General features: G+C 41.7%; 41 protein-coding genes. 22 read left to right on the plus strand and 19 right to left on the minus strand.

Annotation, left to right across the window (positions count from 1 at the left end; translation table 11 throughout):
- Positions 1–426 precede the first annotated feature (426 nt).
- Entirely contained in the window at positions 427–1,632 is a 1,206-nt protein-coding gene (locus AB4140_RS14955; protein ID WP_372001542.1) for an amino acid permease, read from the plus strand.
- 206 nt (positions 1,633–1,838) lie between these two features.
- A complete protein-coding gene (locus tag AB4140_RS14960) occupies positions 1,839–3,995 on the plus strand; it encodes a S46 family peptidase (protein WP_372001544.1) in 2,157 nt (718 codons plus the stop codon).
- Between the two features lie 11 nt (positions 3,996–4,006).
- On the opposite strand, the gene AB4140_RS14965 is transcribed toward AB4140_RS14960, so the two are convergent.
- The 3 genes from AB4140_RS14965 to AB4140_RS14975 all read right to left on the minus strand — a co-directional run bounded on the left by AB4140_RS14965 (position 4,007) and on the right by AB4140_RS14975 (position 6,909).
- Complete coding sequence (locus AB4140_RS14965) at positions 4,007–4,720, minus strand: pseudouridine synthase (RefSeq protein WP_372001546.1); 714 nt, start codon at positions 4,718–4,720, stop codon at positions 4,007–4,009.
- 2 nt (positions 4,721–4,722) lie between these two features.
- The gene (locus tag AB4140_RS14970; protein ID WP_133149374.1) at positions 4,723–5,367 is read right to left on the minus strand and encodes a hypothetical protein; all 645 of its coding nucleotides are present in this window, start codon (positions 5,365–5,367) and stop codon (positions 4,723–4,725) included.
- Between the two features lie 189 nt (positions 5,368–5,556).
- A complete protein-coding gene (locus tag AB4140_RS14975; protein WP_368506623.1) occupies positions 5,557–6,909 on the minus strand; it encodes a Na+/H+ antiporter NhaC family protein in 1,353 nt (450 codons plus the stop codon).
- A 319-nt stretch (positions 6,910–7,228) separates the two neighbouring features.
- Between AB4140_RS14975 and AB4140_RS14980 the strand changes: the two genes are divergently transcribed.
- The 4 genes from AB4140_RS14980 to AB4140_RS14995 all read left to right on the plus strand — a co-directional run bounded on the left by AB4140_RS14980 (position 7,229) and on the right by AB4140_RS14995 (position 10,996).
- Positions 7,229–7,507, plus strand: coding sequence for a hypothetical protein (locus AB4140_RS14980; RefSeq protein WP_372001547.1), 279 nt, complete (start codon positions 7,229–7,231; stop codon positions 7,505–7,507).
- Positions 7,508–7,756: 249 nt separating this feature from the next.
- The gene (locus tag AB4140_RS14985) at positions 7,757–8,641 is read left to right on the plus strand and encodes a LysR family transcriptional regulator (RefSeq protein WP_198589270.1); all 885 of its coding nucleotides are present in this window, start codon (positions 7,757–7,759) and stop codon (positions 8,639–8,641) included.
- Between the two features lie 308 nt (positions 8,642–8,949).
- Positions 8,950–9,840 carry a cation diffusion facilitator family transporter gene (locus AB4140_RS14990; RefSeq protein WP_372001549.1) on the plus strand — a complete coding sequence of 297 codons (891 nt, stop codon included), beginning with the start codon at positions 8,950–8,952 and terminating at the stop codon, positions 9,838–9,840.
- Positions 9,841–10,159: 319 nt separating this feature from the next.
- Positions 10,160–10,996 (plus strand): formate/nitrite transporter family protein, encoded by an 837-nt coding sequence (locus tag AB4140_RS14995; protein WP_076540465.1) that lies wholly within the window; start codon positions 10,160–10,162, stop codon positions 10,994–10,996.
- A 197-nt stretch (positions 10,997–11,193) separates the two neighbouring features.
- Here AB4140_RS14995 and putA read toward each other — a convergent pair whose 3' ends face one another.
- From putA to AB4140_RS15015, 4 genes are all read right to left on the minus strand, one after another.
- Positions 11,194–14,373 (minus strand): bifunctional proline dehydrogenase/L-glutamate gamma-semialdehyde dehydrogenase PutA, encoded by a 3,180-nt coding sequence (gene putA / locus AB4140_RS15000; RefSeq protein WP_102531064.1) that lies wholly within the window; start codon positions 14,371–14,373, stop codon positions 11,194–11,196.
- 318 nt (positions 14,374–14,691) lie between these two features.
- Positions 14,692–15,252, minus strand: a complete 561-nt coding sequence (locus AB4140_RS15005; RefSeq protein ID WP_241904939.1) for a TIGR04211 family SH3 domain-containing protein — start codon at positions 15,250–15,252, stop codon at positions 14,692–14,694.
- 275 nt (positions 15,253–15,527) lie between these two features.
- Positions 15,528–16,796, minus strand: a complete 1,269-nt coding sequence (locus AB4140_RS15010; protein WP_102475326.1) for an inorganic phosphate transporter — start codon at positions 16,794–16,796, stop codon at positions 15,528–15,530.
- A gap of 25 nt (positions 16,797–16,821) precedes the next feature.
- Positions 16,822–17,505: a TIGR00153 family protein gene (locus AB4140_RS15015; protein ID WP_102438563.1), complete on the minus strand. Its 684-nt coding sequence runs from the start codon at positions 17,503–17,505 to the stop codon at positions 16,822–16,824.
- Positions 17,506–17,729: 224 nt separating this feature from the next.
- Between AB4140_RS15015 and AB4140_RS15020 the strand changes: the two genes are divergently transcribed.
- Positions 17,730–19,211 carry an inorganic triphosphatase gene (locus tag AB4140_RS15020; protein WP_102438561.1) on the plus strand — a complete coding sequence of 494 codons (1,482 nt, stop codon included), beginning with the start codon at positions 17,730–17,732 and terminating at the stop codon, positions 19,209–19,211.
- An 83-nt stretch (positions 19,212–19,294) separates the two neighbouring features.
- On the opposite strand, the gene AB4140_RS15025 is transcribed toward AB4140_RS15020, so the two are convergent.
- The 8 genes from AB4140_RS15025 to AB4140_RS15060 form a co-directional block, all read right to left on the minus strand.
- Positions 19,295–20,116, minus strand: coding sequence for an ion transporter (locus tag AB4140_RS15025; protein WP_102438590.1), 822 nt, complete (start codon positions 20,114–20,116; stop codon positions 19,295–19,297).
- Between the two features lie 127 nt (positions 20,117–20,243).
- Positions 20,244–20,567, minus strand: coding sequence for a hypothetical protein (locus AB4140_RS15030; protein WP_102438559.1), 324 nt, complete (start codon positions 20,565–20,567; stop codon positions 20,244–20,246).
- A 31-nt stretch (positions 20,568–20,598) separates the two neighbouring features.
- Entirely contained in the window at positions 20,599–21,255 is a 657-nt protein-coding gene (locus tag AB4140_RS15035; RefSeq protein ID WP_102438557.1) for a hypothetical protein, read from the minus strand.
- A gap of 6 nt (positions 21,256–21,261) precedes the next feature.
- Positions 21,262–21,951, minus strand: coding sequence for a PspA/IM30 family protein (locus AB4140_RS15040; protein ID WP_076539734.1), 690 nt, complete (start codon positions 21,949–21,951; stop codon positions 21,262–21,264).
- Positions 21,952–21,962: 11 nt separating this feature from the next.
- Entirely contained in the window at positions 21,963–22,376 is a 414-nt protein-coding gene (locus AB4140_RS15045; protein WP_076539733.1) for a YjfI family protein, read from the minus strand.
- 81 nt (positions 22,377–22,457) lie between these two features.
- Positions 22,458–24,233: a polyamine aminopropyltransferase gene (locus AB4140_RS15050; protein ID WP_102438555.1), complete on the minus strand. Its 1,776-nt coding sequence runs from the start codon at positions 24,231–24,233 to the stop codon at positions 22,458–22,460.
- A 4-nt stretch (positions 24,234–24,237) separates the two neighbouring features.
- Positions 24,238–25,137 carry a DUF350 domain-containing protein gene (locus AB4140_RS15055; protein WP_102438553.1) on the minus strand — a complete coding sequence of 300 codons (900 nt, stop codon included), beginning with the start codon at positions 25,135–25,137 and terminating at the stop codon, positions 24,238–24,240.
- Between the two features lie 9 nt (positions 25,138–25,146).
- Complete coding sequence (locus AB4140_RS15060; RefSeq protein WP_102438551.1) at positions 25,147–26,118, minus strand: hypothetical protein; 972 nt, start codon at positions 26,116–26,118, stop codon at positions 25,147–25,149.
- A 243-nt stretch (positions 26,119–26,361) separates the two neighbouring features.
- Between AB4140_RS15060 and glnE the strand changes: the two genes are divergently transcribed.
- Together glnE and AB4140_RS15070 are read left to right on the plus strand one after the other, a co-directional pair.
- Entirely contained in the window at positions 26,362–29,223 is a 2,862-nt protein-coding gene (gene glnE / locus AB4140_RS15065) for a bifunctional [glutamate--ammonia ligase]-adenylyl-L-tyrosine phosphorylase/[glutamate--ammonia-ligase] adenylyltransferase (RefSeq protein ID WP_372001558.1), read from the plus strand.
- A 289-nt stretch (positions 29,224–29,512) separates the two neighbouring features.
- On the plus strand, positions 29,513–29,791 hold the full coding sequence (locus AB4140_RS15070; protein ID WP_102438547.1) for a DUF3081 family protein: 279 nt from the start codon (positions 29,513–29,515) through the stop codon (positions 29,789–29,791).
- Positions 29,792–29,967: 176 nt separating this feature from the next.
- On the opposite strand, the gene AB4140_RS15075 is transcribed toward AB4140_RS15070, so the two are convergent.
- Positions 29,968–30,588 (minus strand): response regulator transcription factor, encoded by a 621-nt coding sequence (locus AB4140_RS15075; protein WP_303410291.1) that lies wholly within the window; start codon positions 30,586–30,588, stop codon positions 29,968–29,970.
- Between the two features lie 232 nt (positions 30,589–30,820).
- On the opposite strand from AB4140_RS15075, the gene AB4140_RS15080 reads away from it, so the two are divergent.
- The 6 genes from AB4140_RS15080 to aroG all read left to right on the plus strand — a co-directional run bounded on the left by AB4140_RS15080 (position 30,821) and on the right by aroG (position 37,304).
- Positions 30,821–32,161: a polymer-forming cytoskeletal protein gene (locus AB4140_RS15080; RefSeq protein WP_102531058.1), complete on the plus strand. Its 1,341-nt coding sequence runs from the start codon at positions 30,821–30,823 to the stop codon at positions 32,159–32,161.
- 362 nt (positions 32,162–32,523) lie between these two features.
- Entirely contained in the window at positions 32,524–32,862 is a 339-nt protein-coding gene (locus tag AB4140_RS15085) for a P-II family nitrogen regulator (protein WP_076539720.1), read from the plus strand.
- 10 nt (positions 32,863–32,872) lie between these two features.
- A complete protein-coding gene (locus AB4140_RS15090; protein ID WP_102438541.1) occupies positions 32,873–34,123 on the plus strand; it encodes an ammonium transporter in 1,251 nt (416 codons plus the stop codon).
- Positions 34,124–34,242: 119 nt separating this feature from the next.
- Positions 34,243–34,563: a hypothetical protein gene (locus AB4140_RS15095; protein WP_241900972.1), complete on the plus strand. Its 321-nt coding sequence runs from the start codon at positions 34,243–34,245 to the stop codon at positions 34,561–34,563.
- A 110-nt stretch (positions 34,564–34,673) separates the two neighbouring features.
- Complete coding sequence (locus AB4140_RS15100; RefSeq protein WP_241900971.1) at positions 34,674–35,912, plus strand: lipopolysaccharide assembly protein LapB; 1,239 nt, start codon at positions 34,674–34,676, stop codon at positions 35,910–35,912.
- Between the two features lie 339 nt (positions 35,913–36,251).
- Positions 36,252–37,304 carry a 3-deoxy-7-phosphoheptulonate synthase AroG gene (gene aroG / locus AB4140_RS15105; protein WP_102438539.1) on the plus strand — a complete coding sequence of 351 codons (1,053 nt, stop codon included), beginning with the start codon at positions 36,252–36,254 and terminating at the stop codon, positions 37,302–37,304.
- Positions 37,305–37,346: 42 nt separating this feature from the next.
- Here aroG and AB4140_RS15110 read toward each other — a convergent pair whose 3' ends face one another.
- On the minus strand, positions 37,347–37,520 hold the full coding sequence (locus AB4140_RS15110) for a hypothetical protein (protein WP_102438537.1): 174 nt from the start codon (positions 37,518–37,520) through the stop codon (positions 37,347–37,349).
- 369 nt (positions 37,521–37,889) lie between these two features.
- Between AB4140_RS15110 and AB4140_RS15115 the strand changes: the two genes are divergently transcribed.
- A complete protein-coding gene (locus tag AB4140_RS15115) occupies positions 37,890–39,677 on the plus strand; it encodes an ABC transporter ATP-binding protein/permease (RefSeq protein WP_102475321.1) in 1,788 nt (595 codons plus the stop codon).
- Between the two features lie 138 nt (positions 39,678–39,815).
- Entirely contained in the window at positions 39,816–40,064 is a 249-nt protein-coding gene (locus AB4140_RS15120; protein WP_102438533.1) for a hypothetical protein, read from the plus strand.
- A gap of 219 nt (positions 40,065–40,283) precedes the next feature.
- Here the strand turns inward: AB4140_RS15120 and AB4140_RS15125 are convergent, their stop codons facing one another.
- Both AB4140_RS15125 and AB4140_RS15130 read right to left on the minus strand, forming a co-directional pair.
- Entirely contained in the window at positions 40,284–40,484 is a 201-nt protein-coding gene (locus AB4140_RS15125) for a hypothetical protein (RefSeq protein ID WP_241900970.1), read from the minus strand.
- Positions 40,485–40,638: 154 nt separating this feature from the next.
- Positions 40,639–42,120, minus strand: coding sequence for an FMN-binding glutamate synthase family protein (locus AB4140_RS15130; protein ID WP_102438529.1), 1,482 nt, complete (start codon positions 42,118–42,120; stop codon positions 40,639–40,641).
- Between the two features lie 317 nt (positions 42,121–42,437).
- Here AB4140_RS15130 and AB4140_RS15135 point away from each other — a divergent pair, with 317 nt between their 5' ends.
- The 5 genes from AB4140_RS15135 to AB4140_RS15155 all read left to right on the plus strand — a co-directional run bounded on the left by AB4140_RS15135 (position 42,438) and on the right by AB4140_RS15155 (position 48,322).
- Positions 42,438–43,187 (plus strand): ferredoxin--NADP reductase, encoded by a 750-nt coding sequence (locus AB4140_RS15135; protein ID WP_102438527.1) that lies wholly within the window; start codon positions 42,438–42,440, stop codon positions 43,185–43,187.
- Between the two features lie 350 nt (positions 43,188–43,537).
- Positions 43,538–44,557, plus strand: coding sequence for a Fe(3+) ABC transporter substrate-binding protein (locus AB4140_RS15140; protein ID WP_102438525.1), 1,020 nt, complete (start codon positions 43,538–43,540; stop codon positions 44,555–44,557).
- 55 nt (positions 44,558–44,612) lie between these two features.
- A complete protein-coding gene (locus AB4140_RS15145) occupies positions 44,613–46,244 on the plus strand; it encodes an iron ABC transporter permease (protein ID WP_102438523.1) in 1,632 nt (543 codons plus the stop codon).
- Position 46,245: 1 nt separating this feature from the next.
- A complete protein-coding gene (locus AB4140_RS15150; protein WP_102438521.1) occupies positions 46,246–47,274 on the plus strand; it encodes an ABC transporter ATP-binding protein in 1,029 nt (342 codons plus the stop codon).
- 109 nt (positions 47,275–47,383) lie between these two features.
- Positions 47,384–48,322: a Dyp-type peroxidase gene (locus tag AB4140_RS15155; RefSeq protein ID WP_102438520.1), complete on the plus strand. Its 939-nt coding sequence runs from the start codon at positions 47,384–47,386 to the stop codon at positions 48,320–48,322.
- The last annotated feature ends 249 nt before the right edge of the window (positions 48,323–48,571 follow it).

A 48,571-nucleotide genomic window follows, 5' to 3' on the forward strand; every position in this document is an offset into this window, starting at 1 on the left:
CAAAATTAGTTACAGCCTCATTAGATAAGTAAATACCTGTTGTTAACTATGTAAAAGGAAGACTTAGGTCTTCCTTTTTTATTTATCTTTTTCTGGTTTACATGCATAGTCAGTTTACTCATCATTTCATTTGTTGATGGGTATTTTTATAATAGTGTAATATATGATTACCCAATTAATATAGCTCTTCAAATTGTTTGCTAGCCTCAAAATCCTCTTGTATGGTCGTAATGCTACGCCATTGCAAAATCCTTGCGTTAAAGTAATTATCAATATGTTGCGTAATTGTTTATTAACGCGCGTGTAGGCCTTTAAATCCCTAAGTCTCTTGCTAGTGATAATCTCCTTCTGCTACTGTCGAAATCGACCATATCAATAAGACTTGGTAAAACGACCAATAAATAAAAACTATACGGGACTCATGTTTTGAACTTAAAAATGCTTGGCTCAATCGCCATTGTTGCAGGAACTGCTATTGGTGGGGGTATGTTAGCTTTACCACTTGCTACCGCAGCGCTAGGTATTATGCCTGCGATTTTATTGCTGGTAGTTATCTGGGGATTATCAGCTTATACCTCTTTATTAATGTTAGAAATTAACTTACGTACTGGTGTGGGTGATAACGTCCACGCCATTACTGGCAAAACCTTAGGCAAGGTTGGTCAACTTATTCAAGGCGGATCGTTTTTAAGTTTGTTATTTGCCCTGACCATGGTGTATCTAATGGGCGGATCATCGCTACTTGAATCTCGCTTAGAGCCATTATTAGGTGTCGATTTAAATAACCAAGTGTCAGTACTGCTATTTACGTTAGTATTTGGTGGCCTAATTGCCGTTGGCGTGAAGTGGATTGATAAAGTCTCTCGTGTGCTGTTTACTGCGATGATCGTGTTACTGGTTCTAGTGGTGGCATTCCTGCTACCAGAAGTGAACCTTGTAGCATCATTAAGTAATTTTTCAGCCAATGTCGCCGAAGGCGATAAACTAGACCAACTGTGGTTAGCGGCTATTCCTGTGGTATTTACCTCATTTGGTTTTCACGTTTGTATTGCGACGATTGTGCGCTACCTAGAAGGTGATGCGGTTTCATTAAGAAAAGTGTTATTGATTGGTTCTACCATCCCGCTAGTTTGCTATATCTTATGGATATTAGTCACCTTGGGTACCTTAGGCGGTGAGACTGTCAATGGTTTTGCAGGCTCGTTACCTGCACTAGTTAATGCATTACAAGCTGTAGCTAACTCCGCAGTTGTCAGTCAATTTATTGATTTATTTGCCAATCTTGCACTCGTGACTTCTTTCTTAGGCGTTACCATGAGCTTGTTTGACTATGTTGCCGAGTTAACCCGAGCAAAAGATGATAAAGCAGGCCGTGCTAAAACTTGGTTAATCACTTTCGTACCACCGGTACTGTGTGCGCTGTATTACCCTGATGGTTTTTTCCAAGTATTAGGTTTTGCTGCAATTCCATTAGTAGTGATGATTATTTTCTTGCCGATAGTCATGGCATTAAAACTGCGTAAGCAACAATTAGGTGGCTATGAAGTGTGTGGTGGCAAGCTTGCGTTAGCTATCGCAGGTCTATTAGGTTTGTTGATTGTTGTTGCTCAGTTGATGGTGGCTTTAAGCTAAGTTGCCAATAAATGAAGCTGTTTTGTAAAGATGCTTTGTAACGGCATTTTTCTGAGACTATTTCTTTGTAGAAACAATATGATAAAGTCAGGCTATCCGCCTGACTTTTTTATGCCTTAAATCTGAACATTGTTGCTTCAATATGACATTGTGACCGCATTAAAATACAGGCTATTTGGGGCTCTTTTATTAAAAATGGAATAATAATGAAAACATGGTTATTAAGCGCTGCAATTTTGGCAACATTTGCCAGCCAAGCAGACGAAGGAATGTGGCAGCCTTATCAGCTACCTGCAATGGCTGATGAGCTTAAAGCAAAAGGATTGGAGATTGATGCCAAATCGATTTCAAAATTAACCGAATTTCCAATGAATGCCGTGATTAGCCTAGGTGGCTGCACAGCATCATTTGTGTCGCCTAAAGGCTTGGTTGTTACTAATCATCATTGTGCTTATGGCGCTATTCAGTACAACTCAACCCCAGAGAACAACCTGTTACAAGATGGTTTTTTAGCTAAAACTTATGCAGAAGAATTACCTGCTACACCGGGTTCACGTATTTATGTTACTGAAGCTGTTACTGATGTCACCGCTAAAATAAAAGACGGTGAAATGAGCAAAACTGGTAATGACTTTTACAAAGGCATTGAGCAAAAAGAGAAATCATTAGTCGCAGAGTGTGAAGCGCAAGATGGTTACCGCTGTAAGGTTTATAGTTTTCATGGCGGTCTTGAGTATTACTTAGTTAAACAGATGGAAATCCGCGATGTTCGCCTAACTTATAATCCTGCAGCCAGTGTGGGTAAATATGGCGGCGATATCGATAACTGGATGTGGCCACGTCACACTGGCGATTTTTCATTCTACCGTGCTTACGTCGGTAAAGATGGTAAGCCTGCCGATTTCAGTAAAGATAATGTCCCATACGAGCCTAAAAGCTTTCTTAAAGTGTCTGCAAAAGGCGTAAGCGAAGGGGACTTTGTTATGGTGGCAGGTTACCCCGGCCGTACTAACCGTTATCGCATCGCGAATGAAGTCGAAAACCAATTTGAGTGGGCTTATCCGCAAGGTAAAGTGTTGCGTGAACGTTTAATTGAAATCATCAAAGACACAGCCCCAGAAGGCAGTGATGAGCGAATTAAATATGAAAGCTCAATTGCAGGATTAGCCAATTACGCTAAAAACTTTACTTCGATGATTGAGTTTTACGGTAAATCTACCATGTTAGATGAGCGTAAAAGTTTAGAGCAAAAATTAGCTAAGTGGATTAGCAAAGATAGCAAGCGTCAGGCGAAATATGGTGAAACATTAGCTCAGTTAGATAAGTTAATTGCCTTAGACCAACAGGGTCAAGAGCGTGATTTATTACTGAGTTACATGGATTATTCAACCATGAAGAACACCGCTGAGCGCCTATATCGTTTAGCTCATGAAAAAGCGTTACCGGATATGCAGCGTGAGCCTGGCTATCAAGAACGCGACATGACTCAGTTTACCTCAAGTATGGAGCGTATTGACCGTCGTTATGCTGCCAGCGTTGATAAAGCCATGTTAGCAGACTTACTCAAGCGTTATGCCGCTTTGCCAACCTCTGAGCGTTTAGCTGATTTTGATAAGGCTTTCTCGATTGGTAAAAACTTCGATGAAGCCAAGCTAATGAAAACCCTTGATAGCATGTATGCCAATACCACACTGTCAGATAAAGACGTCCGCTTAGCTTGGATGAATAAGTCGGTAGCTGAGTTTAATCAGTCGAAAGATCCGTTTATTCAATATGCGGTGATGACCTTTGATGAAAAAATGCAACGCGAACAAGCGCAAAAACAACTTGCTGGAGACTTAATGAAAGTGCGTCCACAGTATATGGATGCGGTCATTGCCTATAATCGTGAGCTAGGTAAACCGGTTTACGCTGATGCTAACTCAAGCTTACGAGTCACGATTGGTAACGTAAAAGGATACTCGCCCCAAGATGGTTTAGTGGCGGCGCCGTTTACTCGTCTTGAAGGTATTGTTGCGAAAGATACTGGTGCAGCTCCATTTGATGCACCGACTAAGCAACTTGAGCTTATTAAGCAAAAGCAGTACGGCGATTTCTACATGAAATCAATCGATTCTGTACCGGTTAACTTCTTATCGACTTTAGATACCACTGGTGGTAACTCAGGTTCTCCAACTTTGAATGGCCGCGCTGAATTAGTGGGTTTACTGTTTGATGGCGTTTACGAAAGCATCATTGGTGACTGGGGTTATGATCCTCAAACTAACCGCTCAATCCAAGTGGATAGCCGTTACATGCTGTGGGTGATGAAGTATTTAGATAATGCTGACAACTTACTTGAAGAAATGGACATCGTAAAATAATTGATAAGCAGCTACAACTTAAGTAGCTGCTGCAGTGTGACTAATTCTGCGGCCTCTAGGGGCCGCATTTTTGTTTCTGGCAACTGAGCAAGCTGACAATTCATCATGCTCACTCTTAGCAAATCAACAACGTGATAGCCCAGCGCTTGGGACATTCTGCGAATTTGTCGATTAAGCCCTTGGGTTAAGGTGATCTCAAATTGGCACTCGCCAATGACAGAGACCTTACAAGGTTTAGTGGTCACATCTCGATAGCTGACTCCTGCACTCATTAACGCGGCAAAATCATTTTTAAGTGGTTTATTTACCGTGACTTGATAGACTTTTTCATGGCCAAAATCAGGATGCATCAGTCGATGAGTTAGCGCGCCATCATTTGTCAGTAGTAATAATCCGCGCGAGTCCTTATCTAATCTTCCTGCAGGGTACAGCCGGGGTGAAGCGGGTAAGTGATGGATTAAACTGGAGGCTAACTCAGGTAATAAGCGGCAATCAATGCCCACGGGTTTGTGATATAGCCAATATTGTTTGCTCTCTAGTGGCGCAATAGTTTCACCGTCTAGTAAAATATTGGGGTTTACCACATTGGGGCTGACGCGATCTACCGCTGAGGCGATTTGACCATTAAAGCACACTCTACCTGCGGCAATAAGCCTTTGGGCTTGGCGCCTTGAGCAGACTCCGCAGTGAGCTAAATACTGCTCTAAGCGCATATTATTGGCCAAAATTAGTTTCCTACAAGCGATAAGTTGGCAAGGTGATGTTGCTGCTTAATACGGTTTTTCATATCAATGGCTAACACCATACACCACAAAATATTGGTTTGAGTTAGTACCCACATCACCAAGGACATCCAACAAATGTCACTGGTAGCATGGCTACATGGATCAAAATCTAATGTCGACCAGTTAAGCAAAGACATCAATATTATTGAAAATATTAACCCAATAATATTTAGAGCGAATAATGGACTGGTTAAAGCGCTACGCTTGCGAAAGTATTCCATAAAGCAAAAACAATGCAGCAAAAAGGTGCAAATGAGATAACCGGTTGAAAACAGACGGTGTTGCTCTAAAAAGTTAATTGGAAAGATACCAATGAGTACAATTAATACGCCTAAGGTAGCGCCAGTGACGGTAATACCTCGGCTGTAGCCATCTTCAAAGACAAAGTAGCGCGCTGACATAGCCAGTATTAAACACATTCCAGCAATGACTAATGACATATTGTAAACAATGGCTAACGGTGAACTCATATAGTCACCTAAGGTATCAGCTCTAATGCTCAGTGGGTTAATACCCAAACGAGACACTTCAGCAATTAACGCCGCCCCAATGCCAAGGCCACTAATTACAGCAGTCGCTAAAGACATGAAAATAATCATTAAATATAAATCGTAATGTTTATTAAACTGAATTGATTGGCTCATGGGTTGTTTGATATGCAAATGTTAACTTTAGACTAACACTTTTAAACCGCTCTTTTATATAAAATAAAACCTGAGTTCAACCATCATTAAGTCGGTTGTTCTCAGGTTTTATGCCGTTGGTTTGACAGTGAATTAAGCGCGTTTACGCAATATCACAATTGAAATAGCAACCACAGCTAAAATCATACAATACCAAGCGTGTGAAATAGCAGCTAATGGGCTAATGGCAAAGGTTGATGCTATCAATAGTGCTTGAGCGCCATGGGGAATTAACCCTTGAATGATACAAGCAAAGATATCTAAAACACTCGCCGCGCGCTTAGGTGCAACGCCATGCTTGCTGGCTAAGTCTTTGGCAATGTCACCGACAACCACAATCGATACCGTATTGTTAGCGACACACACATTGGTTGCTGCAACCATACCTGCCATACCTAGTTCAGCAGCGCGGGGTGATGCGTCACCTTTGGCTTTAGAGAAGCGGGCAATCAAAGATTCAATCTTCTGGCTTACAAAGGTTAAACCGCCTTGTTGTGTCATCAGCGCAGCTAAACCGCCAACAAGCATAGATAGAATGAAGATTTCTTGCATGTTGGTGAAACCAGCATAGATATCTTGACCAAATTGGACCGCACTATAATCCATAGTGAACAGGCCTGTAGCGCCAGCTAGCAGTATGCCTACGGTTAGTACCACAAACACATTAACTCCTGATACTGCTAAAAATAATATCGTTAGGTAAGGAATAACGTTAATGAAGTCAATTTCTTGGGCGGCAATGTCAGCTTGTCCCTGACCCGCAATAGCAAATAACACTAAGGCAATTGCTGATGCTGGCAGCGAGAAAATTAAGTTCTCACGGAACTTGTCTTTCATTTCACAGCCCTGAGTACGGGTTGAGGCAATGGTGGTATCAGAAATAATAGATAAGTTATCACCAAATAATGCACCAGATAATACTGCGCCAGCCATTAATGCATAATCAATTTGCGCTTGATCAGCAACGCCTAATGCAATCGGCGCTACCGCTGCAATGGTACCCATTGAGGTGCCCATCGCGGTAGCAATGAAGGCAGCAATAACAAAAAAGCCGGGTAATAATAAGTTCGATGGGATCATTGATAAGCCCAGCGCAACTGTAGCATCAACACCACCAGTCGCTTTAGCGACAGAGGCAAAGGCGCCTGCCAATAGATAAATCAGACACATAGCAATAATATTGCTGTGACCAATACCGGCAATGAAAGTATCAATGGATTGATTTAATTTTTGCTTAGACAGTAATAACGCCAAGATAATCGCCGGTAAAATCGCGATAACACTAGGTAACTGATAAAAAGCAAAGTCTACACCTTGGCTTTGAAAGTAAACCCCAGCGCCAATAAATAAGGCTAAAAAAGCAAATAGTGGCAGTAAAGCAACAAAGGAGGCTGGGCTGGTGGCCGATTTTTGTGTTTGTGTGGTCAAGTGAGTCTCTCTTATTATCTTATTCAATTCATTGATGGTTATTGGTGCTGCACCAATAGGCTGCGAGTTACTTTAGCAATCCATGTTATTTCAGTTTCAATGATGATAGCTTGTGCAATGATAGTCAGCATAGGAGATCTACAAATTAGTGTCAATCTAGACGTCTAGACTTCTTTGCTTCTAGGGTTGGTTTTACTTTAATGGCACATGCTAACTGTATTTGCAGCACAATAAAGTATACATCTCATTAACCTTGAGGCGGTTTGGTGGCTGTATTTTGACCTTTAACAGCCGCTGCAATATTATCGGCGTTCATTGATGCAAGAGCCGCTTGATTATGAAACCAGATAGAATGACTGCAATGCAGCAGCTCATAAACCAAGTTAAAGATACCTTTCCCTTAGATGATCCTGCTTTAGCCGTATGTGGTTCTAATAATAGCTGTATTGGCTGTCCCAAAAAACTTCTTGAAATTGTCGATAGTGAAGTGAGTTATTGGCAATCATCGCTGGACAATAATGACACCCCGAGCTTTGGCGATTTAGAAAAATTTGCCAAGTTATGTAAAAACGTTCATCGAGGTTTAAAGCGCAACGGCTTATTTGATAGTCAATAGTGCGAATATTGCCTGTGAGGGCTTGATGGTTATTAGGATTGTTATCAAGCTGCCTTTTACTACCTCACTTTCCTGCCTCAAACTCCCATATCCGCTGTAATTTTAGATTTCATTTTTTCCCTTAAGATGGTTAGCATTGCCTAAGCTATGTTGATAACCGATAACTGACTAGCGAAATTGATAAAGCGTACTGTTGTGGCACAAAGCAATAGGCTATCTTAGCGAGGTAGCCTCACTATAGGAATAATAATGGCACTGACACTTTCGCAAATTGAAGCTTTTTGTTTAGTCGCAGAGCTGGGCTCTGTGTCAGAAGCGGCGAGACAAACAGAACAGAATCGCACCAAAATGACCATGGCGATTAAAGCGATGGAAAAAGATCTCGATACCGCATTATTTGATCGCACCGGTAACCAAGTCACATTGTCCGAAGCAGGTAAGGCTATTTATAAAGATTGCCAAAGTATGCTGACAGCGGCGCAGCGGATCCGCCAAACCTGTCGTCAAGTTAAAGGTGAGTTTGCTGCAGAAGTATGGATTGCCCGTGACGACTCTTTACCTGACGATATTTGGTTAGAGTTGACTCATCAGCTTAATAATCACTTTCCAGCAACCTCATTTAATATTGTGCTGGCCTCCACCGGCGATCTGGCCAATTTAGTTGAAACTGAGCAAGTTAATTTTGCTTTTGGAATTGACTATGAAAGCACTGATAGTGCCATGGTGACATCACATCCTTTAGGTAAAATTCGCATGATGTCAGTGTGCCGTCATGACCACCCCTTGGCAGCAAAACGCCGAGTGTCAGATGAAGACTTGCGCAGCGCCATGCAAGCATCAATGGTATATTTAAATGAAAAGTCCAATCCTGAATTACAGCCTTTTTCCCGTAACTATATTGGTTTTTCAAGTTTTGATTACATTCTTAGCTCCATTCAAACTGAAGATGCTTGGGGTGTAATGCCTGAGCCCTTGATTAAACATTTATTGAGGCAGCAATCCATTGCGGTGATTAAGCATACTTACGGTTTATTGCAGGAAGACTATTGCATGTTTGCAGCAAGTGGCCTTAATGAGCATCCCGCGACAAACTGGTTAGCCGATCAGTTAAATGACTATCTATTTGCTTTTTAATCTTGTGTTCATGATAAGCCCATCCTCGATGGGTCATTAAATCAAACTGTTCAACTGGTCCATTTCAATAACCAGCTATCACCTTTGTATTAGCTTATTCGTGTTATTTCGGATTCATGCCAAGCACTCACTGTCAATATAATTGACAGATGATTGCTAAACTAAGTCATTGAATAGCCTTGCTATAATAATATTACTATCAAAATAACCTCACAGACGTTGAGTTTGTCATTGCTGATTTAATACAGAATGCCAAACTGTACTCAATTACCTATACGGGTAAATGATTAATTTTATGAGGAATTCATATGTGTGTGCCATCTCAAGCAATAGAGCAAAAAGTGTTGATACTGTCTTCAGTATTTGCGCTGATGTTTGCTGTAGGCGGCTTGGCGGTTGGGCTGATATTGGGTTCCTTAGTCATAGCCTTTGATGGTTTATACTCGTTAATTAGTTTGCTGTTAACTATTTTGTCACTGCTCGCCGCTAAGCTTATCCATTCCCCGAAAGATAAGCGTTTCCCCAATGGTAAGGCGATGTTTGAACCTATTGTTATTGCGATCAAAGGTTTAGTGATTATGAGTCTAGTGATTTATTCACTGTTCGGCGCAATCGATAGTTTAATACAAGGTGTCAAGCTGTTAGACATTGGTGTAGCGAGTGTTTTTGGGCTGGTAAATACCCTTGGTTGTGGTTTTGCTTGGTGGAAAATAACCCAAATGAGCCGCGAGTCGCACTCAGGGTTAATTGAAGCAGAAACTAAGCAGTGGCAGATGGATACTTTGCTCAGCATGGCTATTACGCTGGGGTTTGTTATCGCATGGGGCTTAACGCAAACTTCGCTGGCTCAATATGCAGGTTATGCCGATCCACTCATGATGATATTAATTTCAGCTTACTTTTTGAAAGTTCCTTTTTCTATGGTGAGTCAAGCGGTCAAAGAGCTATTGCAAATGGCACCACAACAAGAACTGATTGCAGAAGTATCCAAAGGCATGAAAGAAGTTGATAGCCAAGAAACCCTGCATTTAGGCAGTGTCGTCAAAGTGGGAAATGAGCTTAGAATTGATATCAATGTCGTACCTAGTGAAGAGTCAATTATAAAGACCGGTGATATCAAAGTATTTCAGCAAAATCTCAAGCAAAAGTTATCAGCGCTGCCATACAAGTTAGAGCTTAAAATGAATATTGCCATTTAGCCATTTAGTCATCAAGCTATTGCTAGTCACTACAATAACCATATTCGATTATTGGTACCATTTGAGTCTTAACGAAGACTCACTTATCCGCCGCAACAACCACTAACTTGCTCATTACGCTTCATTTAGCGAGACAAACTTGATGCTAAATACGGCCTTTCAATAATGGCTTTTTTGCGCTATCTAGGTGCAGCTTGCACTACTTACAACCATTTTCAAAAAATCTAATTAAATTAGGATATTGATTTATAAGCATTTATCAACCTTGGTATGAAGTTGGCTTATTAGCAGTCAACTACATAACTATAGGGAATGCACTATGTCATATATCGAGCCAAAGGAGTTTGCTACCAAGATGGTAGATGCTGGGGAGCAAAAAATCTTCATGTCGACACGAGATACATTAGTTAGGGCATTTATGGCTGGCGCGATACTGGGACTTGCCGCTTTTTTTGCCATTACCGTTATCGTGAAAACAGGTAGCTTGTTAGTCGGATCATTATTATTCCCGGTTGGGTTTATTATGTTGTATCTGATGAAGTTTGATTTGCTGACAGGTGTATTTACCTTGGTGCCTTTAGCTGTCCTTAACAAGCGACCGGGATGTACCTGGGAGCAACTTTTTAGGAATTGGGGGTTAGTGTTTGTGGGGAATTTTGCCGGCGCGTTAACCGTGGCATTTTTTGCATCCTATATCCTGACTTATGGTTACAACACTGACGGTGGAGTATTAGCGGCTAAAGTGAGCTCAATTGGTGAGTCACGTACGTTAGGGTATCAAGAGCATGGCGTGGCAGGCTGGTTTACTATTTTTATTCGCGGCATGTTGTGTAACTGGATGGTGTCTATGGGAGTGGTAGGCGCTATGATCTCAACCTCAGTGAGCGGCAAAATGGCTGCAATGTGGATGCCTGTGATGCTGTTCTTCTTTATGGGTTTTGAGCATTCAATCGTTAATATGTTCCTATTTCCATTTTCAATGATCATGGGCGGTGACTTTACTGTTAGCGACTACCTATTGTGGAATGAAATCCCAACGGCATTAGGTAATTTAGTCGGCGGCTTTTTACTCGTGGGCTTACCTTTGTACTTAACCCATGTTAAGACAAGCCCTGAGCGTAAAACTGCTGCTGAAAAAGAAAGCTTAGCTTTATAAGCAGTGCTAAGGCCTATCCTTGTCTCGATTGGGCTTTGTTATGGCGATTCAAGTGATACCTGCTTACTTAATGGTAAGCCGTTGATGGTTTTATCGGTAAATACTATTAGCTTGAACACTATTAACCTAAATAAAATAGCTTGAACAAAAAATGCCCGCAGCTGCGGGCATTTTTATGGTTTCAAACCTGCTAATTATTAGTCTTCAGCATCACCAAGGGACAATAACGTCGCGTTACCGCCAATGGCAGTAATATTGTTGGTGCGGGTTTTTTCAGTAATAAAACGAGTAAGGTAGTGTGGTCCGCCTGCTTTGGGGCCAGTACCTGATAAACCTTGACCGCCAAAAGGCTGTACACCCACTACTGCGCCAATTTGGTTACGATTAATATAGACGTTACCCACATCAACCTTGTCTGCAAGATTTAACGCATGGCCTTCATTGCGGCTATGAATTCCTAAAGTAAGACCAAAGCCGGTGCTGTTTATCTCGTCAATAACCGCGGCTAAATTAGCGGCTTTATAACGAATAACGTGCAAAATTGGCCCGAAATGTTCTTTCTCAAGCACTTTAATTGAATCAATTTCTACCGCTGTTGGCGACACAAAGTGGCCATTTTCAGTGCCTGCGGGTAAGTTGATTTTCTTAATTAACTTACCAACTTGCGAGATATGATCAATATGGGCATTTAGGTTCGCTTTTGCAGTGGCATCAATCACAGGGCCAACGTCAGTTTGAACAAAGCTTGGGTTACCAATACTGAGTTCTTCCATTGCGCCCTGCATTACATCTAACACGCGATCGGCAATATCTTCTTGTAAGAACAGCACTCGCAATGCCGAGCAGCGCTGGCCTGCACTGGTAAACGACGATGAAACCACATCTGCAACCACTTGTTCTGCTTGTGAGGTCGAGTCAACTATCATCGCATTTTGACCGCCAGTTTCAGCGATGAGCGGAATGATAGCACCTTCACGATTAGCTAATGTGCGGTTAATCAATTTAGCAGTGCCGGTTGAACCAGTAAAGCACACACCGCCAATACGTTCATCAGCGGTGATCGCTGCGCCAACAGTAGCGCCAGTGCCTGGTAAGAACTGCAGTACATCGACAGGAATGCCTGCTTCATGAGCTAATTGCACTGCGCGGTAACCTACTAATGAAGTTTGCTCAGCGGGTTTGGCAATCACGGTATTACCAGCAGCTAGCGCCGCAGTAACTTGGCCCAAGAAAATCGCTAATGGGAAGTTCCAAGGGCTAATACAAACAAAGATGCCGCGGCCTTGAATGAATAGTTCATTTAATTCACCCGTCGGCCCAGGAAGCAAAGTTGGCGCCGCCATCATTTTCTTGGCTTGAATAGCATAGTAGCGACAAAAATCTACTGCTTCACGGACTTCATCAATGCCATCTTGTAAGCTTTTACCTGCTTCACGAGTACAAAGGGCAATCAGCTCTTCGCGGTTCTCTTCAAGTAAGTCAGCCAGTTTTTGCAGTGCAGATGCACGCTGCTCAACGGGGGTATGACTCCAACGATGAAAAGCGCCATGGGCAGAACTTAATGCAGCTTCAATTGCCTGATTATTGGCAAAAGCTACTTGTCCCACCGTTTTAGTGGTGTCAAATGGGCTGAGTACATTTTTGGTTTCGCCGCTTAAGGTCTCGCCATTGACTAATGGCCCAGCAGTCCATTGGGTATCGTTAAATTGGTCAACGCCGGCAAAAAATGGCGCAGACTCAGAAATGATGTTCATGTTTAATCCTTTAGAGTTTTTACGTTCTATACCAAAAATATCTTCCGGCAGAACAATTTTATTATTAGCTAAAGTTTTATAAGCTTTTAAAGTGGTTAATGGATGCACCACTAAGCTTTCGATAGGGGTTTTCGGGTCCACTAATTTGTGAACAAACGAGGTGTTAGCGCCGTTTTCTAATAGGCGCCTTACCAGATAAGGCAGTAGATCTTTATGGGCACCAATAGGCGCGTAGATACGCACGGATTTTGCGCCACTTTCAGCCAGCATAGTGTCGTAGAGCTCTTCACCCATGCCATGTAGGCGCTGGAACTCATAGTGACGATTCGCGCCCATCGCACTGATACTGGCAACTGTTTGGGCATTATGGGTGGCAAATTGCGGGTATATGGCGCCTGTAGTGGCGTCAGAGAGTAAATAACGAGCACAGGCTAAATATGATACGTCCGTGCCGGCTTTGCGAGTGTAAAGTGGGTAGCCACCGTCGCCAGCTTGCTGAGCCCATTTTAACTCACTGTCCCAATAAGCGCCTTTTACTAGTCTCACTGGAATTTCATCGCCTTGCTCGCGGGATAACTTAGTTAACCAACATAATACCGGCAGGGCACGTTTTGAGTAGGCTTGAACCACAATCCCCAGTAAGCCCCAACCTTGAGTTTCGTTGGCGTTATATAGCTTCTGGAATAACTTGAGTGATAATTCAAGGCGATCCATTTCTTCGGCATCGATTGAAATACCGATGTTGAGCTCGCGCGCTTGCACGATGAGTTTAATGACAGTGTCATATAATTCACTGAGTACACGTGATTCATTGGCGACTTCATAGCGTGGATGCAGCGCCGATAATTTGATTGAGATTGTGGGGCGAGGAGCGCTTGATAGATCGTATTCTTGTGCGCCTAATTCAGCAATCGCATGGCTATATTCAGTGTAATACTTATGTGCATCTTTAGCGGTTAACGCGGCTTCACCGAGCATATCATAGCTGTGGGTGTAACCTTGCTGGCGCTTAGCAACACTGTTTTTAAGGGCCTCTTTAACCGTTTGTCCCAACACAAACTGTTTACCCATAATCTTCATCGCGGCATTCATTGCTTGACGAATAACAGGCTCACCAACACGATTAACTAAACGGTTTAGCAAGTTACTAGGTTTGCCGTCGATGTTTTTATCTAACTTAACGATTTTACCTGTGAGCATTAAGCCCCAAGTGGATGCGTTAACTAACACTGAATCACTTTTACTTAAGTGCGCATCCCACTTAGCGCCAGAGAGCTTATCTTCGATTAAGGCATCTGCAGTAGCGGCATCAGGGATACGCAATAATGCTTCAGCAAGACACATCAAGATAATGCCTTCTTGAGTTTCTAAGCTGTATTGCTGCAAGAAAGCATCAATGCCAATCATTAGGCCTTTCTTTTCAAATTGGCGCACTTTCAAGACCAGTTGATGGGCTTTATCAGTGATTTGCTTAATTTCAGTATCAGACGATGGCACTAATTTAATAAGCTCAGATAAATACAGTTCTTCATCAACGATGTAATTATTAGTTATGGCTGAGAATAGCTCATCTAAGCTAGCATTATTGTAATGACCGTTTAGGACTTCACTGGCATTGAACATAATTTTCATTCCGTCTTGAGCTGTTTACTAACTTTGTAAACAAGATGTTTATTATGATGTTTTTTATTTTGTATACAATGTACGAAATCGAGGCGAGTATACGATTAAAATGTGATGTTGAGCAAGATTTAGTGTCAGTTGTGATGATGAAATATAGCCTAGGTGTTTTTTATACCTCTTGCAGGCAAAATAACGACTTTTTTGAGGGGGTAAATGTTGTGCTTTTGTTGCCAGCGTAAGCTCAAAAAGCAGAAACAAAAAAGCCAATGCAATGGCATTGGCTTTTCAGGTAAGATAAGTCGCGTAATTGAGCTAGGACTACATCCAGCGGCTGTTCTTCTTACGTTGTGGTCTTGGTAGATAGACTAGGAAAATACCGATTAAGGCGCCTAATCCAGCAATTAATGCGCCTTGTTGCCACATTCTTGATTGAGCATTATCTTGAATCGCATTCAATTCTTTAATCGCATGGTCGCGCTGTTGAGATGCGCTAGCAAGCTCTGATTCTAGAGATAAAATCTGTTGGTTAGCTGCTGTTAGCTGTTGGGTTACAGACTCAGAGCTTTGATCTAGCTGCGCTAAAGTTTGCTTGGCTTTAGCTAGTTCTGCTTCAACAATTGGCAAACGGTTTCTAAGGCCGGTGCCTTTTTTAACTAACTCAGAAATCACCCAACCTTCACGGTTTTTATGATCACGAATTTTACTGTAATCGTTTTGGCTTTCGTTTAATAAGGTAACTGATTGGCCTGCTTCGATGGTGCCTAAAATACGGTATTGAGTCCCTGGACCACTATGCATGTAAATATCGACATCATCGGTAATGAAATGCGTCGCTTGTTGCGCCATTAAGCCATTTGAGAGCAGTAGTAATACTACCATTGTGAACATTCTTAACACGTTATTTTTCCATACCATTAGAACTACCCGTCATGCTATTTATTTAGCGACTTGATTGCAAGGAAGAACGCAAAAGTCTTATTCAAATAAGCGATATTACTGATTAATCTAATGGGATTATGCGTAAAACGTTATGCTTTGGCTAAATGAAGCGAATAATTAGCCCGCTGATTAACGAAAGTTTGCTATTTGAAACAAAAAAGCCGGACATTAATATGACCGGCTTTTGCGTGGTTAGCTTAATAACTGACGAGTTATTAGCTAAATATCCCTTTGATGGTGAAGAAGAACAGGATAGATAATGCCGCACCCGCAGGTAAGGTAACAACCCAAGAAACAACGATGTTACGTACTACACCGATATTAATTGCGGCAATACCACGAGCCATACCCACACCTAATACCGCACCAACTAGTGTTTGAGTTGTCGAGATAGGTAAACCGGTACCTGATGCAATAACAACTGTTGATGCTGCAGCAAGTTCAGCAGCAAAACCACGGCTTGGGGTTAAGTGAGTGATGTTTTTACCAATGGTTTGCATTACACGTTTACCAAAGATAGCTAGACCCATCACAATACCAACCGCACCTAATGGTAAAATCCACCAAGCTAAAGCCGCTTTAGAGCCAATTTCACCGCCGCTGTTAACAACTGAAACTACAGCTGCTAATGGGCCAATGGCGTTAGCAACGTCATTTGAACCGTGAGCAAATGCCATACAACAAGCGGTAACTACCATTAAGATAGCAAATACTTTTTCTACATTTGCATATTCAGTTTGGCGATTAACTTCTCTGCTCATGTTTAAGCGGCCGATCATAATCTTACCAAAGATACCAATAACAACGGCAACAATAGCGGCTAAGCCATAGGCTTCAGCAGTTGAGAAGTGCAATCCAACATGCTTCAAACCTTTAGTAATAGTCACAAGTGACATCACAAAGCCTGCAAAAGCCATGTAGAAAGGTACATAACGCTTAGCGTTGGCTAACGGATCATCAGTGTTAAAAATGAGTTTTTGAACACTTTGGAAGATCATAAAGGCGATGAAACCGGATATCGCAGGAGTCACAACCCAAGAGCCGACAATGCCAACAACCTTGCCCCATTCAACAGAATCTACGCTAACACCTACTGCAGCAAAGCCAACAATAGCGCCAATAATAGAGTGAGTCGTAGATACAGGCCAACCTAGCGCTGAGGCTAGGATCAGCCAAATACCTGCAGCAAGTAGAGAACCTATCATGCCGTAAACCAGTAATTCAGGTGAATCGACGAAATAACTCGCGTCAATAATCCCTTTACGAATTGTGCTGGTCACTTCGCCACCCGCAAGGTATGCACCTGCGAATTCGAAGATCATTGCAATGATAATAGCTTGTTTAATAGTGATAGCATTAGAACCCACAGAGGTTCCCATAGCATTAGCGACATCGTTTGCGCCAATACCCCATGCCATCAAAAATCCAAATACAGCCGCAATACCAATAAGCATTGGGCCATTGGTGACTAATACATCAACCATGTTGTTTCCTTGATAACCTTTTTAGTTATGAACTGCGAGCTAACATTAGCTCTAGGCGAGAGCCTACACGCTCGGCTAAATCTGCCAAGCCTCCAACCCATTCGATAATCTTGTACATAAACATGACATCGATAGGATTCAAATCTGCTTCCAAGCTTAGTAGTAAGCGACGTACTTGGATTTGCAAATCATCTGAATCAGCTTCAATACGATCTAATTCATTGATCATTTTGGCGACTAATTCGACTTCACGTCCTCTAAAACCTGTTTCGAGAAGGTCATCGAGTTCGTTAATTGCTTGCTTAGCAAGAGAGACAGCATCTAAACAACGTTTGAGGTAAGCTTTAAACGGTGCTTGCACTTGTTGAGGGAAAACTAATTGGCGACCAATAATACGGCCGGAGATGTCTTTTGCCTTGTTAGCGATTTTGTCTTGTTGAGTTAATAACTCAAGCAAGTCAGTACGCTCTACTGGCATAAACAACCCACTAGGAAGGGTAAGGCGGATCTCACGCTTTAGCGTATCTGCCTCATTTTCAAGTAAGCTTATTTGCTTACGGACTTTGACCGCTTCATCCCAGTCACCTGAGGTCGTTGCGTCAAAGAATGGTACAAGTAGTACAGCACATTCATGAACTTTGTCGATATGCTGTTCTAAGGGCTTAAGGGGTGATTTTGCAAACACTCCTAAAATAGAGTTTACTGGCATTGCGGTTAACCTATTTAATGATTCCAATTTTGGAAAAGCGGGCGCATGTTACCTTAAGCGTCCACATAATGAAACTGTGTTTTTAATTTAATCTACAGTTGATATTAGTCAGTATATAGAACTGAGTAACGCTATCCTAAGGGATTTTTATTACACTAATGTGACATTATGAACTAATTATGACGCATTAATGAAGATTTAATGACAAGGTGAAAAAGAAGTCAATGGACTCTGAGATAGAACTTAAGCTGTTTATACAGCCACAATACCATGATTTATTGGTAAAATTACTGAATGAATTGGACGGCGCTACCCCTCAAGAAACTTGTCAGTTATCAAACAAATACTTTGATACACCTCAATTACAATTAAGACAACATTTGATGGGGCTTAGGGTACGCCAAACTGAAAAGTATACCGAGCAAACCATTAAAACTGCGGGCAAAGTTATTGGCGGTATTCACTCTCGGCCCGAATATAATGTGGCTATTGAGCAAGATTTCCCCGAACTGGCATTATTTCCTGACACCATTTGGCCGCAAGAAATGCTGGTTAGTGAGCTGCAAGCTGAAATCAGCTGTATTTTTGAAACTAATTTTTGCCGTCAATCATGGCATGTTTATATTGGCGATAGTTTAGTTGAGATTGCATTTGATACCGGTAATGTCCTGGCTAACGGCAAAGCCGATCCCATTTGTGAAGTGGAGTTTGAACTGTTAGCTGGTGACACGTCAGCGCTATTGCAGTTGGCTATTGACGTTGCTCGTCATGTTCCGGTGAGATTAGGTAAAGCGAGTAAAGCCCAGCGCGGCTATTTACTTTCAGGTCACTCACAAGCGCAATCATTAAAGAGCATCGATTATATTCGCTTACCCAGCGATAAAAGTTTATCAAAAACCTTGGAAGTATTATTAGAGTCGGGCATCGAACGCTGGCAGATCATTGAATCAATCTTGCTTGATAGTGATGAAATTTCTCAGCAAGCACAATTATGGATGCAACTGCGGGCTTGTATTCGATTGTTGCGACTGACTCTAAGCCAATTTGGATTATTGAATTCACAAGTGCTCAGTTACTTCGACACGTTAGAGCAACAACTACAATTTATTGAGCCGCTGCAAAGCCTCAGTTTAATTATTGATGAGCGTCAAAACTTATTCGGTAAATCCATTAATAAAGCGCCGCTAAAGGCATTAGCTAAAGCCAGTGCGGCTAAGCTTGTTGCTGATAATAATCTCGAGGCTTTTTGGCTTAAACCTGAATACGGTCAATTACAGCTTGAATTAGTGGATTTATTATTAAAAACTGCCAATGGTTCCCACCGCTTAGTGGATTATCCTGAATTGGGTGTGTTTGCTAATCGTTTACAACAAGATTCATGGCAGCGGATTGTAGATGTAATGCCAATGAGCGCGGCAATGGATAGCCTTGATTATCAAAAAGTGGCCCATTGCTTAGATGAAAGTATCTTGGTGGGGTTTGCTTATGGTGAATTGTATCAAGCAGAAGACCGCGAAGCATTCAGAGCGCCTTGGCAAGATTTAGCCTTAGGTATTCAAACCTTAGGTTGTTATCAATTGTTGGCTAAACTGACTGCAGAGACCGACGTGGATATTGGCCGTTGGCTTGAAGATAAAGAGGCTAGTTTGCTGTTTGCCATGGAGCATTCTCGTAAAAGTGCCTTAAAAAACCAGCCATACTGGTAAGCTAAACATTTAAACATAAGGCCTATCAGTTGATAGGCCTTATTTTTTTATAGATGAAATAATCCGAATGTGGTGAGTACTGGTTAATTCTTGTCTATAAGCTGCTGTTTTAAAATGGCTATTTCATCAAGCATTTGACGCTGGTTTTTTTCCATTTGTTGCTGGTTTTGCTCCATACGCTCCAATGCTTGCTCTAAAGCAGATTTGATATCCTGTTTATTAGTTTCTTCACGCTCTTCACGTTCATTGCTGTCTGGCGCGACAAAAACCGATGCCATGTAACCAGAAATCACCCCAAAAAAACTCACGCCACTAATAATTACAATCGCGCCAATGATATGGCCAATTGTGCTAACTGGATAAAAATCACCATAACCCACGGTTGATATGGTCACTAATGCCCACCAAATGGCTTGCTCGGCAGTTTGAATGTTGGCGCCTTCAACCCCAGTTTCAACTAATAAAATTAGCACGGAAGCTGCGCCCAAAATAAACACCATTGCCACTAATAACCCGGCTAAGGTGGTTTGTTTGCTTTGTCTTAATAGCGGAATGATTAGTGTGCGTGTGGCACGAATTAATCTGATCACCCGTAATATTTGGAAAACACGGGCGATACGCAGTGCTTCAATTGCAGGGATGCTGGCAACAAAATCAATCCAGTGATGTTTTAAATAAAACTTCTTACTTGGGGCTTTAAAAAGTTCATAAAAAAAGCGCGACATAAACAAGAGGCAGATACTGGTATCAATAAACAATAATACCCGTCTGGTTTCAGGATCTATTTTGCTGAAAGTCAGCATAATCACAATAAAGACTGAAAAAAGCGATAACACCATCATCGCCAGTTCGAAAGGGCTGGGACCATTTAAGGTTTTTAATGACCAGCGTTTTTTATCTATCATCGATACAAATCCGTTTTGCAAAAGCAGTGCAGTGATGCTAACAATCATGGGGTATGGCGTAAACCTTAATTGCAGCCAAAAAAAACACGCCTTAAACAAGGCGTGTTTTTTAAAATCCAAACATCAGCTATTCGTCTACAAATTGCACTAAATCATCTAAAACGCGCTTTTTAATTTCAAGTTGTGCATCTGAATTTAACCCGTATCGCTGGGCTAGTAAGACGTAATCATCTTGGCTTAACGATACGGTTAATCTGGGCCTTTTTGGGCGCTTAGTGACGCTTAAACCAAGTATTGAGCGAATTTGATCTGAAGGGCTGACCCCTGCATCAAGGGCGGCTTTTCGGATCTGGTACTGAAACTTTTCATCTAAATCAAACGCGACTTGGGTTGCCTTGGCCGCTTGCTGATTTTTTATCCAGGTTTCTGGTAACGATTTACCTTTACTCATGGTTGGTTTAACTCCCTAAAACCGCTTTAACTTAGCTTGCCGGCCAAAACTCGCGAATATCCGTTAATGGGCGATATAGCGTCAACATGACTTCAGTATCGCCACCTTCATAAACTTCGACATCCACAGCGTGGCTTTCATCGCTATCAACTAATGAGTAGCTTTCAAAGCCATCGCCTCGTTGTTGATTGCTATCATCTTGAGGTGGCTTTTGACCACGGTAATCTTGACGATGGAAATAACCAAAAGTGGCAAATTCAACTTGATGATAAGCATCACTTAACCAGCGTGCGTATTCACTGTCTAATTCATTTGAAAGCGGTAGTGTTTTGAGCTCAGCATTACCGGGCTCTTCAAATAACTGTGAGAATTCATCGAGATCAAAAATTTGCTCAACTATAGAGCGATTTACTTTGACAGAGAAACTTAAGTAAGCTTCATCTTCTTCAATGTAAGACATGAAAATAGCGGTGCCACTGTGACCGCGAAGTAACCACTCACATTGTTGTGAACGTTCATATTCATAAGTATGAATCGCTTCAACTTTAAGTTGCTGCCCACGTAGTTGCTCAGGTAAGGCAAAACTATCATCAAGGGAGATCATATCTCCCTTGAGTAGCTTGTTCACATGGTCAAGCTGACGTTTAGGGGCTTCTTTCTTGCCAAATAGGCCACGCAGAAATCCCATAGTCAATTAACCTTTTTTCGCTTTAAGACGCTCTAAAACAGCATTAGCACTAGACTTTTGCTCACCAATTCCTGCTTCTGCTAGCTTAGCGTGTAAAGACTTGTCGCTATTCTCTTCAGCTAAGGTTTCTGATGCTTGTAGGCGATCATCAAACTGTTGCTGGCGAGCTTTAATACGCTCTAGTGAATCTTTTGCATTCATTAACTTTGAGTTACTTGATGCAAATGAATCAGTAATAGTCGCGGTGGCTTTTTGTACGCTTTCAGTGGTTTTAACCATGCTTAGCTGACGTTGATAATCAGTTAATTGACGCTCGGTTTTCTTCACTAATTCTTTTAAGCGTAAAGCATGTGCAGAATAGCTGCTGTTCGCTGTTTCGTGTTCTGCTAGCTCTTGATCTAACTGAGCGATTTTTTCAGCAACTTCAATTGCTAACGCTTCGTTATCTTTTTCAAGTGCTTGAGTTGCATAACCTTCGTGCTCAGTGATGCTGCGTTTCAGGCGATCGATTTCACGGCTTGCTTGCATTTCTTTCGCCATAACGTCAGTTAACTCACGTTTTGCTTTAGTTAAATGCTTTTCTGCGTCACGAATTTCTTGTTCAAAAATACGAGTAGAGTTTGCATCAACAATAGTTTGGCCGACTTCATTTGCGCCGCCACGAAATGCCGTTAAAATTTTATTTAAAATGCCCATGATATGGCTCCTTACTTCAAAAATTCGACAAGTTCGTCGATGACTTCTAAACAGTTATCAGACAATACTGATAATTCCTGCTCGATCTCTTCCATGCTTGAGGTGACTGATAACGCCCCGTAAACCACATATTTATCATCAATTTTTGCAAAAGATGACAAAGGCATTGGAATGTTTAGTTCAAGCATAGTTTCAAACATTTGGGTACGAGTTTCAGTTTTTACTTCGCTCTCATCCCATAAATAACTGATACATAAGATTTGATTGTCAGTTACCGATACAAATACCGGTAATTCTTCACGGCCAGCAACGTTGACTTGTAATACTTCAACATCACCATCAATTGGAAAACAATCAAACTTCAAACCGGTATGGCTAAGGTCGCCAAGTTCTGTCAAATGGTTAGCAATCTTATGGATATTCATATTCGTCCTTATTGACATATTATGTCTTAGGTTTCAAAGATAGCACTTAGACATATTATGTCAAGACTATTTTTGAGTTGGTTAAAAAAGATTCATCCCTTGGTTGTCAGACCAAGATGCTAAGTGGTAATGGTATAGCTGTAATGAGCCAATTCTATTCACTTTGATAGTGTCAGCATCATTATAAAATGTGCCAGGAAACTCAAATGCGCCATGTATAAGCCCAGGAGTCAGCCATTGCTCATTAATGGGCAACGTCTCGTTATGGGCTAGACGTTGCTTGGCATTTTGTCCTGATAAGGTGGCGATAGACCAGCCCCATTCACCAAAGCTTGGCACGTTATGATGGTATTGCTCGACCGAAAACCCTGCCGATTCAATGGTTTTTCCTACAGAAATAAAGGCATTTTGGGCATGATAAGGCGAAGTCGATTGTACCGTCATTGCCCCATCAGCGCTCAATAGCTCGACCAGTTTTCGATAAAATAAATCAGAATAAAGCTTATTTAAATCAGGGTGACTCGGATCTGGCAAATCCACAATAATGGCATCAAATTTTTGATTGTCAGCAATCAGTTTATCAATGCCATTAAAGGCGTCATCATAAATAAGCTTAACGCGAGGATCATTTAGTGCATCGCCATTAAGGGCTAACATGGCATTGCTAACACGCTCTGGCATGTTCTCATGGGGCTCTCTAAACAAGTCGACGAGCTGTTCATCTAAATCCATTAAGGTGACCGATTTTGGATCCCATTTGAAAACTTGCTTAAGCCCTAAGCCATCTCCGCCGCCAATAATTAGCACATTATCCTGCCTTGCACTGGCTGCAAGTGTCGGGTGAACTAAAAAGCTGTGGTAGATGTGCTCATCAATACTGGAGAACTGTAATCGACCATTAATGTATAGCGAATACACTGGCGCTTGACCTTTGCCTCGCAGCCGCTCGGTAAAGGTTAACTGCTGAAAACGGGTAGCTTCTGAATACACCACTTTGTCTTTATATAGCAGGTTATTGAAATTTTGCTCCCAACTGGGGCCGTGCAGTGCCAGTAGCACTAATACTCCTGTGGCGATAAAATGTCCTGCGAGGATCAGTTTAGCCCAGCGGATTTGCTGCCAAAAGCGCCAAATAAACACAAAGCCTGCTAACAAGTTAACACTGGCGGTGAGCGCTGCTGCGAGCTGAATATCTAACGACAGCATGAACAGTACCCAAATAGCCGCGCCAGCACCCGCACCGACATAATCAGCGCCATAAATGGTGCCGGCATTGTGCAGCAAGTGCTCTTCAGATAAGGATTGACGTACGCGGGCAATCAGCGGGATCTCCATGCCGATCATCAAACCTAGAATAACCCCCCAGATATAGGGTAAATATTCACTAAGATTTTGTAATACGCCAATAAAACCGCCGTCAGGTAAATGATCTGGTGGCAGGCCTAAGGTGTTGGCAATAATTAACGGTAATTGCTGGCCAAATCCAATCACGGCGGCGGTAATTAAAATCGCTAATGATCCACAAAATGCCACAATAAGTTCAAGCATCGCAAAGCCGGTGAAGGCACAGCGAATTTTACGAGCGGCAAAGGCGCCAATGCCCATAGACACAATCATAATGCCTATCATGGTGTAAATAGCAGCTTCTAAGGCGCCGAGAATGCGGCCTGCATAGTGGGAAAGTAGGTATTCGTAAATAAGACCACAGCCTGCCAGTAAGGCCATAATGCCCAACAATAGGGCATCATCAAACCAAGCAAGGCTGCGTTTATTCGCTGGAGGCAAGGTGCCTGTTTGAGAAGGGCTATTTTGCTTGTCGCAGCCCTCCTGGCTCTGTTCAAGCAAAGTATTATTCATCTATTTATGCCATTAACGCCGCTAAAATGAGTGCAACAGCAACACTAATTGCTAGTTCAACTGCAGCCACACCGACGTTGTGTTGTTTCTCAACTTCGTCAGTTAGGTTGATTTGAGCTAAAACTAGCTTTTTAACCACAGCAAGTAATAGCGACAACACTACCAGCATGATTATCGAGAAGGTTAACCAGCCGACGATATTCATTAAGTAAGCAGTTGGATCATAGATAATAAAGTGACTGGCCGCTTTAAAGGTAAATGCCATGGCAATCATGTAACCACTGTGACGAATCGCAACGGCTATTTGGCCTTGCTCTAGTGCTTTTTGCATCGAGGCATCTTGATTACGTTTAGCGTATTGGTGCTCACGAAAGCGAGTTAATAACACTAACATTAATTGCGAGATTAAGAAGGCGGTAAAGATAGCAATGAAAGTATCTAAGGTAATATCTTCTGCCCACATTAATACCGATCGAATGATAATTGCTGTGGCAACAGCAGCGGCGGCATCAACGATGGCAACCGACATATTACCATTGATAATTTGGCTGTTTTTATCGATTTCATTTAAGGCAATTTTGTCGTGTAGTACTCGACCAAACTTGATTAAAAGTAAGCCAAATAAGCCGTAAGCTGTCATGCCAATGGCTTCAACAATATACGAATCAGCAGCTTCACCTGTAATCGCCCCTGAAAGTACAATCCCTAATGCCAGAACGGCACCCGCAGTACTAACCCCAAAAGCAAAGTTATCACGCTCTGCGAGTTCAGCGCGGCTGTTTACTCTCACGCTCCAGCCTTGTAAGTAGCGCATTAGCGCCAGTAAGATCACCGCGATGGTCAGATCAATCGCTAAAATTATCGCTAAATCTAGGGTGAGTCCGAAGTCATTTAAAAATGTCATGGTTAGTCCTTATTTGCCTCGGCGTACACCGCGTGTGGTGCGGCTAGTTGAATTACGGAAACTGCTGTCTTTGGAATAATTTGAACGGAACTTACTTGTGCTACGTGCTGTTTTGGTTCCGGCAGTACTGGCTTTAGGTGTTGCAGTACTTTGTCTTGATAAGCTGGTTGAGCCTGTACGTGATTTCGCATACGGGCTATTAAATTGCTTACCTTGAGAATTAAAGGTTTTCTTGGTGTTCTCAAATGTACGATTTTGCGCGCTCGCCTGTTTAGGAGACGTATAACGGTAGCGACCGACATCATTGTAGTAGCTGTAACCACGATTGTTTGACCAGCGGTCATAGCGTACAGGATTCATGATGTTAGAGAACATCGAATACATGCCATACCAGGCCCAAAATGACATGCCGCTTGAATTAGTTTGCCAGCTACCATAAGCGGGGTTACCCACTAGCTGGCTTCCTGCACCAAAATCTTCGCTACCGTTGGCCATTGCTTCGGCTTCACGGCTGATGGCGTTAACCCTTGCCAGCTGTCCACCTGATAAATCAGCCACCACATTAACGGGATCGGAAAGCATGTCATTAAACAAACTTGAATCAGCTGCTTGATAAATATTTTGCGCTTCTTCGAGCTGCTGATCTAAATCAACGAAGTTGGCAGAATCGGCCAGTTCACTGGTTCTGCGTTTTAGTGATTGGTACATAGGGCCACTTGAGGTCGCATCACGCGCCAGTTCATCAAGTAGCGGCACCAGATCAGGCTTACTGTTTTTAAGTAAGCTGGTATATTGTGTCAGTAAGGTGGCATTACGAAGCTCACCTGCGTTTAGCATTGAATCGAGTTGAGTCAATCGCTGCTGTGACAGCTGCTGATATTGCGTAATTTTTTCAGGTCTGTCATCACCACAACCTGATAATGTTATGCACAAGATCAGCGCTGAAAATACTGCAAGGACACGAGGAAGCATGCCAGCCATGTGTTCTCCAAATAGTATAAAATACATATATAAATATAGTATCAAGTCGCATAATTATATGCTTAAAACTGACTAAATATTTACATGGTTCGGTATTACTGTTGTAAAGGATATAGTAGTCTTAATCGAAGGTACAATATCGACTAGCTATTTATGCGATCGTTGATTTTATTGTATAACACACCTTGACATAATATGTCGAATTGAAATGTGTAAGTCTTAGTAATTTGCCAAAGGGATCGGATAAACATGCACAACCAAAGTAACAACGTCTTGTCTGCAGAGCTTAATGAAATTGCAGCACGTTACTGGTTAAGGCTTTGTGAAACATGGCCTGAAATCACTGAAAAACTAACCCTGTCACAACAAGCTGAATTAAAGTTAGTGTTAGGTTTGAGTGATTATATTGCCGAGCAATTGTGCCGTAATCCCCAGTGGATTGAATTGCTATTCGATGGTCAGTTAACTCAGCTCGATAGACAGTCTTTTACTGGTGAATTACACACTAATTTAGCCTCATCAAGCTCAGAAGAGCAGGTTAAAAAACAGCTACGTCAATTTCGAAACTTCCAAATGGTACGTATCGCTTGGCGAGACTTTTTAAATTATTGCGATGTTGAAGAATCACTACTGGATTTATCTAGCTTAGCCGAAGTGCTGGTAATTGGTGCTCGCGATTGGCTCTACACCGATATGTGTCAGCAAATCGGCACCCCAACAGATGAAGAGGGCAATCCACAGCCGTTACTTATTCTCGGTATGGGTAAGCTTGGTGGTCGAGAACTGAACTTTTCCTCTGATATCGATTTGATTTTTACCTTTCCTGAACATGGTGAAACCATCGGTGGTCGCCGCGCTCAAGCTAACCAGCAATTTTTTATCAAAATGGGTCAACGACTGATCAGTCTATTAGATCAAATTACTGTTGATGGCTTTGTGTTTCGGGTCGACATGCGCCTGCGCCCATACGGTGAAAGTGGCCCGTTAGTGGTCAGTTTCAGTGGTCTTGAAGATTACTATCAAGAGCAAGGTCGTGATTGGGAACGTTACGCCATGGTTAAGGCGCGAGTACTCGGGCCTTGGACGCAATATAGTGATGACTTACATGACTTATTAAGGCCTTTTATTTATCGTCGCTATATCGATTTTTCAGCCATTGATTCGCTACGAAAAATGAAACGACTTATTGCACAAGAAGTTAGACGCAGACAGCTCACAGGCAATATAAAACTGGGAGCCGGCGGGATCCGCGAAGTTGAATTCGTGGTGCAAAGTTTTCAGCTCATACGTGGCGGACGAGAACCTGCACTGCGACAACAAAGTTTGTTTGGCGCAATTGATACCTTATATAAGCTAGGTCAGTTAGAGTACTTGGCCGTTGATGAGCTAAAACACAGCTACATTTTACTGCGCCGAGTTGAAAACCTACTTCAAGCTCTTGATGATAAGCAAACCCAAACATTGCCCGATAATGCCACAGATTGGCAGCGACTATGCTATGCCATGGGCGAGAGCGATGAGCACAGCTTGCGGGAAAAAATTGCCAATGCCATGGGCAACATTCATCGCCACTTTAAAGATACTGTCGGTGGCGAAGATGAACAGGACTCAAGCGAGCATTGGACTTGCCAGTTATGGCAAATTCATGATCAGGAAAATGCCTTAGCGTTACTTGAAGAGCATGATGTTGAAGATGATAGTTTATGGCCAAGCTTAGATGACTGGCGCAGCAATGTATTAAAACGCTCAATAGGCCCCAGGGGACGTGAAACTCTTGAAAAATTAATGCCTAAATTGTTGGATGAATTATTAGAGCAACCAGTCCCGAGCGTGGCATTAAAAGCGGTATCAGGGGTGTTAGATAAAATTTTAACCCGTACCACTTATCTTGAATTATTGTGTGAGAACCCCGGCGCCCGTCAGCAGCTCATTAGCCTTTGTTGTGCTAGCCCCTGGATTGCCGAAGAGTTAGCGAATTTTCCGATGTTACTGGATGAACTCATCGATCCGGCTCAGCTTTACGATACCACCCCGCTGGATGACTACCCAAGTGAGTTAAGGCAGTACCTATTGCGCGTTCCAGAAGATGACATGGAACAACAGATGGAAGCGTTGCGCCAGTTTAAGCTGTCACAACAGTTAAAAATTGCCGCCGCTGATATTACTGGCGTGCTACCTGTGATGGAGGTGAGCGATCACTTAAGCTACCTTGCAGAAGCCATCATTGAGCAAGTGGTATTACAAGCCTGGCATCAAATTTCCTCAAGGCACGGCATACCTGCAGGTACAAGCTCTGAGAAAATGGGCTTTGCTATTATTGGTTATGGAAAATTAGGTGGCATTGAGCTGGGATATGGCTCTGACTTAGATCTGGTTTTTTTACATAACCATCAAGGCGCAGGCGCTACAGATGGTAAAAGACCGATTGATAATGGCCATTTTTATTTAAAACTTGCGCAGCGCATTGTGCATTTATTTGCTACCCGAACCACCTCAGGTGAGCTCTATGAAGTGGATATGCGCTTAAGACCTTCTGGCGCTTCAGGCTTATTGGTTAGCGAGATTGAACAGTATCGCGAATACCAGCGAGATGAGGCCTGGACATGGGAGCATCAAGCTTTGGTGCGCTCACGTTTTGTTTATGGCGATCATCGCTTAGCGGCACGTTTTAGTGAAATTCGCACAGAGGTGCTATCGCATCAGCGCCAGCTTCCTGAACTTGCGAAACAAGTTCGCGATATGCGCATTAAAATGCGCCAGCATTTATTGAAAGCATCAAACGGTAAGTTCGATTTAAAACAGAGTGCGGGTGGCATTGCCGATATTGAGTTTATGGCCCAGTATTTAGTGTTAGCCTACGCTAACAAAAATAAAGAGTTGTCCATATGGTCTGATAATGTGCGCATTTTTCAGCTATTAGCCGAGCTTGAGATTTTACCTGTGATGACTGCTCAATACCTGACTCAAACCTACTGTTGGCTACGGGATGAAAGTCATCGCCTGACTCTTCAGCGCGCTAAAGGCGAAATCGATGCAGATAAAGCCAATAACAAGGTCAGCGAAATTATTAATATTTATCAGCACATTTTAGGTGAAGCGCTATAACGTCTTGTCTAAAACCGTAGATTTTTGGTTTTGTTAGGATAACGGTGCGGAAAAATAGTTACCTGCACCGTTTTATATAAATTAAAAGCGGTGCAGCACGGCATTCACACACTGATTCAATTTGATACACCATCTTCATATAAAATTTGTCTTTCTCAGGACTAACTCACAGTCTTGTTACTGCATTATTTTACACTGATTGTTTTGAGCCACCTTAAGCGCGCATTCGTATTGATTGCTTTGTCTATTAGGTGTTTAGTGAACAGGTTTTCTTTGTAAGGATGTAGTGATGAAAAATGCCATTGATATATATGAAGCGCTAAAAGTATTTAATAAGATAACCGACATGGGGCAAAAGCTGGCCGCTGCAGATGGCGACAACTCTAGCTATGAACTATGTGGCTTAAATGCACAAACAGGCTTTGATGGCTACACAATTATTCTTAGTGACGGCCGAACCTCTTTAACGATTTATTTCCATAATAAATATCAATTTGATTACCCAGATAATGCTGCGTTTGATAATTTTATGGCGCGTTTTGCTGAGGTGATGAAGTACTCAGTATAAACAGCACTATGTCATCAAAAAAATTTTGCGCTTTAGTTGCGCTTTGCTGCACGCTAAAGCTTACCTAAGTGCAATTAATGTTATTTTCTGTAGTTAATTCTCAAAGCTGTTAACTCGCACCATTTAACAGCTAGCGTTACAAATTAGCAGTGAGCTAATTATATACATTTAAATTTTTAAACTTGTGCAAAGGCGTAAGAAAGCTGCCCACGGCTGGATATTTTGGTTTTTTTGAACATATTCTGAATATGCATTTTTACTGTATTAATCGATATGCCTAAATTGGCAGCGATTTCATCATTGGTTAAGCCTTGGCATATCAGGGTTAATACCTGCTGCTCTTTCTTGGTCGTTAATGACAGTAATTCATTCTGGCGTTGGGTATTGGGTTGTCGTTTCTTTGATTGAATATAACGTGACATGGCATCGTGGCTGAAATAAAGCTTATTAGCATTAATGCTTTTAAGGGCTTCAATAATGTCAACTTCAGTTGCGGCCAATGGGAGTGCGCCATGGAATCCATTAGAGATAAGTAAAGTTTCACACTCAGTATCTAGTTGAGGGCAAAAGACTAAATGCTTACCTGTTGTAAGAATATCAGCTGAAATTAAATAGGCGTGTTTATGAGGGGCTTCTAAATAGTGAATAAGAAATTTTGGCCTTTTATCGGCAGCTTTACAGGCAAAGTTTAGTGAGTCATAGAAGGCGGTTTCAATATTGAGTAATCCTGAGATTTTAGATACTTGCAGGGCCTGTGGTTCTGGAAGTTGTTTAAAAATCACATCTGAAAAAATCATTTCGGCTACATCCCTGTTATTTGGGCTACTATTGAAAATCCGTTCAATAGCAAATTTATATATTAAAGACAGGCTCTTTTACTAATAGCCGATACATTAAACTATTAAGTTTTACTTTTAAAGCGAAAAGCTCGGAATTGACCTGCAACTTGTGTAAAAGAAATGTTATTTGTTGTTTTAATAAAGTTGGTTTAGTATATGTCAAAATTAATAATAAAGGAAACTGATTGGTATGAATAACAAAGGAAATGGGGTTACTTTTATTGGCCCTGATACTTCATTGGATGGAGATATGACTGTACAGGGACCTGCTTTGGTTGCCGGTAAAGTTAAAGGTGTTATTCGTTCAACAGACCAAGTTAAAATTGAAGTTGGTGGCGAAATTGACGGTGAGCTTTTTTGTCAAGAATTAAGAGTTTGTGGTGAATTTAAAGGTAAATTACATTGCAACAGTTTAGTGATTGTAAGCTCTGGTGTAGTTGAAGGTGATGTATCTAGCCATAAAATGGAAATTTATGATGGTGGTCAATTTTTAGGTGCCAGAACCAAGGGCCCTGAAGAAGGCGTATTACCCCAAGCAACTGTTGAAGATAAGCCAGAAGCACAAGTCACAGAAGCCTATGCTTTCCCAAAGACTGAAGCGCCTGTTGCAGAGGCGCCGATAGCTCAAGCTGCAAATAAGGGACATTTTAACAATCTTAAGCCAGAGCCTGTAGTAAAAACTACCGTAGCGGTTCAGGTGAAAACAGATGTTAATAAAGCCGAACCTAAGAAAGTCGATGTTAAGGCTGAACCTGCACCTGCCACAACTCAGATTAAACCACAGACTCTTGCAGAAATTAATTCACAGACCAGTGGTAGTAGCGCTGCAACTGCAAATTCTCGAGTAGAGCCTCAAGTAAATACAGATGCTCATAATAACCCGAAGCCAGTTGCAGAACCTAAGCCTAAGTCAAAACTTGAGATTAAGCCGCAACCGAATCCTCAAGCTCAACTTGCTGCAGCAGAAGCGGCGAGAAAGGCTCAAGAGAAATCATCAGGTTCAGGTGCTAAGCTATTTGTCGCGGCTATCGCTGTTGCTGCAATTGCTGGCGCGGTTTATAAAAAAGATGAATTGACTCAATTGATTGAATCAAAGCCTGTTACAGCTTCAGTGGTGAAACCGGCAACGACGGTTATTGATATTGAACCACAGCAAATACAGCCAGCAGAAAACCAAATTGAACTTGCTAAGGCAGATGAAGTACTTGAGCCTTCAGTTAGTGTTGCGCTTACCACTGATATTGACGAGTCTGAAATTGTGACTACTGCAAATGATGCGCCTGACTCGGCAATTGAAATGCAAGCAACAGCATCAGCTGAAACAGAAGCAGAACTTGAAGTGACAGAAACTGCTTTAGCTGATGAAACTGAAGACTTGCTTGTCAGTGTGAATGAGGCTGTTGTAGCAGTTGAAGATGAAGTGGTCAGTCAGCCTCAAGTTGATAGCTTAATGGCAGATCTACTCGCTGAAGAGACGACTGATGAGGTTGCAAGTTCAGCAGAAGCAACTGACACGGTTGGCAGCTTATAAATTTTTAAAAGCTAATCTGCAAATAAAAAGGCCTTCATTAGAAGGTCTTTTTATTTATGCTTTCTTTAATGTGTTTATTTTTATATCAGTAACATCCCCCCCTTCCGCACAGCTTTTCTTTGTTCATTTTGACACTTTTTTAACTGCGTAATTCTTATTATCAAGTATTCAGATAGTTATAAACGCTTCGCTCTAATGTTGTGCGCGCCAAATTAAAGTTGCACCTTATTAGTGCATGAAAAGACTTTTTTATTTAACTTATATTTTAAAATGCTATACGAATCATGGTTTTACATGATTGGCCTGATGATTGAATTGTATTTGTAAACAAATTTATAACAATCACACTTTTGGAGGTCGAGATGAAACTCGTCAGCGCTATCATCAAGCCATTTAAATTGGATGATGTCCGTGAAGCTATTGCAAGCATGGGCATTGAAGGAATGACTGTTACCGAAGTAAAAGGTTTCGGTCGTCAAAAAGGTCACACTGAGCTATATCGTGGCGCAGAATACCAAGTCGACTTTCTTCCTAAAGTGAAGTTGGAAATTGCTACTAAAGCAGAAAACTTAGATATGTTAATTGAAGCCATTACGACAGCGGCTCATACCGGCAAGATTGGCGATGGCAAAATTTTTGTTACTGATCTTGAGCAAGCTATCCGTATCCGTACGGGTGAGCTAGATAACGAAGCACTATAAGGGGAATGTAATGGAAGAGTTAGCAACGTTAGGCACAACCGTCACCGAATTACGTTTCGCATTAGATACGTTTTATTTTCTAATATCAGGTGCGTTTGTCATGTGGATGGCAGCAGGTTTTGCAATGCTTGAGGCGGGCTTAGTTCGTTCAAAAAATACCACAGAAATTTTAACTAAAAATGTATGTTTATATTCAATCGCCTGTGTGATGTTCCTGTTAGTGGGTTACAACATCATGTATGTCGATAACACTGAAGGTGGCTGGTTACCATCATTTGGTTCATTAATTGGCTCACAAGCCGCTGATGCAGATCATGCGCTGGAGTCTGACTTCTTCTTCCAAGTTGTATTTGTTGCAACGGCAATGTCAATTGTGTCTGGTGCAGTTGCAGAGCGAATGAAGCTTTGGTCTTTCTTAATCTTTGCAGTGGTATTAACCGCGGTTATCTACCCAATTGAAGGTTACTGGACTTGGGGCGGTGGCTTCCTTTCTGCTGCTGGTTTCGTTGACTTCGCTGGTAGTGGTATTGTACATATGGCCGGTGCAGCAGCAGCTATCTCAGGAGTACTATTACTGGGTGCTCGTAAAGGTAAGTATGGCCCAAATGGTGAAGTTCATCCTATCCCAGGTTCAAACTTACCAATGGCGACATTAGGTATGTTTATCTTATGGATGGGTTGGTTTGGCTTTAACGGTGGTTCACAATTATTAGTCTCAGACGCAGAAAATGCTTCAGCAGTGGCTAAGATTTTTGTAAACACTAACTCAGCAGCCGCTTTCGGTGCAGTTTCAGCATTATTAGTTTGTAAAGTTGTCTGGGGTAAGGCTGACCTAACCATGATTTTAAATGGTGCATTAGCGGGCTTAGTGGCTATTACAGCAGACCCATTATCACCTTCACTATTAATGTCAGGTGTCATTGGTATCGTCGCTGGTGGTGTGGTTATCTTCTCAATTGTTGCCTTTGACCGCATTAAAATTGATGACCCAGTAGGTGCAATCTCTGTACATGGTGTTGCCGGTTTCCTAGGTCTAATGCTAGTACCATTATCAAATGCTGATGCAAACTTTGGTGCTCAGTTATATGGCGCAGCAGTTATCTTTGCTTGGGTATTCTCAGCTTCATTCGTAGTATGGTTTATCCTTAAAGCGACAGTGGGTATCCGTGTTACTGAAGAAGAAGAGTACAACGGTATGGATGCATCTGACTGTGGTGTTGATGCTTACCCAGAGTTTGTTTCAATCAAATCAGCTGGATAATAGATTGCTTTAAACACTGAGCATGTTAAAACTAAAAGCAGAACCTTAGGGTTCTGCTTTTTTGTGACTCTTAAAAAGTGAACAAGTGTGACGAGTGAATAAGTGCAATGAGGTTTAACATGGTTAATTACTTTCAAGTATTGATGATTGCTTTACTTATCAGTATCAGCTTTTTCGCCACTGCGGGAAAAGTGGTTGTGAGAAAGACATCTGAACCATTTGACGCTTTTGCAATACGAAATCAAGTTCAGCAGGACTATCAATGGCAGCAAATGCTCAAAATGCAGCAGCAAATTAATATTTTACAAGCTCTGCCGAATGGCTGTTTGGTATTCGCTGCGCCATACCGTTATTTTAATTGCGCCGGTAATTCCTACCGACCATACACCTATCAAAACCAAGAGGTGTTTATTCAAATTGACCCGCCAGTTGCCAAGTAATAATGAAATTCAAATATTCGCCACTGGCTTAAGCTTTTTACATTCATCTTTTGTAACTTTTTCAAAATCGCAATTCTGCCACTAACTTCTATGCTTAATGATAGGCTTTTATGTGGGGTAGAATTATGTTGCATCATGATGACGTTTCTTCGAAAAATTCACTAATAATTCAATCTTTTGGTTTTTCACGCCTTAATCTCTGTTTTTATTTACTAATATTGATTTTTATTTCAGGCTGCTCTAGCACGTCGAGTATCAATAAAGCCAAGGTTAATGTCAGTGGCTTATTTAACGATAGTTATTTTAATGAGGTAGATATTCCCGCTACAGCAGAGATTTACAATTTACCTGATGAGATAGTTACTGAAATACAGCGTGATTTTGCTCGCTCAGGTGGCGTTAACGGCCTTAAAATACCGGTAAACCTTTGGCTTGCTGAATACATCAATGCTCAAGAGGGGGGCTTTGAATATCGAGATCACTACACCCGAATGGCCAGCGTGACAGCCCTTGAGCGGGCGGGTAACTGCATGTCGCTGGTGGTACTGACAACTGCTATCGCACAGGTACTTGATGTCCCTGTAAAGTTTCAAGATATTGATGTAGAACCCATATGGGATAGAAGGGGAGGTTTTTACCTCGTAAATGGTCACGTAAATATGAAACTACTGCACCGTGACGCTCCCAATAGTATTAGTCTTCACGGTTCGGACATATTAGTGGATTTTTTGCCTGAGCGCTCAATACGCTCATACCGTGTTAAGCAAATTAATAAACAAACCTTATCTGGAATGTACTTTAATAATGTTGCAGCAGAAGCATTAGTACGCGGTGACTACGACTTAGCGTATGCATTGGTAAAACGGGCTATTGAGTTAGACCCGTATCACGTCAATAGTATTAACACTCTGGCGGTGATTTATCGTCATAAAGGATTAGATGAACGGGCAGAAAAAGCCTATCGCTATGTGCTTCAGTTAGAACCTAAAAATATCACTACCCTGTATAATCTTGCATTAATATTAGGTGAGCAAGAGCGACTAGAAGAGTGGAAACAGGTTCATAAAATTCTTGAATTAGCCCGCATTAATAACCCATTCTATTACTTTGATATGGCCCAAGAGGCGTATTTTGAAAAGCAATATCAAGAAGCCTTAGTGTGGTACAAACGTGCGGTTGAACGGGCGGATTACCGCCATGAGTTTTATTTTGGTTTGTCCCGTGCCTACTGGGCAACAGGCGATCAAAGACGTGCCAAGAAAACCATGCAAAAGGCGCTAGATCTTAGCCATGATGAGACCAATCAAGATCGTTATAAAGGTAAGCTGCAAGCTATGATGCGCCATTAATATAATAAGGCCTAGTTACTTTAGCCACTTACAGCGTGTTAGCTGCAAGTGGTTTTTTATTGCTTGATATATTTTGATAGCAATAATCGAAGGAACAGACTCAAGATTAAAGCGAATTGAATTGAAGATAATTTTAGAAATGAATGAATTTATTAGATATTTTATATTTTGAATATGAAAGCTATTTAATAACAGTAATTTAAATTGAATAATTTGATAAAACCGTAGATTGGATGTTTTATTGTATGCTAGTGTTTGAAATATAAAGCTGTCCGTAATGCTTTACTGCTCAACGTTTAACGTTGGCATAAATAACTGTTTGCTGGAGTTGTATAAACTATGTATTACAAAAATGATGACGTTAGAATTGATGAGATAAAAGAATTATTGCCCCCAATTGCTATTTTAGAGCGATTTCCGGCGTCAGAAGCAGCATCAGCAACAGTGTTTAATGCACGAGATAGCATTCATAGAATTTTAAACAAACAAGATGATCGCTTACTTGTTGTTATTGGCCCTTGTTCAATACATGATCCAGTCGCAGCTTTAGATTATGGCAAGCGTTTAATTGCTCTACGTGAGCAATTTAAAGATCAACTAGAAATTGTAATGCGTGTTTACTTCGAAAAGCCTCGTACTACGGTAGGTTGGAAAGGGCTGATCAATGATCCTTACATGGACAATAGCTTTAAGCTTAATGACGGCCTACGAACAGCGCGTAAATTATTGGTCGATTTGAATGAATCTGGCATACCAGCCGCCGGTGAGTTTCTTGATATGATCACGCCGCAATATGTGGCAGATATGATGTGTTGGGGAGCCATCGGTGCCCGTACTACAGAGTCACAAGTGCACCGTGAGCTTGCTTCAGGTTTATCGAGCCCTGTAGGCTTTAAAAATGGTACTGATGGCACCATTAAAGTGGCGATTGACGCGATTGGTGCAGCAAGTGCTCCGCACCACTTTTTGTCAGTCACCAAGTTTGGTCACTCAGCTATTGTATCCACGAAAGGTAATCCAGATTGCCATATTATTCTGCGCGGCGGTAAAGAGCCTAATTATAGCCAACCTCATGTTAGTGCTATTGAAACTCAATTAGAGAACGCCAAATTGCCTGCTAACATTATGATTGATTTTAGCCACGCTAACAGCAGTAAAGACTTTAATAAACAGATGCTAGTGGCTGAAGATGTTGCTGGGCAAATTAGCCAAGGCAATCACAATATTTTTGGGGTGATGGTTGAAAGCAACATTGAAGAAGGCCGCCAAGATCTCGTGGTCGGCAAGGAGTTGTGTTACGGCCAAAGCATAACTGATGCATGTATTGGCTGGAGTGATACTGAAAAGCTATTAGCCACGTTAAATCAAAGCGTATTAAATCGCCGCGGCTAACAGTGCTGCTTGTCTCCAATAATTAAGGCGCTTTTTAGCGCCTTAATTATTGCTATTAGCTAAATATTCATTGGCTTTTGCAAGGCTACCAAAAGCAGAAATAAGATTATTTCTTCCCTTATCCTGAAGCTCAGGGTTACCAGACTCAATCATCATCCACACCCAAGTTTGAATTAATTGCATTGGTGGAGCCTGCGTTTTTGCTGCGTCTAACATATTGCGTCCTTTGAACTGGGAATAAAGGTGAATGATTAATGGAAATCGCTAACAAGTAACGAGTAAAGAGTAGCAAATTCTTTTTCGTTGCAGAACTGTAAACCAAGCTGATTTTGCAATATTTTGTGTTTTTTTGCTAAAAAATAACCTTTGATACTAGCAAATGATAATATCTGTAAGTCTAAAGTGCTATTAGCGTCGATATTAAACGCTATGATGATTTAATTTTGGCTGCTTAAAACAAATTCTTTAGTCTTGCTCAAATCAAGTCACACTAAATTGGCGACTAAGTGTTAACTTAGTGTGGTGGCAAAAGTAAAAGCTAGTTTCGAAATAAACATTCTTAAATTTAATCATTGGTGGTAATGAATGAGACCGTCGGCGTATTTTGATGGACCAGTAGGCAAGCTTAATTGGAAAGTCGTTGGGTTATTAGTGCCCTACTTATTTGAGTTTAAAGGCCGCATCTTTTTGGCGATGTTGTGTTTGGTCATTGCCAAACTTGCTAGTGTTGGTTTGCCATTTATTTTAAAAGACTTAGTCGACAGTTTAGATGGCCAACGCACCGCAGCTATTGTTGCTGTGCCTATTGCATTAGTGCTTGCATATGGCGGGGTGCGCTTTTTAAATGTAGTCATTGGCGAAATTCGTGACACCTTGTTTGGTCGGGTGACTGAAAGAGCCATTCGCCGTTTAGGCTTGAGCGTATTTGAGCATTTGCACCGCCTAGATCTTGATTTTCATTTAGACAGACGAACCGGCGGGTTATCAAGAGATATTGAGCGCGGCACCAGTGGTGTGAGTTTTCTGATGCGCTTTATGGTGTTCAATATTGTGCCGACATTATTAGAAATTGCTTTAGTGGTTGGCATTTTCCTTTATAACTACGGTGTTGGCTTTGCGCTTATTACCTTGGTTGCCGTGGTTGCTTATATTGGTTATTCAATTGTGGCCACTGAGTGGCGCACCGGCTATGTTAGGGATGCTGCAAGGGCTGACTCTTTATCGAATACTCGCGCCATCGACAGCTTATTAAATTATGAAACAGTTAAATACTTTAATAATGAGCAATATGAGTCAAATCGCTATGATTCTGCACTAGAGCAGTGGGAGGTCGCAAAACGTAAAAACCGTCTATCATTATTTGCTTTAAATGCGGGCCAAGCGTTAATCATCGCTGTGGCGATGACGGCGATGATGTGGCTAGCCGCTTCAGAAGTTACCGCAGGTAATATGAGCTTAGGTGATTTTGTATTAATTAATGCTTTTATGATGCAGCTGTTTATCCCGTTAAATTTCTTGGGTTTTGTGTATCGTGAAATACGCGGGGCACTGGCTAATATTGAGCGGATGTTTGATTTATTGGATAAAGTGCCCAGCATTAATGATAAAGCGAATGCCACAGATATCTCGCCAACGATTGGCGCGTTGTCATTTCATGATGTGAACTTTAATTACGATAACAGACCCATTCTTAAAGGGGTGAGCTTCACTGTACCAGCGGGACAAAAAGTCGCAGTGGTGGGTGAAAGCGGCGCCGGAAAATCCACTTTAATAAAACTGTTGTTTCGCTTTTATGATGTAAACTCTGGCGCTATTAGTATCGATGGCACAGATGTTAGAGGCCTATCGCAACAAGCGCTGCGGCAATCTATTGCAATCGTCCCTCAAGATACTGTTTTGTTTAACGATAGCATTTTTCAAAATATCCAATATGGTCGCCCTGATGCGACTGAAGCTGAAGTTAAAAGTGCAGTAGCGCTGGCGAATTTAACTGAGTTTATTGAGTCATTACCACAGCGCTGGGATACTAAAGTCGGCGAGCGCGGTCTTAAACTTTCTGGCGGAGAAAAGCAGCGCGTTTCCATTGCCAGAGCAATATTAAAAGCTGCGCCGATACTAGTCTTTGATGAAGCGACATCATCTTTGGACAGTAAATCAGAGCAAGCAATATTAACGGCGATAAAAGATGCTGCTAAAGGTCATACGAGTTTGGTGGTGGCACATCGATTATCCACCATTATTGATGCCGATAAAATTGTGGTACTTAAAGATGGAATGGTGGCTGAACAAGGGACCCATAACACCTTGTTAGCGCTTAATGGGGTCTATGCCAAACTATGGAAAATTCAAAATGAGCAGGCGCTCTCCCTCTGATAAGTGGCTGTTAGCAGTTTTATCTCTTTGATAGTGGCGTTTTTGTGTATAATTAGTATTAATTGCCTTGAAAGGATTGAGTTCGTATAGGTAAGTAGGAAGTTAGTTGGTAATTAAATCTAGGTATGGAGGTCGTGGGTGCAAAACATTTCTTTAATAGCAGCCTTAGAAGGTACACAACATAAAGTGACTACTGATTGGTTTGCAATTATGGCAACGCTTGAAAATCGAGAAATGAATCAAGATGAACTACAAACTGTTTATGATGAGTTGTGCGCAGGATTGATTGTTACCACTCGCGGTTTAACCTTGGCTAAAATCAATGACAATAACAGTGAAGATAGTTTACTAAAAGCCGATGATAGTGCCGAAGATGTTTTTATTTAAATCACCGACTAGTCATGTTTAGCTGCGAATATAGTAGCTAAATAGCCATCAAGCTTAAATTACCACAAGTTTCCAAGCCAGTAAAAGCAATCTAATTGCTTTTTCTGCTAACTATAATCTGTTATTGACCTTTGGTGGATTTAGCCTATTAAGGGAATGCTTTTAGCGCTCACCACTGTTATAGCAAAGACTTAAATAGTGCGATTTATTAACGGCTTATTAAGCGTTTTTAGACCAACTATTACAAACCATTTTAATGATTGACTCTGCGTTAGCATCAAGGGTTAATCGTCTGATTTCGCCTTGGTTAAAACAGATTTTCTCACCTTCAATTTCTGACATCCTTTCGCAGTTATTACAGGTTAATGATATTGTCTTTGCAGACATCATTGGCGTCATTAATGAATGTGATACTTTCAAATGTAAACCCTTTTGATAAAAGCTTGCTCTAAGTCACGATTTTACACCTAAATGAGGCTTAGTTCAAAATTAGAACTGGCCAATTAATTAGCGATAAGTCTAATAGCTATAATACGGCTACTGGTATAAGTGCTGCGGATCATGTGCGTCCAAATCAGTATTGCCGATAAAACTTATCTAATGAAATAGATACGCCACTGTCAGTGACTATTCTCGCATGATGGCGGGTTAATTGTCTTGGCTCACTCACCCCACAAGAATGAGCAATAACCTTTAAATCATAATGCAGTGAGCGATTGTAGCTTGCCACTCTTGCCGACTTATTGCGCGGATCTAAGCCTTGCTGTAATTTTTTGTTATGGGTCGTGATACCCGTTGGGCAGGTGTCTTTGTTGCATTGCAATGCTTGAATGCAGCCTAAAGCAAACATATTACCTCTCGCTGAGGCAATAAAGTCTGCCCCCGTTGCCAGTGCCCACGCCACTTGCGAGGGCAGCACCATTTTACCGCTGGCAATAATTTTTATGCGTTGTTTGAGGCCTTTGTGTTTTAACAGGTTAACTAAAATTGGCAGGCTTTCTTTAAGCGGTAAACCCACATGGTCCATTAATGCCTGCGGCGCAGCGCCAGTGCCGCCTTCTGAGCTGTCTAAAGTAAAAAAATCCGGCGCGTGTTCAATGCCTCGTAGCAGTATTTCTTCACATAAATTAATGAGCCATTGCTCGTCTCCAACGACGGCTTTGATACCTGTGGGTTTACCGGTGATATTACGGATATGCGCGACCATATCCAGAATATCGCCGACCTGATTAAATTCAGGATGGCCATTGGGGCTTATTGAGTCTTCCCCAACAGGAATGCCTCTAATGGCGGCGATCTCACTGGTGACCTTAAGGCCTGGTAGGATCCCGCCTTTACCGGGTTTTGCGCCTTGGCTTAACTTAATCTCAAACATTTTTACCTGATCATGGGCTGCGATTTGCTCAAGTTTTTGATCATCCAATAACCCTTGCTCATTACGTACACCATATTTGGCGGTACCAATTTGAAATACTAAGTCACAGTTACCTTTAAGGTGATGTTCACTTAATCCGCCTTCGCCAGTATTTAACCAGCAACCCGCTTGGGCCGCGCCATGGGATAGCGCAGTAATCGCTGGGCGCGAGAGCGCACCAAAACTCATCGCAGATATATGGCATACTTTCGCTGTCGCATAGGGATGAGTACAGTTTGTACCAATGGTGATGACAGCGTCATTATGTTCATCAGAATCGTATTTAGGAAAGGCCGCATTTAAAAACATAATGCTGCCAGTTTTATCGTGGCTTTGGGTTGAGCCAAAGGCAATGGTGCGGTTTATGCCTTTGGCAGCGCGATAAACCCAACTGCGTTCGGCGCGATTAAAGGGCAATTCTTCTCGATCTTGGGCAAAAAAATACTGCCTGAAAAATTCACCCTGTTTTTCAAATAAGTATCTAAATCTGCCAATAACTGGATAGTTATGCCTAATCGCTTGCTTGGTTTGTAATTTATCTGCGAGATACATATAAATTATCGCGATAAAGAACAGTGCGATAAACGCAAGAAATAATCCCGTAAAAACTTCTAATCCCCAAATAAACCAATTCTTCTGCATTTTTGTTCCTTAAAAATGATCTGTTTGATGCAAATTTGACGCTAGCCTGTGATTATCTGCGTTTATTTTAACCAGATATGCAGATTTATGACTATCCTCAGTATGGCTGATGGGGGATATTTATGACAAAAAATTTGACCTTGTTCTAGCTAAGTATAAGTAAGCGATAGAGTTTGATTGCTATTAAAACAGTTTTACCCAGCTATTGCCGAAGGCGTTGATCAAACCTATAGTTTAATACAGTAAGGTCTAGCCAAATGTTGTTTAAAGACCCTGCCAGTAGATAAATAGCAGATCTAAAATCAAGGAATTACCCTATGTGGACAACTGGTACTGTAATTGAACGTATAGATTGGAATGACAAGTTGTTTTCGCTGCGTATTCGCGCCGATGTTGAGCCATTTATTGCCGGTCAGTTTATTAAACTGAGTCAGATGCGTGACGATAAGCGCATTGCTAGAGCCTACTCTATCGTTAACCCACCCGGTAAAGATTATGTCGAAGTGCTGGCCGTCGCTGTTGAAGATGGTCAGTTATCTCCAGATTTACAGGCACTTAAAATTGGCGATAACATCGAAGTAACCACCAAGGCATCAGGCTTTATGACTTTAGATGAAATCCCCTCAGGGGCACTTCAAGGCCCTGATTTGTGGTTTTTGGCAACTGGCACTGCCGTGGGGCCTTTTATATCGATTATGGAAACAGCAGAGCCGTGGCAACGGTTTGAAAAAGTGGTGCTGGTGTACGGTGTGCGGATGATTGCAGACTTGGCTTATTTACCCCAATTACAAGCGCTGCAGCAACAATATCCCGAAAAATTTGAACTGATACCTATTGTCACTCGTGAAGAATATAAAGACGGCTTATCTTGTCGTATCCCTGATGGGTTAAGTAGCGGTCTCATTGAACAAGCGGCTGGAGTTACCTTGTCGCAAGATAACTCACAAGTACTTATTTGTGGTAATCCAGGAATGATTTCTGATGCGCAAACGGTACTAATAGAAAAGGGGTTAGTGAAGAATCTACGTCGAGCACCAGGGCAAATTACCGTCGAAAAATATTGGTAGCCTGCTTTTAAATAGACTTTCGTTAGCGAGTAACTAGCGAGCTGTAGCTTGTTAGTATTTCGGCAGTAACATTGCTGTAACTCGCATTATCAATGGCTAAACTGTTTATTCGCTTGCTGCGAAAAGCGCAGAAGCTGTAATTAATGCAGTACATTTAAAAAATATATTTTAATCTTAGTTAGCTTATATCCTTAAACAATACTTGCTCCTTAGATAGTGATCTATTACCCTTATCGCAATTGATAACTGTTATCATTTCTATAAGCAGTTACTCGTTAGTATTATGAAAGTCCCCCTGTACGGGGCCATTATGCTGATAAAAAGTAACGCAACGCCAAGGAGAATTTGGAATGAAGTCGTTTAAGCGTCTGGCACTGTTAGGATTAGCAGCAGTATCGTCACTAAGTTCAATTTCAGCAACCGCTGCTGAAGATCTTACTATCTATTCTTATCGTCAAGCTTTTCTAGTAGAACCCATTTTAGCGCAATTTACCGAACAGACTGGCATCAAGGTGAATGTGGTTTTTGCCAAAGATGGCATCGCTGAGCGTATTGCTCGTGAAGGGCGCTTATCTCCTGCAGATCTAGTGTTAACCTCTGACTTTTCTCGTTTAATGGAACTCGTTGATAAAAAATTAGTTGTTGATGTGAATAGCGAGACTTTAAATCACAATATCCCGGCCCAATACCGCTCACCGAGTAACGATTGGTACGCATTAACCATGCGGGTACGTAATGTTTATTCTTCAAAAGAGCGTTTAGGTAAGCTAGATATTAATTATGAAGATTTAGCCTCTGAGCAATATAAAGGCAAAATCTGTACTCGTAGTTTCAAGCACCCTTATAACATTGCCCTGGTTGCTTCAATGATTGCCCATCACGGTGAAGCTGAAACCAAAACGTGGTTAGAAGGGCTTAAAGCCAATTTAGCTCGTAAACCACAAGGCAATGATCGCGCGCAAGTTAAAGCGGTAAACGAAGGTTTATGTGATATCGCCTTAGGTAACAGTTATTACTTTGGTAAGATGATTAAGGACCCTAAGCAAAAAAGCTGGGCTGAATCAGTGGAAATCAACTTTCCTAACCAAGATAACCGCGGTGCCCATATAAATGTTTCAGGTATGGCACTAGCTAAGTTTGCCCCAAACAAAGATAATGCTATAAAATTGATGGAATTTTTATCATCTAATGTAGCTCAAAGTCTTTACGCAGAAGTCAACATGGAATATCCGGTAAAAGCCGATGTTGCCCCTTCTGACATGGTAGCCTCTTGGGGGGACTTCAATGCAGATAGTCTTCCAATCTTTAAGCTAGCAGAAAACCATCAAGCGGCAGTGAAGCTAATTGATGAAGTAAAATTTGATCTGTAAGGATGCTTTATTTCGCCGCGTTAACCGATAACGCGGCATAGACTGGAAAGTATTTATGATCTTAGGCTTAACCAGAGGCTGGTCGTTCGCTGGTTATGCAATTGCGGTAATATTAATTTTGCCGCTTTTTGCACTTTTAGTACAAGCTACACTCCCTGACGAAGCTGTTTTTAGTCACTTAATTGACACCGTTTTACCGACCTATATTAGTAACAGCCTATTGCTGATGCTGAAGGTCTGTGTCGGTTCCTTAGTGATTGCAGTGCCAGCCGCTTGGTTGGTAGCTCGTTGTCATTTCCCTGCTAGACGTTACTTTCAATGGGCGCTGCTATTGCCACTGGCAATGCCTGCTTATATTGTCGCGTATGTGTATACCGACATGCTTGATTACGCCGGTCCTGTACAAAAGTTGCTAAGGCAAGTGTTTGGCTGGACGTCCCCGCAAGATTATTATTTCCCTGATATTCGCAGCCTAACCGGCGCAGCAATTATGCTGTCATTGGTGTTATTTCCTTATATCTATTTATTAGCCAGAACGGCTTTTATGGAGCAATCTTCCAGCCTATTGCACGCCTCTAGAATTATGGGCTGTAGCCCGTGGAAAAGCTTTTGGCGTTTAGGCCTGCCAATGGCAAGGCCGGCACTTGCAGTAGGGATGGCATTAGTGGCCATGGAAACCGCTGCCGATTTTGCTACAGTGAGTTACTTTGCGGTGCCAACCTTAACCACTGCGGTATACGACACTTGGCTGGGTTATGGCAGCTTATCGGCAGCAGCAAAATTATCAGCCATTATGTTGCTGGTGATTTTTGCCATGGTGGGTTTTGAGCGATTTGCCAGACGCAAACAAGAGTTATATCAAAAGCAGTCTAGGTTAACTGAATCAGACAGATACCAGCTAAAAGGTGTTAAAGCTTGGCTCGCCTTTGGCTATTGTAGCCTGCTGATTGGTCTCGCGTTTTTATTACCTTTTATTGTATTAAGCGGCTACGCCATCGACTACTTTGACCAGAGCTGGAACAGCCAGTTTTGGCAATACAGTTTCAACAGTTTGTATATTGCCCTCGTCGTGAGTTTTATATGTGTGCTACTGGCATTAGTGTTGATGTTTGTTAGGCGCGTAAGCCCCCGTCGGGCAGACCTATTACCTTCACGATTAAGTAGCACAGGCTATGCCATACCAGGCACAGTGCTGGCTATTGGCGTGTTGGTGCCATTAACGTATTTAGATTTTGCTATAAATGATGTCTATGACTATTTTGGTGCGCGCGGCCCAGGATTGTTATTTACCGGTAGCGTTATCGCGCTAATTTTTGCTTTTTGCGTTCGCTTTGTGGCGATATCTATTGGCAGCATTGAAAACAGCTATAAACGTATTTCGCCTTCCTTGGATATGGCCAGTATTACCATGGGGCAAAAGCCGACTAAGTTATTATGGCGAGTGCATTTACCGCTGCTACGCAAAGGCATTTTTGCAGGGGCATTATTAGTGTTTATTGAAAGCATGAAAGAGCTACCCGCAGCGCTATTGTTAAGACCCATTGGTTTTGAAAACCTCGCCACCTATGTATTCCAGTTTGTCTCCGATGAACAACTCGAACATGGCGCTTTGGCTGCTATCGTGATTGTGTTAGTTGGGTTAGTGCCATTGATTTATCTAAACCGTTCATTGGAGCAAGAGAGCTAATATGTCCACATTGACCATTCAAAATGTAAAAAGTGACTACCAAGGACAGGTGATTCTTAAAGGGCTCGATCTCACTTTAGAACAAGGTGAAATCGTTGCACTGCTTGGCCCAAGTGGTTGCGGAAAAACCACCTTATTACGTGCTATTGCAGGTTTACAGGCCATCAGCCAGGGCTGTATTTCAATTAATGGTGAGTGTTTAAGTGGTGACAACACGTTTGTTGCCAGTGAACATCGCGGCATTGGAATGATTTTCCAAGACTATGCCTTATTTCCGCACTTAACTGTCAGTGAGAATGTGTTATTTGGGGTCAATGGGCTGGATAATAGTCAACGTAAAGCCCGGCTTGAAGAGATGCTACAACTGGTCAAGCTTGAAGGGCTAGAGTCGCGTTACCCCCATGAGTTATCAGGTGGACAACAGCAACGGGTATCTATTGCTCGTGCATTAGCCTATGAGCCTGAATTATTATTACTTGATGAACCGTTTTCTAACATTGATGCCCAAGTACGAAATGAAATGATGTTAGAGATCAGGCAAATATTAAAACAGCGTAATGTCAGTGCGGTGTTTGTGACCCACAGTAAAGATGAGGCCTTTGTGTTTGCTGATAAGCTGGCATTGTTTAAAGATGGCGCCATTGTACAACACGGTTTAGCTGAAACCCTCTATGCTCACCCTAAAGAGCGTTATGTGGCTGATTTTCTTGGTGCGGGTAATTATTTATCTGTGATGGTGAAAAATCAGCAGCAAGTGTCATCTATTCTGGGATTAATTGAAAGTACCTCTGAGTTATCTCAAGCTGCTAACTATCAAGGCCAGTTGCTACTTAGACCGCAACAGATTGATCTACAACCTGCTTCTCAAGGCCATGGTGAAATTATTGAGCGTCGTTTTCTAGGTACAATTTGTCATTATTGGGTTAAGGTAGGACAACAAACGCTCGAAGTTAGAAGCCAATTAACTGAACTGACCTTAGGTCTGAAAGTCAATTTATCAATCTCGCCACATTCACTGGTTATTTTTTAGTGATGCGTATCAAAGTTGTTAAAAAATTGAGCTTGAGCACAAGGAATTAATTGCTCAATTACCTTACAATTATGCTCTCTTATATTTGATAAAGGTGATTGATTCCAACATGGAAAATCAGAATATGCCTCGCGAACAGTTAGGGGTTTGTGCCGAAGGTAATTTGCATAGCGTCTATTTGATGTTTAATGCAAATGACGCTGTTGAAGCTCAATTACGCCCTTGTTTAGCCAATGTTGCTCAATACATCTATGAGCTCACAGATCAATATGCAGATAGTGCCTTTAATGGCTTTGTAGCTATTGGCGCTAACTATTGGGATTCACTTTATAGTGAACAACGTCCTAAACATTTGCGTCCATTCCCAGCGATGCAAGCTGAAAATCGTGATGCGCCTGCCATTGAATATGATTTATTTGTGCATATTCGTTGCGATCGTTACGACATCCTTCATCTAGTGGCCAATGAAATCAACCAAATGTTTGAAGGCTTGGTTGAGCTGATTGAAGAAGAGCGTGGCTTCCGCTTTATGGATAGCCGTGACTTAACTGGTTTTGTTGATGGCACAGAAAACCCGAAAGGCCGTAATCGTCAGCAAGTGGCTTTAGTTGATGATGAGGATGCCAGCTTTAAAGGTGGCAGTTATATTCATGTGCAAAAGTATGCCCACAACTTAAGTAAATGGAATCGTTTACCGAATAAAAAACAAGAAGATATCATTGGTCGTACCAAGCAAGATGATATTGAATACGCCTCTGAAGATAAGCCGTTAACCAGCCATATTAAGCGAGTTAATTTAAAAGATGCCCAAGGTAACTCAATGGAGATATTGCGTCAGAGCATGCCATTTGGGTCGCTTAAAGAACAAGGGTTAATGTTTATTTCAACCTGTCGCACGCCGACCAACTTTGAAGAAATGCTTCGCAGTATGGTGCATGGTGACGGCCATGGTAATCATGATCATTTGATGCAGTTTACCAAGGCATTAACCGGCTCATCATTCTTCGCGCCTTCGCTAGATTTTTTAGCCCGTTTTGCCAATGATTAAACGCAAATAACAAATTAGCCGACTGTAGCAGGTTAATTATCGATAAAAAAAAGCAATGCCTCAGCATTGCTTTTTTTGGTCTGTTATCTGTTAGAGCGCGGTGCGTTTGTAACGGCGATATTCAGGTTCCCAGAAATTACTTTCAATTTGTTGTTGCAGTAATTCATCTGGACAAGGTAGGGCTAATTCTTGCTCGATAGCTTTTTTAGCCACTGCAAAAGCAATATATTTGCTCACTTGCTGAATGTC

The organism is Shewanella sp. 10N.286.51.B2 (assembly GCF_041469265.1).
Classification (GTDB): Bacteria; Pseudomonadota; Gammaproteobacteria; order Enterobacterales; family Shewanellaceae; genus Shewanella.

Excerpts from the sequence above, each read along its gene's own strand:
- AB4140_RS14960 (WP_372001544.1), top strand. The coding sequence starts at position 1,839 with ATGAAAACATGGTTATTAAGCGCTGCAATTTTGGCAACATTTGCCAGC.
- AB4140_RS15005 (WP_241904939.1), bottom strand. The coding sequence starts at position 15,252 with ATGGTAGTATTACTACTGCTCTCAAATGGCTTAATGGCGCAACAAGCG.
- AB4140_RS15095 (WP_241900972.1), top strand. The coding sequence starts at position 34,243 with ATGGTTAATTACTTTCAAGTATTGATGATTGCTTTACTTATCAGTATC.
- aroG (WP_102438539.1), top strand. The coding sequence starts at position 36,252 with ATGTATTACAAAAATGATGACGTTAGAATTGATGAGATAAAAGAATTA.
- AB4140_RS15035 (WP_102438557.1), bottom strand. The coding sequence starts at position 21,255 with ATGGGATTTCTGCGTGGCCTATTTGGCAAGAAAGAAGCCCCTAAACGT.
- AB4140_RS15100 (WP_241900971.1), top strand. The coding sequence starts at position 34,674 with ATGTGGGGTAGAATTATGTTGCATCATGATGACGTTTCTTCGAAAAAT.
- AB4140_RS15115 (WP_102475321.1), top strand. The coding sequence starts at position 37,890 with ATGAGACCGTCGGCGTATTTTGATGGACCAGTAGGCAAGCTTAATTGG.
- AB4140_RS15155 (WP_102438520.1), top strand. The coding sequence starts at position 47,384 with ATGGAAAATCAGAATATGCCTCGCGAACAGTTAGGGGTTTGTGCCGAA.
- AB4140_RS15020 (WP_102438561.1), top strand. The coding sequence starts at position 17,730 with ATGGACTCTGAGATAGAACTTAAGCTGTTTATACAGCCACAATACCAT.
- AB4140_RS15045 (WP_076539733.1), bottom strand. The coding sequence starts at position 22,376 with ATGAATATCCATAAGATTGCTAACCATTTGACAGAACTTGGCGACCTT.
- AB4140_RS15055 (WP_102438553.1), bottom strand. The coding sequence starts at position 25,137 with ATGACATTTTTAAATGACTTCGGACTCACCCTAGATTTAGCGATAATT.
- AB4140_RS15070 (WP_102438547.1), top strand. The coding sequence starts at position 29,513 with ATGAAAAATGCCATTGATATATATGAAGCGCTAAAAGTATTTAATAAG.
- AB4140_RS15015 (WP_102438563.1), bottom strand. The coding sequence starts at position 17,505 with ATGCCAGTAAACTCTATTTTAGGAGTGTTTGCAAAATCACCCCTTAAG.
- AB4140_RS15075 (WP_303410291.1), bottom strand. The coding sequence starts at position 30,588 with ATGATTTTTTCAGATGTGATTTTTAAACAACTTCCAGAACCACAGGCC.
- AB4140_RS15050 (WP_102438555.1), bottom strand. The coding sequence starts at position 24,233 with ATGAATAATACTTTGCTTGAACAGAGCCAGGAGGGCTGCGACAAGCAA.
- AB4140_RS15080 (WP_102531058.1), top strand. The coding sequence starts at position 30,821 with ATGAATAACAAAGGAAATGGGGTTACTTTTATTGGCCCTGATACTTCA.
- AB4140_RS15150 (WP_102438521.1), top strand. The coding sequence starts at position 46,246 with ATGTCCACATTGACCATTCAAAATGTAAAAAGTGACTACCAAGGACAG.
- AB4140_RS15010 (WP_102475326.1), bottom strand. The coding sequence starts at position 16,796 with ATGGTTGATGTATTAGTCACCAATGGCCCAATGCTTATTGGTATTGCG.
- AB4140_RS15085 (WP_076539720.1), top strand. The coding sequence starts at position 32,524 with ATGAAACTCGTCAGCGCTATCATCAAGCCATTTAAATTGGATGATGTC.
- AB4140_RS14970 (WP_133149374.1), bottom strand. The coding sequence starts at position 5,367 with ATGTCTTTAGCGACTGCTGTAATTAGTGGCCTTGGCATTGGGGCGGCG.
- AB4140_RS15090 (WP_102438541.1), top strand. The coding sequence starts at position 32,873 with ATGGAAGAGTTAGCAACGTTAGGCACAACCGTCACCGAATTACGTTTC.
- AB4140_RS15130 (WP_102438529.1), bottom strand. The coding sequence starts at position 42,120 with ATGCAGAAGAATTGGTTTATTTGGGGATTAGAAGTTTTTACGGGATTA.
- AB4140_RS14985 (WP_198589270.1), top strand. The coding sequence starts at position 7,757 with ATGGCACTGACACTTTCGCAAATTGAAGCTTTTTGTTTAGTCGCAGAG.
- AB4140_RS15060 (WP_102438551.1), bottom strand. The coding sequence starts at position 26,118 with ATGGCTGGCATGCTTCCTCGTGTCCTTGCAGTATTTTCAGCGCTGATC.
- AB4140_RS15145 (WP_102438523.1), top strand. The coding sequence starts at position 44,613 with ATGATCTTAGGCTTAACCAGAGGCTGGTCGTTCGCTGGTTATGCAATT.
- AB4140_RS15030 (WP_102438559.1), bottom strand. The coding sequence starts at position 20,567 with ATGAGTAAAGGTAAATCGTTACCAGAAACCTGGATAAAAAATCAGCAA.
- AB4140_RS15110 (WP_102438537.1), bottom strand. The coding sequence starts at position 37,520 with ATGTTAGACGCAGCAAAAACGCAGGCTCCACCAATGCAATTAATTCAA.
- AB4140_RS15140 (WP_102438525.1), top strand. The coding sequence starts at position 43,538 with ATGAAGTCGTTTAAGCGTCTGGCACTGTTAGGATTAGCAGCAGTATCG.
- putA (WP_102531064.1), bottom strand. The coding sequence starts at position 14,373 with ATGTTCAATGCCAGTGAAGTCCTAAACGGTCATTACAATAATGCTAGC.
- AB4140_RS15025 (WP_102438590.1), bottom strand. The coding sequence starts at position 20,116 with ATGATAGATAAAAAACGCTGGTCATTAAAAACCTTAAATGGTCCCAGC.
- AB4140_RS14990 (WP_372001549.1), top strand. The coding sequence starts at position 8,950 with ATGTGTGTGCCATCTCAAGCAATAGAGCAAAAAGTGTTGATACTGTCT.
- AB4140_RS15135 (WP_102438527.1), top strand. The coding sequence starts at position 42,438 with ATGTGGACAACTGGTACTGTAATTGAACGTATAGATTGGAATGACAAG.
- AB4140_RS14995 (WP_076540465.1), top strand. The coding sequence starts at position 10,160 with ATGTCATATATCGAGCCAAAGGAGTTTGCTACCAAGATGGTAGATGCT.
- AB4140_RS15040 (WP_076539734.1), bottom strand. The coding sequence starts at position 21,951 with ATGGGCATTTTAAATAAAATTTTAACGGCATTTCGTGGCGGCGCAAAT.
- AB4140_RS14980 (WP_372001547.1), top strand. The coding sequence starts at position 7,229 with ATGAAACCAGATAGAATGACTGCAATGCAGCAGCTCATAAACCAAGTT.